Raw genomic sequence first — 57,052 nt, 5'->3', positions numbered from 1 at the left:
CCTTCATCATCGGCTTCGGCGCGATCCTGCTGGTCAGTACCAACCCCGACTTCAAGGATGCCGCTGGCGCCCTGATCGGCGGCAACAACATGGCGGCAGTACACCTGGCCGACGCGGTGGGTGGCAGCGTGTTCCTCGGCTTCATCTCGGCAGTGGCCTTCGCCACCATCCTCGCAGTGGTCGCGGGCCTGACCCTGGCCGGTGCCTCGGCGGTGTCCCATGACCTGTACGCCAGCGTCTGGCGCAAGGGCAAGGCCAACGACAAGGACGAGATCCGCGTGTCGAAGATCACCACCATCGCCCTGGGCGTGCTGGCGATCGGCCTGGGGATCCTGTTCGAGAAGCAGAACATCGCCTTCATGGTTGGCCTGGCCTTCTCCATCGCCGCCAGTTGCAACTTCCCGGTGCTGCTGCTTTCGATGTACTGGAAGAAACTGACCACCCGCGGCGCCATGATCGGTGGCTGGATGGGCCTGGTCAGTGCGGTGGGCCTGATGATCCTCGGCCCGACCATCTGGGTGCAGATCCTCGGTCATGAGAAAGCCATCTACCCATACGAGTACCCGGCACTGTTCTCGATGATCATCGCCTTCGCCGGCATCTGGTTCTTCTCGGTCACCGACAAGTCCAAGGCCGCCGAGAATGAACGTGCGCTGTTCTTCCCGCAGTTCGTCCGCTCGCAGACGGGGCTGGGCGCCAGCGGGGCGGTTTCCCACTGATGAGTAGATAGCACTCTGAACGAAGACGCCCCCGGCGGGGGCGTCTTCGTTTCCAGGTGTCTGTTGCAGGCTGAAGTCATATCCGCCCGAGTAACAACAGGATCAACAACACCACCAGCACCACGCCGATGATGCCGGAAGGACCGTAGCCCCAACTGCGCGAATGCGGGAAGACCGGTAAGCCACCGATCAGCAGCAGGATCAGGATGATGATGAGGATCGTGGTCATGGTGGAGTCCTTGCGTAATGGAAGGGCTGGGGCGGTCTGCTGGCCGCTTACTGTTTCCGACCAGTGGCTTCGCACAAAAATTCAATCGCCGTGGCGTAATGCTCATCTTCGCTACCCGTGCCATGACAGCGCGATGTCCACCTATTCAGCAGCCTGATGCCGCACCGCCCTCCAGCGAGTTCTGGCTAGACTCCAGCCCATTCCCACTGTTCAAGGCGCTCCACCATGCTCAACCGAATGATGATCACTGGCGCCGGCTCCGGCCTTGGCCGCGAGATTGCCCTGCGCTGGGCCCGCGAGGGCTGGCAGCTGGCCCTGGCAGACGTCAATGAGGCGGGCCTGCGCGAAACCTTGGCTTTGGTGCGCCAGGCCGGAGGCGACGGCTTCACCCAGCGCTGCGATGTGCGCGACTACAGCCAGCTCACAGCCCTGGCCCAGGCCTGCGAGGAAAAGTTCGGCGGCATCGATGTGATCGTCAACAACGCCGGGGTGGCTTCGGGCGGCTTCTTCGCCGAATTGTCCCTGGAAGACTGGGACTGGCAGATCGCGGTCAACCTGATGGGCGTGGTCAAGGGCTGCAAGGCGTTCCTGCCACAGCTCGAACGCAGCCGCGGGCGGATCATCAACATCGCCTCGATGGCGGCGTTGATGCAGGGGCCGGGCATGAGCAACTACAACGTGGCCAAGGCCGGCGTGCTGGCGCTGTCCGAAAGCCTGCTGGTGGAGCTGCGCCAGGTGGAGGTGGCGGTGCATGTGGTGTGCCCGTCGTTCTTCCTGACCAACCTGCTCGACTCGTTCCGTGGGCCGGACCCGGCGATGAAGGCGCAAGTGGGCAAGTTGCTGGAAGGCTCGCCGATCAATGCGGCCGACATCGCCGAGTATATTCATGAGCGGGTGGCTGCCGACGAGTTCCTGATCCTTCCCCATGAAGCCGGGCGTCAGGCCTGGAAACTCAAGTGCCAGGCACCCGAGCGGCTATACGACGAAATGGCGGACATGGCGGTCAAGATGCGGGCAAAGTCACGTAAAGCTAACTAATCAGAGAATTTCTGTAGGCTTTCTTTACCTTCACAAGTAGGAAATGTCTATTTCTGCGGCGAAGGATTGAGTAGGCGAAAGCTGGCGAGGCAGTCTCCGATTTTCCCTTGAGCGAGAGGCAACGGAGATGCTGGTTATCGGACGCGAAGTGGGCGAGGTCATCGTCATTGACGGGGGCATCAGGATTCAGGTGATGTCGGTGGAGAACGGCCAGGTGCGCTTCGGCATCTGCGCACCTCGAGAGGTGGAGGTGCACCGGGTAGAAGTCTACAAACGTATCAAGGCCCTGGAACTGGAGAAGCAGCGAGCCTGATGAGCCGTTACTCCAGCAGTTCCCGTGGTACTTCATGCCGGGCCAGCAACTGGCATTGCTGGCTTTCCAGGTCGAACAGGATGAACGCCTGCCCCTTGGCCAGCGCCTGGCGTACCCGCAGCACTCGGGTTTCCAGCGGCGTGTCGTCGCCATTGTCGGTGCCGTCGCGGGTGACGAAGTCCTCGATCAGGCGGGTGAGGGTTTCGCTTTCGAGTTGGTCGTGGGGGATCAGCATGGGTTTGGGCAGTGGTGATGGGGATGTGCGCATGCTACGTGAAATCCTCTGTCATGCGCAGTCGATTGGCGTAGGAAGCCTGTGCAGGAGCGGCGCAGAGCCGCTCCTGCAGATTGCTCTCAGCCCTTGTTGCCCACCAGGCTGTCCACCGCCGGCACCCGGGTGTCGCTTTCCATCTGCGCATCGTGCTCCAGCTGGTGGCTGAAGCGCTCCAGAGACGCACTGGCCGGCTGCGAGTCGCTGGCGAACACCGGGGGGCTGAGCAGGTAGGCGCCGAGCAGCCGGCTGAGCGCCGCCAGGCTGTCGATATGGGTGCGCTCATAGCCGTGAGTGGCATCGCAGCCGAAGGCCACCAGGGCGGTGCGGATATCATGCCCTGCGGTCACCGCCGAGTGGGCGTCGCTGAAGTAATAGCGGAACAGGTCGCGGCGCACCGGCAGGTCGCGGTCGCCGGCCAGTTTCAGCAGGTGGCGCGACAGGTGATAGTCGTAGGGCCCGGACGAGTCCTGCATGGCCACGCTCACCGCGTGTTCGCTGGACGCCTGCCCCGGTGCCACCGGTGCGATGTCGATGCCGACGAACTCGCTGACGTCCCAGGGCAGGGCGGCCGCTGCACCCGAGCCGGTCTCCTCGGTGATGGTGAACAGCGGGTGGCAGTCGATCAGCGGTTGCCTGCCACTTTCGACCACGGCCTTGAGCGCCGCCAGCAACGCAGCGACACCGGCCTTGTCGTCCAGGTGGCGTGCGCTGATATGGCCGCTTTCGGTGAATTCCGGCAAGGGGTCGAAGGCGACGAAGTCGCCGATGGCGATGCCCAGTGCTTCACAATCGGCGCGGGTGGTGCAGTAGGCGTCCAGGCGTACCTCCACATGCTCCCAACTGATCGGCATCTGGTCGATGGCGGTGTTGAAGGCGTGCCCGCTGGCCATCAGCGGCAGTACGCTGCCGCGGTACACGCCGGTGTCGGTGAACACGCTGACCCGGCTGCCCTCGGCGAAGCGGCTCGACCAGCAGCCCACCGGCGCCAGGGCCAGGCGGCCATTGTCCTGCAACTGGCGAACGCTGGCGCCGATGGTGTCCAGGTGCGCCGAAACGGCACGGTCAGGCGAGCTCTGGCGGCCCTTGAGGGTGGCGCGGATGGTGCCGCGACGGGTCAGCTCGAAGGGGATGCCCAGTTCATCCAGGCGCTCGGCAACGTAGCGCACGATGGTGTCGGTGAAGCCGGTGGGGCTGGGGATGGCGAGCATTTCCAGCAGGACGCGTTTGAGGTAGTCGAGATCGGGTTCGGGGTGTTTCTCAGGCATCAGGATCACTCCTTCGTTTCGAGGGCCTCATCGCGGGGCAAGCCCGCTCCCACGCAATCACGTGGGAGCGGGCTTGCCCCGCGATGGATTTCAGGCCAAAGCCCGGCTATGCGGGAACAACAAGTCGACGAAGCGCTCGGCCGTCGGTTGCGGCTCATGATTGGCCAGCCCGGCGCGCTCATTGGCTTCGATGATCACGTAGTCCGGGTGCTCGGCATCGCGGACCATGAAGTCCAGGCCGACCACCGGGATCTCCAGGGCGCGGGCGGCGCGCACGGCGGCGTCGGCCAGCACCGGGTGCAGGCGTTCGGTGACATCCTCCAGGGTGCCGCCGGTATGCAGGTTGGCGGTGCGGCGCACGGCCAGGCGTTGCCCGGCGGGGAGGATGTCGTCGTAACCCAGGCCCGCGCCTTTGAGCGTACGTTCGGTTTCGTCATCCAGCGGAATGCGGCTCTCGCCGCCCGTGGCGGCCTGGCGCCGACGGCTCTGCGCTTCGATCAGTGCACGGATGCTGTGCTTGCCGTCGCCGACCACCTGCGCCGGGTGACGGATCGCTGCCGCCACCACTTCGAAGCCGATCACCACGATGCGCAGGTCGCAGCCGGCATGGAAGCTCTCCAGCAGCACACGGCTGTCGAAGCGCCAGGCCTGCTCCACGGCATGGCTGACTTCATCGATCGTCGTGAGGTTGACCGCCACCCCTTGGCCCTGCTCGCCATCAACCGGCTTGACCACCACTGCGCCATGTTCGTCGAGAAACGCCAGGTTGTCGTCGGCGTTGCCCGCAAGCTGCTGCGCCGGCACCTGCAGCCCGGCATTGTGCAGGGCGTGGCGGGTCAGGCGCTTGTCCTGGCACAGGGTCATGGTCACGGCGCTGGTCAGGTCGCTCAACGATTCGCGACAGCGGATCCGCCGCCCGCCCAGGCTGAGGGTGAACAGGCCGCTGGCGGCATCGTCGACCTGCACCTCGATGCCGCGCCGCAGCGCTTCGTCGACGATGATCCGCGCATAGGGGTTGAGCGTCGCCTCGGGGCCAGGGCCGAGGAACAGTTGCTGGTTGATGCCGTTCTTGCGCTTGATGGCGAAGGTCGGCAGGTTGCGAAAGCCGAGCTTCTTGTACAGCCGTTTGGCCTGGCGGTTGTCGTGCAACACCGACAGGTCGAGGCAGGCCAGGCCGCGGCTCATGAAGTGCTCTATGAGGTGGCGTACCAGCACTTCGCCGACGCCGGGCCGCGTGCACTGCGGGTCCACCGCCAGGCACCACAGGCTGCAGCCGTGTTCGGGATCGTCGAAGGCCTTGCTGTGGTCCAGGCCCATGACGCTGCCGATCACCGCCTGGCTGTCCTCATCCTCGGCCAGCCAGTACACCGGCCCGCCGAGCTCGCGCGGGGTGAGCAGCTCGGGGTCGACCGGCAGCATGCCACGGGCCTGGTACAACGTGTTGATTGCCTGCCAGTCCGCCGGGCCCTGCGCCCGGCGGATGCGGAAGCCGCGGAACACCCGTTGCGCGGGGCGGTAGTCGGTGAACCACAGGCGCAAGGTGTCGGAGGGGTCGAGGAACAGTTGCTGCGGGGCCTGGGCCAGCACCTGCTGGGGGGCCGCGACGTACAGGGCGATGTCGCGCTCGCCCGCCTGCTCCTGCAGCAGGTCTTCGGCCAGGCTGAGCGGATCGGGGTAGGTATGCCCGATCAGCAGCCGGCCCCAGCCACAGTGCAGTGCCCGTGGCCGGTCGTGAGGCTCGCTGCCATCACCGGCCAGGCGCGCCTGCAGGCGCTCGTAGGATGGCGCCTGGCCGCGCAGCAAGCGCTGGCCGTAGGCGATCTCTTGGGCTTTCATCGGTCAGATTCCTTGTTCGCTGAGCCACAGGTTCAGGGCCGCCAGCTGCCACAGCTTGGAGCCGCGCAGTGGCGTGAGCTGGCCGTGCGGGTTGCTCAGCAGGCGGTCGAGCATGGCCGGGTCGAACAGGCCGCGATCCTGGCTCGGGTCGGTCAGCAGCTCGCGCACCCAGCCCAGGGTTGCGCCTTCCAGGTGCTTGAGGCCGGGTACCGGGAAGTAGCCCTTTTTGCGGTCGATCACCTCGTGGGGGATGACCCGCCGCGCCGCCTGCTTGAGCACTTGCTTGCCGCCATCAGGCAGCTTGAAGCGCGCCGGGATGCGCGCCGACAGCTCCACCAGGCGGTAGTCGAGGAACGGCGTGCGGGCCTCCAGGCCCCAGGCCATGGTCATGTTGTCGACCCGCTTGACCGGGTCGTCCACCAGCATCACCGTGCTGTCCAGGCGCAGCGCCTTGTCCACCGCGTCCGGCGCGCCGGGACGGGCGAAGTGCTCGCGCACGAAGTCGCCGGCCGCGTCGGTATCCAGACGCCAGGGCGCCTGCACGGTGGCGCGGTACTCGGCGTGGCTGCGGTCGAAGAAAGCCTCGCGATAGGCCGCGAAGGCATCCTCGGCGCCATCGACCTGCGGGTACCAGTGGTAGCCGGCGAACAGTTCGTCGGCGCCCTGGCCGCTCTGCACACCCTTGCAATGCTTGGCCACTTCCCGGGACAGCAGGTAGAAGGCGATGCAGTCGTGGCTGACCATCGGTTCGCTCATGGCGCGGAACGCCGCCGGCAGTTGCTCGATGATCTCGTGCTCGGCGATGCGCAACTGGTGGTGGCGGGTGCCGTAGTGCCGGGCGATCAGGTCGGAGTACTGGAACTCGTCGCCGCGTTCGCCGCCGGCGTCCTCGAAGCCGATGGAGAAGGTCGACAGGTCGTCTACCCCGGCCTCGCGCAACAGGCCGACCAGCAGGCTGGAATCGACACCGCCGGAGAGCAGCACGCCGACATCCACCGCCGCGCGCTGACGGATGGCCACGGCATCGCGGGTGGCGTCGAGCACGCGGGTGGTCCAACCCTCCAGGTCGAGTTCACGTTCGTCAGGGTTCGGGCCGTAGTGCAGCTGCCACCAGGTCTGGCGCTCGACTTCGCCATGGCGGTCGATGCGCATCCAGGTGCCGGGCTCGAGCTTCTGCACATTGGCCAGCAGGGTGCGCGGCGCGGGTACCACGGCGTGGAAGTTCAGGTAGTGATTGAGCGCCACCGGGTCGATCACCGGGTCGATATCCCCGCCCTTGAGCAGCGCCGGCAAGGTCGACGCGAAGCGCAGGCGCTCGCCATTGCGCGACAGGTACAGGGGCTTGACGCCCAGACGGTCGCGGGCCAGGAACAGGCGCTGGTTGTCGCGCTCCCAGATGGCCAGGGCGAACATGCCGTTGAGCTTGGGCAGCAGTGCCGCGCCCCAGGCGTGATAGCCCTTGAGCAGCACCTCGGTGTCGCCGTCCGACCAGAAGCGGTAGCCCAGGTCTTGCAGTTCCTGGCGCAGCTCGGGGAAGTTGTAGATGGCGCCATTGAAGGCCAAGGCCAGGCCCAGGTCATTGTCGACCATGGGCTGCGCCGAGCCGTCGGACAGGTCCATGATTTTCAGGCGGCGATGGCCGAGGGCGATCGGGCCCTGGCTATGGAAGCCCCAGGCGTCCGGGCCGCGGGGCGCCAGGTGATGGGTGATGCGCTCCACCGCGGCGAGGTCCGCCGGGCGAGAGGCTTGGTCGAGGGGGCTGAAACGTAACTCTCCTGCTAATCCGCACATGTAACGTAGACCCTTTGAGTTTCGGCACTCTTGGCGTTACTGGCTTTCAGCTCGTACCACTTTTGTACCACTTTCCAGCATTTTCAGCTTATCAAGCTCAGCCCAGTCGTTAGGCGAGTTGATCCACTTGGCATACGTGGAAAGCAAAACCTGCACGCTATGCCCGAGTTGCGCGGCGATGAATGCCGGGTTCATGCCGGCCATCAGGCACATGGTCGCGTACGTGTGGCGCGTGTCGTACATCCTGCGGCGCCTGATACCAAGCTTTCGCAGTGCTGCCAGCCAGTAGCGTTTTTGACTCGTCTCGGAGCGAATGAACATCCCCGAGCGGTCACCCGTCCCACTGGGCGCGAACACATAATCTGAACGAGCCTCGGTGAGCGGTCTGGCTTTTTCGAGCGCATGAAGCGCGCGATCGTTCAATAGAACTTTCCGGGTGCGCTTCGTTTTAGGGCGATCCTGGATCACACCACGGATCTGAATGCGGCACACGTTGGCCGTCTTTCCGCGCCTGTCGATCTCGCTCCAGCGCAGGGCCATCACCTCGCCTGGCCGCATTCCGGTGTAGAAGCATTACTCGAAATAGGCTGCGTAAATTGCCGTCATGCCGTTCGTCGTTTCGTACAGGTGGGTAAAGATCGAATCCGCCTCATCTTTGCGAACCCTATCCATTGGAAACCATGTTGCGCATTAATCTACTGCAAAACTGGTTTTCACTGAGTGACCCGGCCATGGAAGAAGCATTGTACGAGATCACCTCGATGCGCCAGTTTGGTCGACTGACGCTCAGCGCCCCGATCCCCGAGGACACGACGATCATGAATTTCCGACACCTGCAGGAGAAGCACCAGCTGGCGGGAGGTATCCTGGAGACCATCAACGGGTACCTGCGAGACAAAGGCTTATCGCTGCGCCAGGGCACGATCGTCGATGCCACGATCATCCACGCGCCCAGTTCGACCAAGAACAAGGAAGGCCAACGCGACTCGGAAATGCACCAGACGAAGAATGGAAACCAGTACTTCTTCGGCATGAAAGCGCATATCGGAGCCGACGCTGAATCGGGTCTGGTACATCATGTTCATGGCACCGCCGCCAACGTGGCTGACGTGACGGAAGTTGCCCATCTGTTGCACGGTGACAAAGCATGTTGTCTGTGCATGCAGAAAAACCGGAGGCGTCTCAGTTTTTTTGTGTAATGCGCGGCTGAAAAACCCGCTGAACCGACGCTGTCTGCGATCAGGGGCCGGATATCTGGTGACTTTTTCCGAGCATCCCTAGGGTCTGTATGAAAAGTCTTGAGACGAAGGTCAGACAAGGCGAAAACAGCCGAGGAACGGTCGGAGTCGCGCCCGACTTTACGGGTTGTAAATGAGCATTCCGAGGCTGTTTTCAACGCAGCATCACCGAGTATCAAGGCTTTTCATACAGAGCCTAGGAAGGCCCTGGATCTTTGTCACCAGAAATACCGTATTTGTAGGGGTAGGCCGGTGTATTCGGGTCCCATTTAAGAATGAATTTCTATTCAGGTGAAGGGCCTGAGAATTGTGCCTGCGATTGAGGGAGTGCTTTCAAGTGCTGTAAAAATGCAAAAATGTTCAGGCGGCGTTGCGTAATTCGATAAATTTTTAATAATCATGCCAGCCATTAAAAATGGCTACTGCATCTCAAGAGCGTGAGATAATTCTATGACTTTCGAGTAAAGCTGCAAGTTCTGCTGCTCAATCAGGTTGCTCAATCGGATAGATCAGCTTAGTCGCGTTGCTTAACGCCCAAGTATTATGTCACGAGCCGTTACGAACTGAGTGCAGAGGGATGAAAGCCATTGCGCGAACACCTTAACGCGGTGGTCCTCCGCGCTGCGTCGCAGCATCACGTAACGCGCTGGAGCCTTGACATATTTCCCAAAGGGGTTGACTAGCCGACCACTGATCAAGTCGTCGTAGACCAATGTAGCCCGTCCCATAGCAATCCCTTGGTCGTTAAGCGCTGCGCTGATTGCCAGGCAGGAGAGGTTGAATTGTGGCCCCTCTATGTGGCCGTGATATTCAGGCATGTGTGCATCCAGCCAGGTCTTCCATTCGATAAACTCCGGTGCTCCTGACCAAGGCGTCGCATCGTGTAGCAGCACGGCTTTATCAAGCGCCAGCCCGTTATCATGTTTTAGATTTTTTTCCACATAACGAGGCGTGGCGACGGGTACTAGATATTCGTCCATCAGGAAATCAGTATGCAGATGGCTGTAGCTCTCGGGATCATAGCGGACCGCTAGATCAATTTCTTGTTCGTCCATTAATTGCCGATCCAGCGCCTGAAACTCTGCTTTCAAACGCACCTGTATGCTGGTCTCCAAGCGATTAAACTCCGGCAAACGCGGCATGAGCCATTGCAGCGTGAAGGACGGTAGGCAATTTATTTGCAGCGGTGCATTGGGCGCTGCAAGACGGTTGATCGTCTGCTGCATCTCATTGATCAGACGCGTACTCACTTCGAACAATACGGCACCGTTCGGTGTGAGTGTCAGCGCCCGAGGTTTGCGTATAAACAAAGGGTAACCAAGCCGTTCCTCCAAGTGGCGGATCTGTTGGCTCACCGCACTTTGAGTCAAATTCAGATGGGCTGCAGCCTGAGTAAAGCTCAGGGTTCGGCCGGCGGCCTCAAAGCACCTGAGGCTACCCAACAGGGACGAATCGAGAGTGATAGCCATAAGGTGTCCTAATGCATTTGTTAGAAAAAATCGTTATAGGCAATTGTCGTGGAGCTCTAGTATTCCAAGCATCACGGTGCAGGATCAGACGATGCCTATCTCGAAAATTGAACGCAGTATATTAGAACAGCTTAGATCAAGGCAGCCTATGCTATGGGTCAACCCAACCCTTGGCCGGGCAGGCTCGAGCGGCATGCAGGAGGATCAACAGATCGAGGATGCCCGGCTGCGTCTTGCACGCTGTGCCCCCCTGTTGGCCAAGTTATTTCCTGAGCTTGAGCCTTGTAATGGCGTGGTGGAGTCCGAGCTGCAACCTGCCGGGCCTCTTCAGCAAGCGGTGTTCGCAGATGACACAGCTGCAGGGCATTGGTTCATCAAACGAGATGATCAGTTGCCGGTAGCGGGCTCTATCAAGGCCCGCGGTGGGTTTCATGAGGTCTTGGCTTTTGCAGAAAAAGTAGCCCTGGAGAATGGCTTGCTGCGTGACTCTGATGATCGGAGTGCGATGGCGAGCCAAAAAGCCCGTGAGCTTTTCTCGCGCTATGCGGTAACAGTCGGAAGCACCGGAAATCTAGGTTTGAGTATTGGTGTGATGGCTGCGGCATTGGGGTTCGACACTGTTGTGCACATGTCTGCTGATGCGAAGCAGTGGAAGAAAGATCGCCTGCGCAATCGTGGCGTCAGGGTTGTCGAGCATGCTGGTGATTACGCCCAAGCGGTTGCCGCCGGTAGGGCGCAGTCAGATCAGTCTCCGTTTAGCCATTTCGTCGACGATGAGCGGTCGCCGTTGTTGTTCTACGGTTATGCCGCTGCTGCTGAACACTTGGCCAAGCAATTAGCCGAGCACGGCCGAAGGGTTGAAGCCCAGAGTCCTCTATTCGTATACATACCCTGTGGCGTAGGTGGTGCACCAGGGGGAATCGCCTATGGTCTCAAGCTAATATTTGGTGATCATGTTCATTGCTTCTTCGCCGAACCTGTGGCTTCCCCATGTGTACTGGTGCAAATGGCGGCGGGTTGCGAAGAACCTGTCTCGGTGTACGACATCGGGCTGGATAACCAGACGGAGGCTGATGGATTGGCTGTTGGCCTTGCATCGGAGTTCGTTTGTCCGTTGATGGTTGATCGGCTTTCTGGTGTGTATACCGTCGCCGACGACCAGCTCTACCTGAACATGCTGTCACTAAGAGACGCCATGGGCGTAGAGATCGAACCTTCTTCGGCAGCAGCGATCGACGGCCCCGGCTGGCTGGTCAAAAGTGTGGAGGGGCAGGCTTATGTTGAAGCCTTAAGTCTTAATTTACAAAATGCCACTCATGTGATTTGGGCCACTGGCGGCTCTCTCGTTCCTCGTCAGGAGCTTGATCGCTTCTTTGAATACGCTCAAAGCATCAGCCGTTAATTACTATTTCATCGGTGGATGCGGGTACGTAATAACGATTGACCAGCGCCCATTCCCTAAACTGCCAAATGCCAAAAATTACAAGGAGCAGTCTCATGGAACACTCATCATGCGCCATCAGCGATCAAGCCGCTAAAAGCTTTGCGGATAAGACCTATCGCAAAGTGGCGTTGCGTTTTATTCCGTTTCTCATGCTATGTTATGTGATCGCCTATCTGGATCGAATTAACATCGGTATTGCAAAACTAAACATGCAGGCGGATCTACAGTTTAGCGAAGCCGCTTACGGTTTAGGAGCAGGCCTGTTTTTTATCGGTTATCTTATGTTTGAGGTTCCGAGTAATTTGATTCTGCACAGGGTGGGCGCTCGCATATGGATCGCGCGGATCATGATAACCTGGGGCATCCTGTCCGGAATGATGGCGTTCGTAAGTGAGCCTTGGCATTTTTACACCCTCCGATTTCTTCTCGGCGTGGCTGAGGCCGGTTTCTATCCAGGGGTAATTCTGTTCCTGACCTACTGGTTTCCCAACCATCGACGGGGAAAAATGACGGCGATTTTTCAAGCAGGTATTCCAGTTGCGGGTCTGGTCGGCAGCCCTCTGTCCGGTTGGATCATGGAGCACTTCCACATGGTGGGTGGGCATCCTGGTTGGCAGTGGATGTTCGTGATTGAGGCTTTGCCAACTCTGCCGCTGGCCATCGGTGTTTTGTTGATTTTGTCGAACCGGGTTCAAGATGCGAAGTGGCTCAGTGCAGAAGAGAGGAGCCTGATTGAGCATGATTTGGCTCAGGATGATCGGGGTAAAGAGCACATGACTTTCATGCAGGTGCTGCGGGACACTCGAATCATCCGCATCATTCTGATGACCTTTGCAGCCATGATGGCGCTGTACACACTGGGCTTCTATCTGCCGACCTTGATCCGTGATGCCGGTGCGACGGGCGCCACTGAAATCGGAGTGCTCAGCGCAATTCCCTATTTTGTAGCAATAATCACCATGGTGCTGGTAGGGCGTAGCTCCGACAAGCACGGGGAACGACGCTGGCATCTGGCTGGGGTGATGCTGGTTGGTGCACTTGGGCTTATTGGCAGTACGTTTGCAGGGCAGAATTTGGTCTTGGCAGTGATCTGCCTGTCCATTGCTGCAGGAGGGATCATCAGCTTTTCTCCAATAATGTGGACATTGCCTACCGCGTTTCTTGGGGGGGCGACGGCAGCTGCTTGCATTGGTGTGATTAACAGCTTGGCTAACTTGGGTGGCTTCGTTTCGCCTTATATGATCGGTTGGGTCCGTGATACCTATCAGAGCACTACTCCTGCTGTTTACCTGGTTGCAATTGCCCTGATTATCGGCGCGATTATTTCGCTTACGCTTAATAATAAAAGGTTTAGTAATCATGGCCGTTCAAATTCTGTCGCGGAGGCAGATTGATGAATAAGAAAGCACCGATCCGATTGGCAGTCGCCGGGATCATCCATGAAACTAATACCTACACCACCAGCGTTACAGGTGCTACAGAGCTGAAAAGCTTCGAGCAATATCAAGGGCAGGAGATTGTTGAGGCATTTGCTGGTGCAAACCACCAGGTTGGTGGCTTCATTGAAGGTGCCAGCAAGCTTGGCGCATGCCTTGAACCGTGCTACCTGGGGCAGGCGACCCCGTCGGGTACCATCTCTACAAACGCTTATGCCGCAATGAAGCAGGCGATCGTGAGCGAGATTCAGCGCGTCCTGCCAATTGATGGTGTGTTGTTGGCGCTACATGGCGCAGGGGTAGCGGAGGGGGTTGAAGACATCGAAGGGGACATTGCCCAGGCTGTACGTGACCTTGTGGGGCAGAACGTGCCTATCGCTGCGGTGTATGACCTGCATGGCAACGTCACTATACAGATGCAAGAGACCTGCGATATTTCCCTACCATGCCGTTTGTATCCGCACACTGATTTTCGTGATCGTGGCGTCGAGGCAGTGGAGTTGATCCTGCGCATGCTCGATGATGAGCTTAAGCCGGTTAGTGTCATTCGCCGTTTGCCCATGCTTCCCTATATCGTCGCTACACAAGAGGGATACATACCGTTTCAGGTAAATGAGCTTTGTCGGCGTTTGATGGAGCAGTCAGGAGTCGTTGACTGTTCATGGTTCCACGGTTTTCCTTATGCCGACATTGCAGCACCGTGCCCAACCGTGATCTGTACCACCAACGGTGATGAGCAGTTAGCTCAGCGTTGTGTCGATAAAGTAGCCGAGTGGATCTGGGCCAACCGAGAAACGTTCAGGCCTGAGTACCCGTCCCCTGAAAAGGGTGTGGCCATGGCGCTTGAGCATGCTGGCAAGCCGATCGTGATCAACGAATACGCCGATAATCCTGGGGGCGGCACACCGGGTGATGGCACGCATCTCTTGAGGGCGTTGCTTGACGCGAACCCTCCACCTGGGGAGTGCTGTTTCGCCGCTATTAATGATGCAGCGGTTGTCCGTCAAGCGCAGCATGCAGGTGTAGGCGCAACCATCCGTGTCTCTCTCGGTGGTAAACAGGGTGAATTACAGGGAAGCCCTATCGAAGTTGATGCGTACGTCAAATCCATTACCGATGGACGCTTTGCCAATCGGCCAGGCGCTATGTTTGCGGGAGTGAAATTCGATCTGGGCGCGATGTGTCGACTGATCATCCAGGGAATTGATGTCATCGTCGCTTCACGCGCGGAGCAGATCTATGACACGGAGCCGTTTGCACTGCATGGCTTGGACGTTAGCGGACACAAAATCATTGCAATCAAGGGAGCTAACCATTTCCGAGCCTACTTCAACGGTATGGCGGAGCAGATTATCACGGTCGACAGCGTAGGATTGAGCACAGCGAACATCACGAGCTTCCCTCGTAGCCGCTTGCTAGGCCCATTCTGGCCCCTTCAAGAACTAGATGGGCCTTATAGGTTTTGAGAAAACTGCATGCCCTGCCTGATGTCTCCCGCGTGGGTAAATCTGAGTTTGAGGATGTCCTGCAAAGGACGTCCTGGTACGCGCGCTCATAGGCTTTAACGCCAGAAAGCCCCAGTGTCTCTCAGCGCGTAGCCGACCGCTTAGACTTCCCAGTATGTGTGATCGGGTCAGGTGAATAAGTGGAGGCTTCGGGGATCCCCGTAGATGTTGGCGTCGCTTCTACATACGACCCGGCCAGGCTCGCAAACTACGCTGCAAAAAAATGGCAGAACTATATCGATGGTGGTATCGAGGTATATGATTAAACGGAACGTACACGTCAACGGAATCGAATACAGTCGGTCATCCCGCTTCGCTCAATGAAACGCAAGCCAAAACCCGGCTTGCCGAGGCTGTTTGTTCGCCCTAAATATCAACAGCGTAAAATCATCTGGCGCATTTTCAGCTGGATACCCAATCGCCACACCCTCCGACAAGCTCATAAAAAGTTATGCTGTGATGGTCTCGCTGGCTTGTGTCATGCGGTGAATGCGACGGATTTTTCAAACAGAGCCTAACAGACTTACCGCTACCTCTGTGGCGGTTTGTGGTCAGTAACTAGATCCGAACGCACCGTGGGCTGTGAAAAAACAAGCGAAAAATGCATGTTCAGAACGGCGATGATCCCTATCAGTCAGCAATCGATACCGATGCCCTCGGTGGTGCCATCGAACACCGCGACAAGGAAACGGCGCTTTTTATCGCCCATCGGTTACTAGGCGCCTGTGCGGTGATGGGATACTCCAGCCTGATCCTGTGCCTGAAAGACCTTCAGGCTCAGTTGCTGGTGGAGGATTTCGTTCAGGCTCACGCCTGGCTGTTGCAGTTGAGGGAGAACTTGGCACAGAGCATTTGTGCGCAGGCACCGTCCAAACATTAACCGGTTTTGCCGTTGGGGAGGGTGTGCCGCGAAAGTGGGCACTTAGGTAGTGACCGGGGCAGGATGCGAGAGTTTTTAGATCGATCCGTTATATAAGATGAAGGGTCGCCTGTGGGCCATTCGCCGGTAGGCGGCCCGTACGAAAAGGGGCCGCACCGCCGGCGATGAGGTTCCAGGTGTCAGGCCAGGTTCACCGTTGCCACCGGCTTGCGTGACGCCAGGCTGACCAGCACGAAGCTCGCCAGGCCGATGGCCAGGCTGTAGTAGATCGGCGAGTTGGCGTCCAGGCCGTCCTTGAACATGAAGAACAAGGCGGTGGCGAAGCCCAGCGTCATGCTGGCGATGGCGCCGGCGGTGGTCGCGCGCTTCCAGAAGATCGCACCCATCAGCGGGATCAGCATGCCGCCCACCAGCAGGTTGTAGGCCAGGGTCAGGGCGCTGATCACGTCATTCACCGCCAGGGCGATCCCCAGCACCACCAGGCCGGTCAACAGGGTGAACAGGCGGTTGATACCCAGGCTCGACTGCTTGCCGCCGCGCAGTTTCGGCAGCAGGTCTTCGGTCAGGGTGGTCGAGGCGGCCAGCAGGCCCGCGCTGGCGGTGGACATCATCGCGGCCAGGGCGGCGGCCATCAGCAGGCCACGGATGCCCTCGGGCAGCTGGCCCTTGATCATCTCGGCGAAGGCGTTGTTCGGGTTGGCCAGGTCCGGCATCAGCACGTGGGCGGCCATGCCGATCAGCGCGCAGGCCAGGCCGTACAGTACGCAGTAGACACCGGCGGTGGTGCCGGCGCGCTGGCAGACCTTCTCGTCACGGGCGGTGAATACCCGCTGCCAGATGTCCTGGCCGATCAGGATGCCGAAGAAGTAGATCAGGAAGTAGGTGATGATGGTGTCCCAGCCGATGGTGGTCCAGCTGAAGCTGGCCGCCGGCAGCTTGGCCACCAGGGCGTCCCAGCCGCCGGCCTTGTACAGGCACACCGGCAGCAGGATGAACATCAGGCCCACGGTCTTGATCACGAACTGGACGATGTCGGTCAGGGTCAGCGACCACATGCCGCCGATGGTCGAGTACACCACCACCACACCGCCGCCGAACAGCAGGGCCATCCAGAAGGGAACGTCGAGCAGTACCTGCAGCACGGTGCCCATGGCCAGGGTCGAGGTCACCGCGATCATCAGCGCGTAGGCGAGCATGATCGCCGCGCTGGCCTGGCGGGCCATCGGGTTGTAGCGGCGCTCCAGCACCTGGGTCACGGTGAAGATCTTCAGGCGCAGCAGCGGCTTGGCCAGGAACAGGTTGAGCGCGATGATCCCCAGGCCCAGGGCGGCGCACAGCCAGAAGCCGGAGATGCCGTGCACATAGCCCAGGCGCACGGTGCCGACGGTGGAGGCGCCGCCCAGCACGGTGGTGGCCATGGTGCCCATGTACAGGGTCGGGCCGAGGTTGCGCCCGGCCACCAGATAGTCTTCGTGGGTCTTCGCGCGCCGCATGCCGTACCAGCCAAGCGCGAGCATGCCGGCGGCATAGATCAGTACAACGATGATGTCCAAGGCCATTGGGGGTCTCCCGATTATCTTTATTATGGCGAGATCGGCCGTCCGGACGGTGCAAGGCGCCCGGCGGTTCTGTCTTGTGTTGGCGGGCCTCTATGGCCCTCCCGAATGGCTCCTGCCGGGGTCAAACTTTCAGGACGTCTATCACTACCCTGTAGGAGCGGCTTCAGCCGCGAAGCAGGCGCCGCCATATCCGGGCACCCGCTTCGCGGGTGATCGCGGCTGAAGCCGCTCCTACAGGGAAGAGGTCCGCCTTAGCGGCGCACCACGCCCGGCAGCACGCAGAGCATTTCGAACAGCAGGTTGGCGCCCAGCAACGAGGTGTTGCCGGTGGTGTCATAGGGTGGGGAAACTTCGACCAGGTCGCAGCCGATCAGGTCCAGGCCGTGGCAGCCGCGGATGATCTCCATCGCCTGGATGGTGGTCAAGCCGCCGATCTCCGGGGTGCCGGTGCCGGGCGCCCAGGCCGGGTCGATGCCGTCGATGTCGAACGACAGGTACACCGGGCCGCCACCGACCTTCTCGCGCACTTCGGCCATCAGCGGCGCCAGCGACTTGTGCCAGCACTCCTCGGCCTGCACCACGCGAAAGCCCTGGCGGCGGCTCCAGTTGAAGTCGTCGGCGGTGTAGCCCTGGGCGCGCAGGCCGATCTGCACCACGCGGTCGCAATCGAGCAGCCCCTCTTCCACGGCGCGGCGGAAGGTGGTGCCGTGGGCGATCTTCTCGCCGAACATGTGGTCGTTGACGTCGGCGTGGGCATCGATGTGGACCAGGCCGATCTTGCCGTGCTTCTTGTGCAGGGCACGCAGGATCGGCAGGGTGATGGTGTGGTCGCCGCCCAGGGTCAGCGGGATGACATTGTGCTCGACGATCTCGTCGTAGGCCTCTTCGATGATGCGCACGGCGTCGAGCAGGTTGAAGGTGTTGATCGCCACGTCACCGATGTCGGCCACCGACAGCGAGTCGAACGGGGCGGCGCCAGTGGCCATGTTGTAGGGGCGGATCATCACCGACTCGGCGCGGATCTGCCGCGGGCCGAAGCGGGTGCCGGAACGCAGCGAGGTGCCGATGTCCAGCGGCACGCCGATGAACGCGGCGTCCAGGCCTTCGGCGCTTTGCAGGTGGGGCAGGCGAAGCATGGTGGCGATGCCGCCGAAACGCGGCATTTCGTTGCCGCCCAGTGGTTGGTGGAGAATCTTGTCCACGGTGGGCCTCATCAGTCGGTCGATTGTTCTGTTTGTTCGAACCTGTGCCGCCGCGCGCCTGGATCATCTGGTCATGCTGGCGGGCAGGGACATTTCGCCGCAGTCTGCGCAAGGTAGTGGCCGGGAAGAATCGCTACCGACAAATACTTACTTCAGGATTCTCTGAACTATCGGCCGGCAAGCGGGTTAGACTCTGGCGATTTCCACCCTGCGGAGCCTGCGCCATGGCCTCATCGCTGCCCGACCTGAAACTGCTGCGCATCTTCGCCAGCGTGGTGCGCCACCAGGGGTTCGCCAACGCCCAGCGTGACCTCAACCTGTCGACCTCGGCGATCAGTACCTACATGAGCCAGCTTGAAGGCGCCCTCGGGATCGTGCTCTGTCACCGTGGCCGGGGCGGCTTCAGCCTGACCAGCAAGGGCGAGTTGTTCCATCAGGAGACCCTGCGCCTGCTGGGCGAGCTGGACGGCTTCGAGCAGTACGCCGCCGCGCTCAAAGGCGAACTGCGCGGCACCCTGAACCTGGGGGTGATCGATTCCACCGTTGGCGACAGCGCCCTGCCGCTGGCCGAGGCCATCGGCGCCTACAGCCAGGAACACCCGGCGGTGCACCTGCACCTGTCGGTGTCCAGTCCCTATGAATTGCAGCTCGGCGTGCAGGACAATCGTCTGGACCTGGCCATCGGCGCGTTTTCCTCGCGTATGAGCGGGCTGCTCTACCAGCCGTTGTACCGCGAGCAGCACTGGCTGTATTGCAGCAGCCGCCACCCGCTGTTCGCCGAACGACGCATCCCCGAACCGGTGGTCACCCAGCAGCGCATGGTCGGGCGTGGCTACTGGAGCCAGGCCGAGCTGGCCCGGCATGGCTTCAAGCACAGCGCCGCTACCGTGGAGAGCATGGAGGCACAACTGATTCTGATTCTCTCCGGCGCCTACATCGGCTACCTGCCCGAGCACTATGCCCAGGCCTGGGTCGACAAGGGCGACCTGCGGGTCTTGTCGCCGGCCACCTTCGGTTACCAGGCGCCGTTTTCCCTGATCATTCGTCGTGGGCGCAGCCGGGAACCGTTGATCCAGACGTTCCGCGACCTGCTCAAAAGCCAGCTCAACGTGGGCTGAAGCAGACGTTGTTCAATCCGCTCGGTCAGGTCGAGCGAATTTCCTACAAAACTTGACCGCTGGCGTGCTGGCCTTCTGCTAAATATCTACTTGCTTTGATGATTTTCCCACTCATCTGGATAAGCAAGGGATCGCCAACGATGCGCATGAATTTGCCCGTCACCGAGCACGAAAGAACCTTTCCCCAAGACCAGCGGCTGATCTCCACCACCGACCTGAACAGTCGCATTACCTATTGCAACGACGCATTCGTGGCCATCAGCGGCTTCACCTACGACGAACTGGTCGGCCAGCCGCACAACCTGGTGCGTCATCCCGACATGCCGCCGGCGGTCTTCGGGCACATGTGGGACACCATCAAGCAAGGCAAGCCCTGGATGGGCGTGGTCAAGAACCGCGCCAAGAACGGCGATTTCTACTGGGTCAGCGCCTATGTCACGGCGGTGTACGAGAACGGCCGCATCAGTGGCTACGAATCGGTGCGCTCAGTGCCGAGTCGAGAGCAGATCCGCCGGGCGGAGCAGCTGTATGCCCGTCTGCGCGCGGGGCGTTCGCCGGTACCCCTGGCGGCGCGCCTGGGACACGGGATCGGCCACGGCTGGCCATTGATCGGCGCGGGCCTGCTCTCGGCCGCCGCCTACCTGTGGTTGCCGCCCTACGCGGCGCTGGGGGTGCTGATGGCCAGCCTGCTGGCGGCCTGGTACGTGGTCGAGCACCGGCAGAACCAGTCGATCCGTCGCACCCTCGAAGAGCACCCCAAGGCCTTCACCAGCCCGCTGGTGGCCCTGACCTACAGTGACAACCCCGGCCTGCAGGGCCAGCTCGATCTGGCCATCATCAGCGAAGAGGCGCGCCTGCAGACCGCGTTGACCCGCCTGGTGGATGCCGGTGTCGGGGTCAAGTCACGGGCCGCGCAGTCCGCCGGGTTGTCCGATGCCCAGGCGCGGATGCTCGACCGCCAGCGCAGCGAGACCGATCAGTCGGCCACCGCCATCGCGCAGATGGCGGCGACCATCCAGCAGGTGACCCATAACGTGCAGACCACCGCCCACGCCGCCAGCGACGCCGACCAGCTGGCCCAGCAGGGCAGCGATCTGGCGCAGCAGAGCCTGCGCGCCATGGGCAGCATGAACGAGGCGGTCAGCGACATCGGCCAGGCGGTCAACGCCCTGGCCGAGCAGACCCAGTCCATTGGCAGCGTGGTGGACGTGATCACCTCGATTGCCGAGCAGACCAACCTGCTGGCGCTCAATGCCGCCATCGAGGCGGCGCGGGCCGGCGAGCAGGGCCGGGGCTTCGCCGTGGTGGCCGACGAGGTGCGGTCGCTGGCGCAGCGCACCCGCGCCTCGACCGAGGAGATCCACCACATCATCTCCACCCTGCGTTCCGGTGCCGACCGCGCGGTGGCCAGCGCCAGCCGCGGGCAGCAGATCTCCAGTGACAGTGTGCACAGCGTCGAGGCGGTGCAGGAGGCGTTGTCGGGCATCGCCCAGGCGATCAGCCGCATCACCGGCATGAGCCAGCAGATGGCCACGGCATCCGAGCAGCAGAGCCATGTGGCCGAGGACATCAACCAGCAGATCGTACGCATCGCTCATTTGTGCGACGAGAGCGCGGGGCAGGCCAAGCAGGGCGCCGAGATCAGCCAGGACCTGGAGCGCATGGCGGAGTACCTGCACAGCCTGGCGGAGCGGTTCAACCGCTGAAGCTGTAGCGGGTAACAGTAGAGGCGTGGGAGCGGGCTTGCCCCGCGATTGCGGTGCCGGCTTTGTCGCGGGGCAAGCCCGCTCCCACGTATGCCTCGCAGCAAACTGGGGATGGCTGCCCTGTGGCAAACTACCCGCCCCAAGGAGTTCCTCATGCCAAGACCCCGCTGCGAGCGCTGCCAGCGCCCGCTCGCCCATTGCCTCTGCCCACTGATCCCGCACCTGGACAGCCGTACCCGCGTGGTTGTGCTGCAACACCCCAGTGAAACCGCCCACGCCCTGAACACGGCGCGCCTGGCGGCCCTTGCGCTGGTCAATGCCGAGCTGCGGATCGGCGAGGTGTTCGATGACCTGGAGACCTTGCTGACGACACCGGGTTATCGCCCGGTCCTGTTGTTCCCAGGTGATGAGGCAGAGGTCTTGCAGGCATACGGGCAGGGTGATGATCTGCCGTTGCTGCTGATCGTACCTGACGGTACCTGGCGCAAGGCACGCAAGATGCTCTACCTGAACCCGCAGCTGGAAGCGTTGCCACGGGTGACGCTGGGCGCGGTCCTGCCTTCGCGCTACCGGTTGCGCAAGGCACCTGAGCCAGGCGCCGTATCCACCCTCGAGGCGATCGTGCAGGCGCTGAACGTGCTGGAAGCACCTGCTGGCTTCGATGCGTTGTTGCGGCCGTTCGAGGCGTTGATCGACGGGCAGATCGCAGCCATGGGCGCCGAAACCTTCGAGCGTAATCACGGCCAGGGGTGATCAACTGGTTGGCTGTGCCGGCCTTATTGCGGGGCAAGCCCGCGCCCACTGATATCCAGATCGCGGTCAGCGCTCGCGCAAGGCCTCGGTCCGGGCCTTCATCACCGGCTTCAACAGATAGTCCAGCACGCTCTTCTGCCCGGTGATGATGTCCACCGTGGCGACCATCCCCGGGATGATCAGCAGCGGCTTGTTGTCGCCACCCAGATGGTTCTTGTCGGTGCGCACCTGGATCAGGTAGAACGCATTGCCCTTGTCGTCGGTGACGGTGTCCGCGCCGATCAGTTCCAGCTTGGCCTTGAGCCCGCCATAGATGGTGTAGTCGTAGGCGCTGAACTTGACCATCGCGGTTTGTCCAGGATGCAGGAACGCCACATCTTGCGGCCGTACCTTGGCCTCGATCAGCAGGTTGTCCTCGATCGGCACGATCTCCACCAGGTCGCTGCCGGGCTGCACCACGCCGCCGATGGTGTTGACCTTGAGCAGCTTGACGATGCCGCGCACCGGCGACACCACGGTGGTGCGGTTGACCCGGTCGTCGATGGCGATGCTGGTGGCGGTGATCTTCGACAGTTCGGTGCGCTTGTCGTTGAGTTCCTTGGCGGCGTCGGAGCGAAAGCTTGCGTCCGATTCCTGGATCTTGCTGCGGATCTCGGCGATCGCCGCCTCGGCGCGGGGTATGGCCAGGTTGGTCGCGTTCAACTGGCCGCGCGCCTCGACGCTGCGCTGCTTGAGGCGCAGGATCTCCACCGGGGAGATGGCGCCCTTGCTCACCAGCGGCGAGGACATGTCCAGCTCCTGCTGCAACAAGCCCACCGCCGAGCGGTACTGGTCGACCTTGGAACGGAACTCGGCCAGCTCCTGAGTCTTCTGCCGCAGCTGTTCATTGAGGGTCTGCTTCTCGCTGGTCAGGCGGCGCTGGCGTGATTCGTACAGCGCGGCCTCGTCCTCGGCCACCTGCGGGGCCTTGGCGCGGACTTCGCTCGACAGCACGAAGGGGCGGCCTTCGGACTCGGCCGACAGGCGTTCCACCTGCGCGCTGAGGGCGTAACGGTCGGCCTCGCTTTCACCTTTGTTCGACTTGAAGCGCGTGTCGTCCAGGCGCAGGAGGGTGGCGCCCTTGTCGACCATCTGCCCCTCTCGCACGAAGATCTCGGTGACGATGCCGCCTTCGAGGTTCTGCACCACTTGCACCTTGCTCGACGGAATGGCCTTGCCTTCGCCGACGGTGACTTCGTCGAGCACCGCGAAGTTGGCCCAGACCAGTGCCACCAGCAGCAGGATCGCCGCCAGCCACACGGTCAGCCGTGACAGGCTGGGGGACTCCTGCAGGGTGGCGCCGGCCAGCTCTGGCATATAGTCGCGTTCGGCGCGGCTGTCGCCGCCCTGGAGGTAGCTGCGCACGCTGTGGCTGATGGGCATGTTCTACCTCCGATGCAGGCCGGGGCCCGCTCCCACAGGGATTCAAGAGTGTTGGTTCACAGCGCCGCGCCGATACGGCCCTTGCGTAGCGCGTCGATGACCGCATCCTTCGGCCCGTCGGCAACGATCTTGCCGTTGTCCAGCACCAGCAGCCGGTCCACCAGGCTGAGCATCGAGGTGCGGTGGGTGACCAGCAGCAGGGTCTTGCCGGGCACCCAGTTCAGCAGGCGCTGGCGCAGCTGTTCCTCGCTGCTGTTGTCCATGTGGCTGGTGGGCTCGTCGAGTATCAGGATCGGCGGCTCCAGCAGCAGGGCCCGGGCCAGCAGCACGGCCTGGCGCTGGCCGCCGGAGAGCAGTTGGCCGCGCTCGCCCACCGGGCGGTCGAAGCCTTGCGGATGCTGGCGGGCCAGCTCGCTGACGCCGGTCAGTTCGGCGACTTCCAGCATGCGCGCGTCGCTGACGTGCCGTGCGCCGAGGGTGAGGTTGTCGCGCAGGCTGCCGGCCAGCAGCGGCAGGTCGTGTGCCACGTAGCCGAGCTGGCTGCGCAGGTCGCTGATATCCAGTTGGCGCAGGTCGAGGTTGTCCAGCAGCACCTGGCCTTCGTCGGGGTGATGGAAGCCCATCAACAGCCGGGCGAGGGTGCTCTTGCCCGAGCCGCTGCGGCCGATGATACCGATGCGTTCGCCCGGCTTGAGGGTGGCGCTCACGTCGTTGAGGGCTGGCGCCGTTTGCCCGGCATAGCGGAAGGTGGCGTGGTTGATGGTGATGCCACCTTGCAGCGCGGTGTGTTCCAGCGCCTGGTGCTCGGCCTCGCGCTCCTGGGGCAGGCTCATCAGGGCATCGGTGCTGCGCATGGTCAGCTGGGCCTGCTGGTAGCGGGTGATCAGCCCGGCGATCTGGCCGAGCGGGGCGAGCACCCGGCTGCCGAGCATGTAGCTGGCCACCAGCGCGCCGACACTGAGGTTGCCGGCGATGATGCTGTACACCCCGGCGACGATCGTCGCCATGCCGCAGAACTGCTGGATGAACAGGGTGCCGTTGCTGGCCAGCGACGAGAGGTTGCGGGCATGGGCGTCGAGGCGGGCGATGGCGCCGTTGGTGTGTTCCCACTGGTACTGGCGTTCGCTTTCAGCGCCGCAGGCCTTGAGGGTTTCCAGGCCGCCGAGGGTCTCGATCAGCAGCGCCTGGCGCACTGCGCCGAGGCTCAGGCTTTTTTGCACGGTGTCGCGCAGGCGCACCTGGATGAACAGCGCCAGGCCTACCGCCAGCGGGAAGGCGATCAGCGGGATCACCACCAGCCAGCCCCCGAGCAGGCCGATCACCAGCAGCATCAGGGCCACGAACGGCAGGTCGATGATGCTGGTCAGGGTCACTGCGGTGAGGAATTCGCGTAGCCCCTGGAAGTCATGGATGCTCTGGGCGAAGCCACCGATGGTGGCCGGGCGCGCCTTCATGCTCATGCCGGTGATGCGTTCAAACAAGGTGGCGGAGAGAATCAGGTCGGTCTTCTTGCCGGCCTGGTCCAGCAGGTGGGCACGGACCATGCGCAGCACCAGTTCGAAGGCGGTACCGATGAACAGGCCGGCGACCAGCACCCAAAGGGTGGACAGCGCCTGGTTGGGGACCACGCGGTCGTAGGTCTGCATGACGAACAGCGGCACCATCAGGCCCAGCAGGTTGATCAGCAGGCTGGCCAGCAGGGCATCACTGTACAGCCAGCGGGAGTGGCGCAGGGTGTCGCGGAACCAGGCGTTGACCCGCGGGATCAGCGGCGCGCGCACGTCCTCCAGGGTATGCCGTGGGCGGGCGAACAGGGCCTGGCCGCTGTAGGCCTCGGCCAGGGCTTCGCGCTCGACCCACTGCTCACCGCCTTCGGCCTCGCATGGCAGCAGCAATGCCCGGCCGTTTTCACCCCACCGTTGCAGCACGGCGCTGCGGCCGTCATTGAGGATCAGCAGCACCGGCAGGTTGAGCGGGGAGATGGCGTTCAGGGCACGCTGCAGTATACGAGCCTGAAGCCCGGCGCGCGCGGCGGCGCGTGGCAGCAGGCCCAGCCCCAGGCGCTGCTCTGCCAGTGGCAGGCCGCTGCACAGGCTGGCACGGCTGGCCATGCAGCCATGCAGCTTGCACAGGATCAGCAGGCCATCGAGCAACGGATCATCAACATCCAGGCGCGGTTGCGCGCTTTGCATACTGGTCACGATGGCCTACTCCTGCCGCGGTGGACGGGAAATGGGCGCTGGCGAAAAATCCCTTGTCTCGTCAGAACCTAACGCATGTCAGGCAATTTCGCCTCGTTGCGCACTTCGGTCTTGGCGATGGCTTCCGGCGGTAGCGAGATACGCTGCTTGCTCAGCAGCTCGCCCATGGTCGCCAGCACCCGGTACATGGAGAACTCTTCGGTATAGCGCACCTCGGTATAGCGACGGTTGGCGTTGTACAGCTCGTTCTCGCTGTCGAGCACGTCGAGCAGGGTGCGCTGGCCCAGGCCGAACTGGTCCTGGTAGGCGGCGCGCACGCGCTGGGTGGTCTCGGCGTACTCGCGGGCGCTCGGGGTCTGCTTGCGGGCATTGTTCATCGCGTTCCAGGCCAGGCTGAGGTTTTCGTTCAGCTCGCGCAGGGCATTGTTGCGGATGTCCATCGCCTGGTTGATCTTGTGCGCGTCCGACTGCAGGCGGGCCTTGTCGCTGCCACCGCGGAACAGGTTGTAGCTGAGCTCGACGCCGGCCTGCCAGTCATTGTTGTCATGCCCTTTCTGGCCGCCAAGGTTGTTGTTGGCACCGGTGGCCAGCACCGCGTCCAGGCGTGGGTAGAAGGGCGACTTGGCCACTTCGTACTGCTGCTCGGCGGAGCGCACGTCAGCCTGCGCCGACTTGAGGTAGGGGTTGTTCTCCAGCATGCCCTGGCGGGCATTGAGCAGGTCGCCCGGCACTTCGCCCTTGATCGTGACGGGTGTTTCCAGTTCATCGGGCAGGCGCCCGACTACGCTGTAGAAGTTGGCCTCGGCGTCGGCCAGGTCGACCTCGGCGGTGTCCAGGTTGTTTTCGGCCAGGGCGCGACGGGCGCGGGACTGGTCGAGGTCGGCGGTGCTGCCCACGCCGCGTTCGCTGCGCAGGCCGATCTGGTCGTTGACCCGCAGGTGGGCCTGCAGGTTGTTCTTGGCCAGGGTTACCAGTTCACGGCGCTTGAGTACCTCGAGGTAGACCTCGATGGCACGCAGGGCGATGCTCTCGGCGGTGGCCTGGGTGTAGTAGGCACGCGAGGTGGCCACCGCTTCGGTGCGGGCGACCTCGTTGGAGGTATTGAAGCCGTCGAACAGCATCTGCCGCAGACGCAGCTCGGATTGGGTGTAGTTGAGCGTTTCCTTGTTGTGGTTACGCGTGCCGTCCGGGTTGAAGCCGCGGGTGTTGGTGTTGTCCGAACGTTGCCGGCCGTAGCCTGCGACCAGATCGACGGTTGGGTAGTACCCCCCGCGGGCGAACTTCACATCCTCGTCGGCCGACAGCCTGCTGTTGCGGCTGGCGCTGATCTCGGGATGCTGGTCCACGGCGTTCTGGACAGCCTCGGTAATCGACATCGCCTGACTGTTGGCACACGCCATGGCCAACAAAATCGCACTGGTGATGGGGGTTAAAGCGCGCATGGGGTACATCTCCCTGGTCTTGAATAATGTCCTGCTATTCGCCAAAAAAATGACGAAAAATTAGAATCAAACCGTTTCAGGTTTGTAACAACAGAGCTAAGAACATTTGTCGGGCGAGCTAAGAAGATTTTTTCATAAGATATATGCGAAAAAAAACTTATGCGGTCTAAGGAATCCGGGACATTGTTTCATTCAGGTGGTTACGGGAATTGGCTGGGACAGGCGATTTTCGGGCCTTGGTGAAAGTTCCAGATTTTTTGCAGCTAAGGAGACAGGGGAGGAAGGCGAAAGCGGAATTTGGCGACAAAAAAATGGCACTGAATAATGGCCATTCGCCCTGTTCACTATCGCGGCAGTCGTCACAGGGAGCGTGGTTTCTCACGAACGTGACAGCAGTGGTTCCAACAACCATGGCACTTGGACCGTTGCGCACATTACCCGGCACGCCTTGATCTGCGAAAAGCCCATCGGCAGGGGAGGCGTACGCTCATGGCTAAATTAGTCGGTGTGGTCGGCAAGGTAGTCGGCCAGGTATTCGCGGTGGGCGATGACGGTCATCGCCGTCTTTTGGTGGAAGGGGATCGCCTGTTCGCCGGCGAGCAACTGGAGACCGGGAGCGAGGGCGCGGTGGCGGTGCGCTTGCAAAACGGTGCCGAGCTGACCTTGGGCCGTGGCAGCAGCCTGGAAATGACCCCCGACCTGCTGGCCAATCGCGCCCCTCATGTACAAACGCCGGACCCGCAGCCCAGCAACGCCCAACTCAGTGACGTCGAGCAACTGCAAAAAGCCATTGCCGCAGGCGCTGACCCCACGCAGGAAGCTGAAGCGACCGCGGCGGGCGGCAACCCTGGCGGCGTGTCGGGTGCGCTCGGTGGCGGCCACAGTTTCGTGATACTGACCGAGGTGGCCGGTCGGGTGGATCCCACCATCGGTTTCCCTACGGCGGGCTTCAACGGCTTCCCTTTGCTGGCCAATCTCGAACTCGGTGGCCTCGATGGCAATGACGACGCACCCCTGCCGGCCACCACGCCAGCCGCAGACAATCCGGTCAGCCTCACCGGCCTGGATGTCAGCCCTGCCGAGTTGATCCTGGACGAGGCGAACCTGCCCCAGGGCTCGGCCAGCAACCCTGCGGCCTTGACCCAGTCGGGAAGCTTCACGGTGGTTGCCGCCGATGGCGTGTTCAACCTCAGTGTCGGAGGCATCAATGTGGTCACCGCGGGCGTGGTGACCGGCGTCGGCCAGTCCATCGTCACCGGGCTCGGCAATGTGCTGACCATCACGGGCTACAACCCGGCCACGGGCGTGGTGAGCTACAGCTACACCCTGACCGGCGCGGAACATCATCCGGACGGTGCCGGGACCAATACGCTGGGCGAGCAGTTCCCGGTGCTGGTCAGCGACACCGATGGCGATGTGGCCAGCGGCACGCTGGACGTTATCGTTCGTGACGATGTGCCACGCGCCGTGAACGACAGCAATGCCAGCACCGCTACCGAGCAGCATCTGGAACTCAGCGGCAATGTGCTGACCAACGATATCCAGGGCGCGGACCGCATTCCCAGCGGCCCGGTGGTGGCCGGTACCTTCGTCGGAACCTACGGCACCTTGGTGCTGGCAGCGAATGGTTCCTACACCTACACCCTCAATACCAACGATCCGGATTTCAAGAACCTGCACGGTGGCGGCAGTGGGGTGGAGAACTTTACCTACACCCTGAAAGACGCCGACGGCGACACCAGCACCGCGACCCTGACCCTCAACGTCAGCAACCTCAATGACCCGGTGACCCTCGGCGGGCTGGACGTCAATGGCGGCGAGCTGACCGTCTACGAGAAGAACCTGGCCGACGGCAGTGCGCCCAATCCCGGTGCGCTGACGCAGAGCGGCACCTTCACGGTGGCGGCGCCCGATGGCCTGCAGACCTTGAGCGTCGGCGGCATCACCGTGGTCAGTGGCGGCGTGGCGGCAAGTTTCCCGCAGTCGATCACCACTGCGCTGGGCAACACCCTGACCATCACCGGTTTCAACCCGGCCACGGGTGTGATCAGCTACAGCTACACCTTGCTGGACAACGAGAACCACGCCAGCGGCGACGGCGCCAACAGCCTGTCCGAGCACTTCACCGTCACCGCCACGGACACCGATGGCAGCACGGCCACTGGCTCGCTGGACGTGAACATCATCGACGACCTGCCCAAGGCCAATCCCGATGCGGCCAGTGTCGTCGAAGGCGGCACGGTCAGCGGCAATGTGCTCGACAACGATACGTCCGGCGCGGACGTGCGGGCCGATGGTCGTTACGTGGTGGGTGTGCGAGCCGGCTCCGATACCTCGACATCGGCCAGTGGCCAATTGGGCGATCCGGTCCAGGGCCAGTACGGTTACCTGACCCTCGATGCCCAAGGCAACGCCACCTATCACGCCAACCCCAACGCCGTCGCTCCGGCGGGCGCCACGGATGTCTTCGTCTATACCGTGCGTGACAGTGACGGCGACGAAAGCACCACCACCCTTACCATCGACGTGCGCGATTGCTCGCTGATCGCCGGGCCTGACAGCGAGGTCACGGTCTACGAGAAAGCACTTGACCTGAACAAGGATGGCAACGACCTGGCCGGTGGCAATGTTACCGGCAGTGAACCGGGCTCCACCGGCGAGACGGCCAGCGGTTCGTTGGCCAGTTCCGTCAGCGGTGGCGTGGGCGGGCTGACCTTCACCCTGGTCGGCAACGCCGCCGGCCAGTATGGCCAGATCCAACTGAATTCGGACGGCACCTACACCTACACCTTGACCTCCGCGCCGAACTCGCCGAATCACGTCAACGACGGCCCGAATGTGTTGACGGAATCCTTCACCTACCAGGTCAAGGATTCGCTCGGCAACACCACCACCAGCACCATCGTGATCAACATCGTCGACGACGTGCCCAAGGCTCACAGCGACTTTGCCAATGTTTACGAAGGCGGCACTGTCAGCGGCAATGTGCTGGTCAACGATGTGACCGGCGCCGATGTGCGGGCCGATGGGCAGTATGTGGTCGGCGTGCGTGCAGGCAGCGACACCTCGACCTCGGCCACCGGCCAGCTGGGCAGCAACGTGGCGGGGCAATATGGCTACCTGACGCTCGACGCCCAGGGCAATGCCACCTATCACGCCAATCCCAATTCGGTGGCGCCGGCCGGTGCCACGGACGTGTTCGTCTACACCATCCGCGATGCCGATGGCGACGAAAGCACCACCACGATCACCATCAACGTGCACGACAACTCCCTGGTCGCCTGCCCGGATGACACGGCCAAGGTCTACGAGAAAGCCCTGGACCTGGCCAAGGACGGCAACGACCTGGCAGCGGGCAATGTCACCGGCAGCGATCCGCAGTCCAGTGCGGAAACCACCAGTGGTTCGCTGGCAGGCTCGGTCAGCGGCGGTATCGGTGGGTTGACCTTCACCCTGGTCGGCAATGCCACCGGCCAGTATGGCCAGATCCAGTTGAACAGTGATGGCAGCTACACCTACACCCTGACCTCGGCGGCGAACTCGCCCAATCACGTCAACGATGGCCCGAACGTGGTCACCGAGAGCTTCACCTACCAGGTCAAGGATTCGCTCGGCAACACCACCACCAGCACCATTGTGGTCAGCATCGTCGACGACGTGCCCAAGGCCCATAGCGATTTCGTCAATGTCTACGAAGGCGGCACGGTCAGCGGCAATGTGCTGGTCAACGACGTGGTTGGTGCCGATGTGCGTGTCGATGGGCAGTATGTGGTCGGCGTGCGTGCCGGCAGCGACACCTCGACCTCGGCCATTGGTCAGCTGGGCAGCAACGTGGCGGGGCAATATGGCTACCTGACGCTCGACGCCCAGGGCAATGCCACCTACCACGCCAACCCCAATGCGGTGGCGCCAGCCGGTGCCACGGACGTGTTCGTCTACACCATCCGCGACGCCGATGGCGATGAAAGCACCACCACCCTCACCATCGATGTGCACGACATTTCGCTGGTGGCCTGCCCGGACGAGACGGCCAAGGTCTATGAGAAAGCCCTGGACCTGACCAAGGACGGCAACGACCTGGCTGCGGGCAATGTCACCGGCAGCGACCCGCACGCCACCACGGAAACCACCAGCGGTTCGCTGGCAGGCTCGGTCAGTGGCGGTATCGGTGCCTTGACCTTCACCCTGGTCGGCAATGCCACCGGCCAGTATGGCCAGATCCAGTTGAACAGCGATGGCAGCTATACCTACACCCTGACCTCGGCGCCGAACTCGCCCAACCACGTCAACGATGGCCCGAACCTGGTCACCGAGAGCTTCACCTACCAGGTCAAGGATTCGCTCGGCAACACCACCACCAGCACCATCGTGGTCAGCATCGTCGACGACGTGCCCAAGGCCCATTGCGACGTGGCTTCGGTCAAGGAGGGGGCCAGTGTCAGCGGCAATGTGCTGGACAACGACGTGGTCGGCGCCGATGTGCGTGCCGACGGGCAGTACGTGGTCGGTGTGCGCGCCGGCTCCGACACCTCTACCTCGGCCATCGGCCATGTCGGCGACACCATCGTCGGCCAGTACGGCTACCTGACCCTGGACAGCCAGGGCAACGCCACCTACCACGCCAACCCCGACAGCGTGCCGGCCTCCGGCGCGACCGACAGCTTCGTCTACACCATCCGTGACGCCGACGGCGACGAGAGCACCACGACCATTCGCATCAATGTGCAGGACAGCAAGCTGGTGGCGTGCGAGGACAACGACGTCACGGTGTATGAAAAAGCCCTGGACCTGCACAAGGACGGCAATGACCTGGCCGCCGGCACCGTCACCGGCAGCGATCCGGGCTCCACTGGCGAGACGGCCTCCGGCAGCCTGGTCGGTTCGGTCCAGGGCGGCGTCGGCGCCCTGACCTACAGCCTGGTCGGCAATGCCGTGGGCCAGTACGGGCAGATCCAGCTCAATGCCGACGGTTCCTACACCTACACCCTGACCTCGGCGCCGAAGACCCCGGGTGGTGCCAACGACGGCGCCAACACCGTCAACGAGTACTTCACCTACAAGGCTACCGACGCCTTGGGCAATAGCGTCACCAGCACCATTGCCATCAACATCGTCGACGATATGCCGACGGTGCAGTGCGCGGTACGCAGCATCACGCCCGGCCAGGTGGACTCCAACATCCTGCTGGTGGTGGATGTGTCCAGCAGCATGGCGGCAAGCTCCGGCGTGCCGGGGCTGACCCGCCTGGAACTGGCCAAGCAGGCGATCAATGCCTTGCTCGACAAGTACGACGAGATGGGCGACATCAAGGTGCAGATCGTCACCTTCGGCACCGGTGCGCAGGTGCAGACCCCGGTGTGGGTCACGATCGGCGAGGCCAAGAACCTGATCGCCGGGCTCAGCCCAGGCGGCTCGACCTACTACGATTCGGCAGCGACCAAGGCCCAGGAAGCCTTCGCCACAACGGGCAAGCTGGTGGGCGCGCAGAACATCAGCTACTTCTTCTCCGACGGTGAGCCCACCAATGGTCATGCCATGACCGCGCCACGGGAAGCCGCCTGGGAATCCTTCCTCGACAGCAACGGCATCAAGTCCTACGCCATCGGCATGGGCAGCGGCGTCAACGAGAGCAACCTCGACCCACTGGCCTACGACGGCAGCAGCCATACCGACACCAACTCGGTGGTGGTCACCGACCTCAGCCAGCTAGGCGCGGTGCTCTCCGGCACGGTGCAGGGCGCACCGATTACCGGCAGCCTCATGAGTGGCGGTGATTTCGGGGCTGATGGCGGCTTCATCAAGGCGCTGCTGGTCGATGGCACCACCTACACCTACGATCCGAAGGCCAATGCTGGGCAGGGCGGTTACGCGGCCAGCGGCGGCGTGGACAAAGCCACCTTCGACACCGTGAGCAACAGCCTGAACATCAAGACCGGCCTGGGCGGCACCCTGGTGGTGAACATGGACAGCGGCGAGTTCACCTACACGCCAGCGAAGGACAACGGTAGCGGCCATGTGGAGAAGTTCGGCTTCACTGCCAGCGACAACGACGGCGATATCCGCAGTGCCAGCCTGACGGTCAACATCAACAGCAATGGCGCGCCGGTCGCTGGTGCCGACCACATCATCACCAATATCAAGGGCGCCACCCTGATGGTGCCGGCAGAGGCGCTGCTGGCCAATGACCGCGACCCGGACCACGACACCCTGAGTGCCGCGCCGACCACCTTCAATACCAACTTCGCCGACAAGGGCGCGGGCTTCACGGCGGGCACCCAGGCACAGACCATCAAGTTCGATGCCACCGCCAACAAGGCCGAGAACCAGCTGCGCGATCTGGCCCGCAGCGAGTTCACCAGCCTCAACGGCAGCATGACCGCTGCCCTGGTGGTGGCTGGTTACCTGGGCTCGATCAGCACCGCCAATGCCAACGACGAGGACACCCTGACGGTGACCCTGCGCAAGGGCGAAACCCTCACTCTCGACCATGACCGGCCCGCGGGCAACCTGCTGATGGAGTGGAAGGATGCCGGCGGCAGCTACCAGTCCATCGTCGACGGCGGCAGCTTCACGGCCACCCATGACGGGGTGTACAGCATCCATGTGATCAATACCGAGAACGCCGCTGGCAACAGCAAGGCTGCCGAGAACTACAAGCTGAGCCTGGTGGTGGACTACAGCAATGCCAGCAACGAGGACTATCACGGCAGCTACACCGTCAGCGACAACCATGGCGGCTACGGCAGCGGAGCGGTGGATATCACTTACCAGGCCGGCAACACCCTTACCGGCACCGGCGGTGACGATGTACTGCTGGCTGGGGCCGGCGATACCACCCTCAACGGTGGCGCCGGCAATGATGTGCTGGTGGCGGGGGCGGGCAACAACAGCCTGTACGGTGGTGATGGCGACGACCTGCTGATCGGTGGTCCTGGCAACGACCTGCTCGACGGCGGAGCCGGCAATGACACTGCCAGCTATGCCAAGGCCACCGCCGGCGTGATCGTGGACCTTGGCCATGTCGGGCAGCAGAACACCGTCGGCGCCGGGCTGGACACCCTCAGCGGTATCGAGAATCTGATCGGCTCGGACTACAACGACACCTTGACCGGCAATGACGGTGACAACCTGCTCAACGGCGGCGCGGGCAACGATGTGCTCAAGGGCGGTGCCGGCAACGACATCCTGATTGGCGGGCCGGGCAACGACACCCTGACCGGTGGCAGTGGCAATGACAGCTTTGTCTGGCAGAAGGGCGATACCGGGCATGACACCGTGACCGACTTCACCCCCGGCAGCGATCGCCTGGATCTGTCGCAACTGCTACAGGGTGAGAACGCCACCAGCGCCTCGCTGGACGACTACCTGCACTTCAAGGTCAGCGGCAGCGGCGTCAATGTGGTGTCGACCATCGAGGTCAGCAGCGTCGCTGGCGCGGCGCCGACCCAGACCATCGACCTGGCTGGGGTGGACCTGGCGCAGCATTATGGCGTTTCGGCCGGGGCAGGGGGGCTGATCGCGGCCGGGCATGACACCGCGACCATCATCAACGGCATGCTCAATGACCACTCGTTGAAGGTGGATACGGTGTAAGCCAGCAGCGCATCGCGGGGCAAGTCCGCCCCGCGATGGCGTCACTGTGGCCGGTGCAAGGTCCTCTGCTTGAGGATCCAGGCGCTGACCAGCACCGCGCTGGTCAGCATGAACGCCCGTGCCCAGAACAATGGCACCAGGTAGCAGGACAGCCCGATGCTGGCCCACATCAACCCGATCGCATAGACCTTGCCCTTGAGCGGGATCCCCTCACCACTGAGGTAGTCGCGGATCCAAGGCCCGAGTTTCGGGTGGTTCACCAACCAGTGGTGAAAACGTGGCGAGCTGCGGGCGAAGCAGGCCGCCGCCAGCAGCAGGAACGGGGTGGTGGGCAATACCGGCAGGAAAATCCCCGCTACCCCCAGCGCGACGCTGAGCCAGCCGGCGGCCAGCAGCAGGTAGCGCACCACCTCGATCAGTGGCGGCGTGGTTTGAGCACGGCAGGTTTTTCGTCCGGTGCGTGCTGCAGAAGGAAGAGTGCGCTCAGCGCTTCGGGGATCTGCACGATCATGTCGTCCTGCAGGTTGGCATCGCTGGCAATGTCGGCGAACTCCGGCTGCTCGTCGAACAGGCCCGAGCCGACCATGATCGGCAGGAGCATTTCGCTGACTTCATCCTCGGAGCTGTCGAACCAGGCCTCTTCACGCAGGAACACGCCCTCCATGAAACCGATGCACCAGCCGCGCAGGTCGGAGTCGTCCGGCTCGTCAGTGAGGTCGAGGTCGCACGGCAGGTCGAATTCCTCCTCGCTGGCCAACTGACGGGCGATATGGGCTTTGAGGGCGACCAGTGTGGCTTCGATCTCGGTGCGTTGGGCATCGCTGGCGTAATGGGGTTCTTCGGCGAACAGCGCATCGATCCATTCGCGTTCTGGAACTTCTTCAGAGCAGATCGACAGCGCGGTCAGGTAGCCGTGGGCGGCGACGTAGTCCAGCGCTTCTTCGTGCAGCTCATCGGCGTCGAGGAAGGCTTGCAGGCGGGTCAGTTGCTCGGCGAAGGACATTACAGGGCTACCTTGGGGAATAAACGATGCTGAATTCTAGCACCTTGCGGCGCTCGCGGGGCAAAGGGAACGTCCGTCACCGGGGCATGCCGGGGGGCGCGGCAGTCGGGTATACTCCGCGGTTTTTCGTGCCAGGTGGCGTTTTGCGGCCATCCGGCAAAAACCGCTTACGCATTCGGTGTGTGCGCGGCGGATTTATCGTCCAGCCTGAGTCCAGGATGGTACGGCGATTTTGGAGTGGCAAATGCTCGAACAGGCTCAGCGCGTCCTCAAGGATGTCTTCGGTTACGACAGTTTCCGCGGGCGCCAGGCAGCGATCATCGAATGTGTGGCGGGCGGCGGCGACGCACTGGTACTGATGCCCACCGGTGGCGGCAAGTCCCTGTGTTTCCAGGTGCCCGGCTTGCTGCGCCCCGGCTTGACGGTGGTGGTGTCGCCGCTGATCGCGCTGATGGACGACCAGGTCGCCACCCTCGACGAGCTGGGCGTGGCCGCCGCGGCGCTGAACTCCACGCTCAGCGCCGAGCAGCAGCGCGACCTGGCCGGGCGCCTGCGCCGCGGTGAGGTGAAAATGCTGTACCTGGCCCCCGAGCGCCTGGTGCAGCCGCGCATGCTGGACTTCCTGCGTGGCCTGGACATTTCCCTGTTCGCCATCGACGAGGCCCACTGCGTCTCGCAATGGGGCCACGACTTCCGTCCGGAATACCTGCAACTGGGTCAGCTTGCCGAGCTGTTCCCCCATGTGCCGCGCATCGCCCTGACCGCCACCGCCGACATGCGTACCCGCGAGGAGATCGTCCAGCGCCTGCACCTGCAGGGCGCCGAGCGTTTCCTGTCGAGTTTCGACCGACCGAACATTTTCTACCGCATCGTGCCCAAGGAGGCGCCGCGCAAGCAGTTGATGGCGTTCCTCGGCGAGCGGCGCGGCAACGCCGGCATCGTCTATTGCCTGTCGCGCAAGAAAGTCGACGAGACCGCGGCCTTCCTCTGCGAGCAGGGCTTCCCGGCGTTGCCGTACCACGCCGGCCTGGCTGCGGAGACCCGCGCCGCCAACCAGCATCGCTTTCTCAACGAGGAAGGGCTGATCATGGTCGCGACCATCGCCTTCGGCATGGGTATCGACAAGCCCAACGTGCGTTTCGTCGCTCACCTCGACCTGCCCAAGTCGCTCGAGGCCTATTACCAGGAGACCGGCCGTGCCGGCCGTGACGGCCTGCCGTCGGACGCCTGGATGGCCTACGGCCTGCAGGACATGGTGATGCTCAAGCAGATGCTGCAGAACTCCGAGGGCGACGAGCGGCATAAACGCATCGAACAGCACAAGCTCGACGCCATGCTGGCCCTGTGTGAGGAAACCCGTTGCCGTCGCCAGTCATTGCTGGCCTATTTCGACGAGGTGCTGGAGCAGCCCTGCGGGCACTGCGACAACTGCGTCGACAATGTGCAGACCTGGGACGCCACCGAGCCCGCGCGCCAGGCCTTGTCGGCAGTGTTCCGCACCGGCCAGCGCTATGGTGTCGGCCATCTGGTCGATGTGCTGTTGGGCAAGGACACCGAGAAGGTGCGCAATTTCGGCCACGAGAAACTGTCGGTGTTCGGCGTCGGCAAGACGCTGGCCGAGGCCGAATGGCGCTCGCTGTTCCGCCAGTTGGTGGCGCGTGGCCTGGTGGACATCGACCTGGAAGGCTACGGCGGCCTGCGCCTGTCCGACAGCTGCCGACCGCTGTTGCGCGGTGAGGTGAACCTGCAACTGCGCCGCGACCTCAAGCCGCAGACCGCGGCCAAGGCGTCCGGCGGCAGTGGCGGCAGCCCGGCCAGCCAGCTGGTGCGCGCCGAGGAACGCGAATTGTGGGAGGCGTTGCGCACCTTGCGGCGCAAGCTGGCCGAAGAGCACAGCGTGCCGCCTTATGTCATCTTCCCCGACTCCACCTTGCTGGAGATGCTGCGCAGCATGCCTACCAGCCTCGGCGACATGGCCCAGGTCAGTGGTGTCGGTGCGCGCAAGCTGGAGCGCTACGGCCAGGCCTTCCTTGAGGTGCTCAATGGCGCCGGTGGCACCGATGAAGCGCCGAAGGTGGTGCTCGACCTACGCCACGAACTGGTCAGCCTGGCCCGCGCCGGCATGACACCGGCACAGATCGCCGGGCAACTCAACTGCACCGAGAAGAACGTCTACAGCTTGCTGGCCGAGGCCATCGGCCGCCAGGAGCTGAGCCTGGAGCAGGCACTGGACCTGCCCGAAGAGCTGATGATGGAAGTGCAGGACGCCTTCCTCGACGGCGAGGGCGAGCTGCCCGCGGTGTCCGCTGTGGCACCGCTGTTCGGCCAGCGGGTGCCGGAAGGTGTGCTGCACTGCGTGCGGGCGGCGCTTGCCGTGGAGTTCGGTGTGTGATTGCCGGCATTTGTGCCATTTGCTGACCTTTGTCATACCCTTACATGATTATCAGTCATTTCCGTGGCGTCGAACCTTGCCTGATCGGTCGGGCCATGGTTAGCTGGCTAATAATTAGTTCTATTCATTGAGTTACTTATGCCCCTGACCGACAACCAACACCGCTTCGGCATGCAGCTGGCCCAGATGTCCCGAGGCTGGCGCGCCGAGCTGGATCGCCGCCTGGCCGGGCTCAACCTGTCGCAAGCCCGTTGGCTGGTGCTGCTGCACTTGGCCAGGTTCGAGGAGGCGCCGACCCAGCGCGAGCTGGCCCAGAGCGTCGGCGTCGAGGGCCCGACCCTGGCGCGCCTGCTCGACAGCCTGGAAAGCCAGGGATTGGTGCGCCGCCAGGCGGTGATGGAAGACCGTCGGGCCAAGAAGATCCTGCTGTGCCCGCCGGCCAAGCCGCTGATCGACCAGATCGAGACCATCGCCAATGCGTTGCGGCTCGAGTTGTTCACCGGGGTCGATGAGGCCGACCTGGAAGTGTGCATGCGCGTGCATGCGAAGATTCTCGATAATCTCGAAAAGTCCTGAGCTTGACGTAGATCGCGGGGCAAGCCCGCTCCCACAAGATTCTGCTTGGCTTGTGGGTGCGGCTTGCCCCGCGATCATTTCTAGAAGGTATGCCCCAGGTTCAGGTACACCGCCTTCTCATGCGCATCGTTGGCGCCATAGCTCAGGTTCAACGGCCCCAGCGGCGTTTCCAGCCCCAGGAAGATACTCGCTGCATTGATGTAGCCGCTGTCGAACTCGTTGTCGTTGTTCCACGCCCGCCCGCGCTCCAGCGACCCGCCCAGGTACAGCGGGAAGTCCAGGGGCAGGTAGGCCCGTGGCGTCAGGCGGCGGTAGTAGACCATGCGCAGCAGGCTCATGTTCTGCCCGGAGATCGAGTCCTGGCGAAAGCCCGATAGCTGGCGTGCCCCGCCGAACACGAAGCTTGAGGTGACCACCTCGGCATCGTCCAGGGTGCGCCCGTAGCGCCCGCCCAGCACCAGGGTGTTCGGCCCGCTGCTGATGGCCTTGTCCAGGTTGAACAGCCACTGCCGGTAGTTCTGGTCCGAATCCAGCGACTTGTCATACTTGCGCACGGTCAGGCCGATGTCTTCGCCGCTGTGCGGGAAGTAGACGTTGTCGAAGGTGTCGAAGGAGTACTTGAGCTCGTAGAAACCCTCGTTGAAGCTGACCTTGGGCAAGTCCTGGTCGCCAATGCGCACCTCGGCGTTGCCCCAGGCCTTGCCCACGCCCAGGCGCACCTCGCCGTAGGTGCCGATCTGCCGCCCGACATTGAGCCCGAAGCCGTAACGTTCTAGGCGGTACTCGGCCACCGGGTCGTTGTCCAGGATGGCCTCCACATTCTGCGAGCCCAGGGCCAGATAGGGGGCGATGAAGTAACGCGAGCCCACGTCCAGCGGCTGGTAGAACTCGCTGTACAGCTCCTGGTCGTCGCCGATCTGGGCCCGGGTCAGCCATTCGCCGCCGAGCCGGTTGATGCCGTTGACCCGGTAGCTGGCACCAAGGTTGAAGGCGCTGTCGCCGCGCAGGTCGTCCGACAGGTTCAGGCCCAGGCGCAGGTAATCGGTACCGCCACGCCGGCCGCGGGCGCTGATCACCAGGGTATGTTCATCGCCCTTGTGCGCGACGCGGTATTGCACCTGGTCGAAGTAGTCCAGCCCGTAGAGGGTGCCCATGTCGGTTTGCAGGCGGCCGAGGTCCAGCGGCTCGCCTATCGGTTGGCGGATGTAGTAGCGGACCACGTCGTCGCTGACCTTGGAGTCGTTCTCCACCTTGATGGCCGTGATGATCGGCGTGCGTTGTTTCGGCGAGCGCGCCACCGCCAGGTTGCTGTCGCCCTCGGGCTGGCGCAGCGCCGCCAGGCGCGGATCGAGGGCGCGGGTGGCGCGGTAGCCGGCATCGATCATGTCCTGGGCGCGGCCGAAGTCGGTGACGCCGAACGCGGACAGCGGCGGCTGGACGAGAATGTCTTCGCGGCGCAGGCTGGCCAGTTGCTCCTCGGAGTTGCGCCGGGTCATCAGGGTGATCGACTGGTTGAGCACATCCACCACCGTGGCCAATTGCTTGCGGTTGCGCAGCGGGGTGCCGATGTCGACGACGATGGCCATGTCCACGCCCATCTCGCGCACCACGTCCAGCGGGATGTTGTCGGTCATGCCGCCGTCCACCAGCAGCCGGCCGTCCAGTTCCACCGGGGCGAACACTGCCGGGATCGACATGCTGGCGCGGATCACCTGCGGCAGGTGGCCGCGACGGAAGATCACTTTCTCGCCACTGGTGATGTCGGTGGCCACGGCGCGAAACGGGATCGGCAGCTTGTCGAAGTCGCGCACGTCGGCGGCATGGGCCAGCTTGCTTTCCAGCAGCAGGGCGAGGTTCTGGCCCTGGATCACGCCCAGCGGCAGGCCCAGGCTGCCGTCGTCGCGAAAGCTCAGTTTCTGCTTGACCAGGAAGTCGCGGTCGTCCTGCTTGCGCCGGAACGGCACGTCCTTGCGCGGCGGGGCGTCGGACAGGGCCTGTTGCCAGTCCAGGGTGGTGGCCAGTTTCTCCAGCTCGGCGATGCTGTAGCCCGAGGCGTACAGGCCGCCGACCACCGCGCCCATGCTGGTGCCGGCGATGGCGTCGATGCGTACGCCCTGTTCTTCCAGGGCCTTGAGTACGCCGATATGGGCCAGGCCGCGGGCGGCACCGCCCGACAGCACCAGGCCGATTTTCGGGCGCGCCGTTTCGGCGGCATGCAAGGTGATGGAAGTGAGCATCAGCAGGAGGCAGAACAGCAGGCGGCGCATCGTGAGTCTCAAACCAGAGGGTAAAGACCGCTAGTATAAGCGGCCCTTCCTACGGAGTTCCCCGACATGGCCGACAGCAAGCCGCAAATTGTCATCACTTATTGCACCCAGTGCCAATGGCTGCTGCGTGCCGCCTGGCTGGCTCAGGAGTTGCTCAGCACCTTCGCTGACGACCTCGGCCAGGTCGCCCTGGAGCCTGGTACCGGCGGGGTATTCCGCATCACCTGCGACGGCGTGCAGATCTGGGAGCGCAAGGCCGACGGCGGCTTCCCCGAGGCCAAGGTGCTCAAGCAGCGGGTGCGTGACCAGATCGATCCGCAGCGCGACCTGGGTCACAACGATCGCTGATCAGGCGCTTTCGGCCACGGTCTGCCGGGTGGGTTGCTCGGCGGCCAGACGGCTGGACAGGACGATGGCGAAGATGATCAAGGCACCACCGGCGAGCATGCGCAGGGTTGGCTGTTCAGCGAACACCACCCAGGCCACGGCGATGCCATAGACCGGCTCCATGCCGAACACCACCGCGGCGGTGCGCGCCTTGATCACCGCCAGGCTGGCGACGAACAGGCTGTGGGCGACGCCGGTGCAGAAGATGCCAAGCAGGGCGATCCACAGCCAGTCCATGGGTGCCACGGCAGTCAGGCCCGGCGCGGCGAACGGCAGCAGGCACAGGCTCACCACCAGGTTCTGCCACAGCGCCGCCTGCACGGCGGGCAGGCGCCCGGAACCGGCACGGTTGGTCAGCGACAGCAGCGAGAACAGCAGGCCTGAGAGCAACGCCCAGAGCAGCCCGCCGGTGGCCTCGCTGGCCAGGTCGAAGGCGGGGGTGACCAGCACCAGGCCGATGCTCACCAACAGCACCAGCACAGCCTCGTTGCGGCGGATGCGTTCACGGAACAACAAGCCTTCGAGGATCACCGTGAAGGCTGGGAAGCTGGCGAAGCCGAGGGTGGCGATGGCCACGCCGCCGACCTTGACCGCGATGAAGAAGCTCACCCAATGCCCGGCCAGCAGCACCCCCCCCAGCAGCAGCCGGCGCAGGTCCTGGCCGCGCAGTGGTTGCCAGGCCTGGCGCGCCAGGCCGGCGAACAGGCCCAGGGCCAGGACGGCGAACATGGCCCGGCCGAAGACGATGATCGTAGGACTGGCACTGGCGGCCAGTTTGCCGAAGACGCCGGTCAGGCCGAAGAACAGCGCGCCGATATGCAGGGCGCCGAGGGCGGTGCGGTGGTTCATGGTGGTCCCTAGAGTGTGAGGTTTCCTTTACCGGCCCTTCGCCGGCAAGCCGGCTCCCACAGAGGTGCGCTCGATCCTGTGGGAGCCGGCTTGCCGGCGAAGGGCCGGTACAAGCGCCAGAAATAGTGGCAGCAGTGTAAAAAAAACTGCAGGCGCTTTCTGTCGCCCAGCTAGCGTTCCTTGTCGCCAGACTCGCGCCGCAACGCCAGCGGCGTGCAGCCGAACGCCCGCAGCACCGCCGCGCTGAATGCGCTCTGCGAGCCATACCCCACGCGCGCGGCGATCTCGCCCACCGGCAACACCGTCTCACGCAACAGCCGGCGCGCCATCGTCAGCCGCCGTTGGCGGATGTAGTCCATCGGCGTCATGCCGCACTCGCTGGCAAACCGCGCATGCAGCCGCGCACTGGACAGCCCGGCCAGCCGCGCCAGGTCGGCAACCTGCAGCGGGTAGGCGGCGTGCTGCTCGATATGGCGGTCGAAAGCGGCATAGGGCAGGCGCCTGCTGGCCAGCACCGGGGCGCAGGCTGGTGGATTGAGGCTGGCCAACAGCAACACCGCGCCCTGGCGGGCAATCAGCGGGTCGTCCACGGGGCTGGTTGCCAGCCAGTCCACCAGCTGCTGTTGTCGGCTGTCCAGGCTCAGGGGGCCGGGGCGGTCGAGCAGGCGGCGGCTGTCGTCGGCGTGCTCGCCGAGATGATCGCCGAGCCAGTGTCCGCCCGGTACGTCCAGTACCAGGCAGTCGCTGCCCTCGCGGCTCCCGCAAGTGTGGTGGGCACCGGCGGGAACCACCATCAGATCCTGGCGAGCGACCCGGCCGCCGCGTCCATCCACCTCGAAATCCAGGCGCCCGCCGAGGCCGAACACCAACTGTGGATGGTCGTGGCTGTGGGCGATCAGGTCGTGGCGGTAATGGCGCAACGAGAGCAAGGGGCCGGCGGTCATGGTGAGTCCTCACGGGGCAGGCGAAGATTGTACACCTGCAGGCGAGGGCAGGATGGTCATGTACCTGCCACCAATCTGTCACCTGCGCCTGCCAGTCTCCAGCAAACAGCGCCGGAGCCTAGCCATGACCCACGCCGAACCCCTCCGCCCGTCACGCAAGCAGCGTGTCCGCACCCTGTGGATTTCCGATGTACACCTGGGCACCCGCGACTGCCAGGCCGAACACCTCGCGCACTTCCTCAAGGGCTACCAGGCCGAGCGCATCTACCTGGTCGGCGATATCATCGATGGCTGGAAACTGCGCAGCGGCATCTACTGGCCCCAGGCCCACACCAATGTTATCCGCCGCCTGCTGACCCTGAGCAAGCGCGGCACCGAGGTGATCTACGTTACCGGCAACCATGACGAATTCCTGCGGCGTTACTCGAAACTGATCCTGGGCAACATCCAGCTGGTGGACGAGGCCGAACACCTCACCGTTGACGGCCGGCGCCTGCTGGTGATCCATGGCGATCAGTTTGACGTGATCACCCGCTACCACCGCTGGCTGGCGTTCCTCGGTGACCGGGCGTACGAGTTCACCCTGGTGCTCAACCGCTGGCTCAACCACTGGCGCGCCCGTTACGGCTATGGCTACTGGTCGCTGTCGGCGTACCTCAAGCACAAGGTCAAGGGCGCGGTGAATTTCATCAGCGACTTCGAGGACGCCATCGCCCACGAGTGCACCCGGCGTGGCTTCCACGGCGTGGTATGCGGGCATATCCACCATGCCGAAATCCGCCAGGTGGGCGAGGTGGATTACCTCAACTGCGGCGACTGGGTGGAGTCGTGCACGGCGCTGATCGAACACTGGGACGGGCGGATTGAGCTGTACCGGTTTACCGAGGCGCAGGCGCGGGAGGCGGCGTTGCGCTTGGCGGAACTGGGCGAGCCGGCCTAGCTTCTCGTCGGCCTTGCCTGTGATCGCGGAGCAAGCCCGCACCTGCAAGTAATCGGTAGTGGCGGATCAGGCGGTGGCTGGCAGGGCGGCCTTGTAGATCGACTGCCTGGGCTGGGCGAACAAGCGCTCCAGCATCGGCTCGAAGAACGCCAGCGGCAAGCTTTCATAGTCCGGATCGAACGCTGCCGCGTCATAGCGTGCGCAGAACTCGAGGGTTCGCTGGTAATGCGGGTGATCGCGGTATTGCTCGCGCAGGTGACGGTCCATGCCCAGGTGGTGGAAGAAGTAGTAGCCCTGAAAGATCCCGTGTTTCTCGATCATCCACAGGTTCTCGTCGCTGACGAACGGCTTGAGGATCGCCGCGGCGATATCCGGGTGGTTGTAGCTGCCCAGGGTGTCGCCGATGTCGTGCAGCAGTGCACAGACGACGTACTCTTCATCGCGGCCGTCGCGGTGGGCGCGGCTGGCGGCCTGAAGGGAATGGCTCAGGCGGTCGATGGGGAAGCCGCCGAAGTCGCCGTCGAGCAGGCGCAGGTGGGCGAGAATGCGTTGGGGCAACTGATGGGCGTAGGCGCGAAAGTCGTCGGCGATGATCGCCCAGTCCTGGGCGGTACCATCGCGCATGTGGCTGAAATTGGCTTGCTTGCTCATCACCGCGTGCCGCTCGTGTCGGGGAACATACCGCAGTGTTGGCCAGGATCCGGGCTTTGGCAGTGGCCCGCCGGGACGCGAACCTGGCCTTGCGGGCCGATTCAGAGGCTCAGGCGGCCCAGCAGGATGTCGCGGAACATGGCGAAGTCGCCGACCAGGCTGTACCAGGGGTGGCTGAAGGTGGCGGGGCGGTTCTTCTCGAAGAAGAAATGCCCGGCCCAGGCGAAGCCGTAGCCGGCCAGTGGCACGGCCAGCAGCAACAGCCATTTGCCGCTGCCGATGCTGTAGGCGAGCAGGGCGATTACCAGGCTGGTGCCGACGAAATGCAGGCGGCGGCAGGTGGGGTTGCTGTGCTCGCCCAGGTAATAGGGGTAGAACTCGGCAAAACTGCGGAACTGCGCTGTGCGGGTCATGGCGGGCTTCCGGATCTGCGGGTCTTGCTGACAGGATACACGGCGTGGAGCCTGAATCGAGTCTAGAGTCACTGGGGGCCGTGGCCAGTGACAATAGGCGCCAATTGAGTATCCTTTCGGTTCACCGCAGGAGCGGTCAGCACAAGAGCCTGTCATGAGTGAGAGAACCACGTCAGCCAGCTGGGCATCAGGGATCGTCAAGGCACTCGAGCTGGAAGGGCTCGATTGTCCGGCCATGTTCAAGCAACTCGGGCTCGACTTCGCCGCACTGGACGACCCCGACGCGCGATTCACCCAGGATTCGATGACCCGCCTGTGGCAGCTGGCGGTCGAGCTGTCGGGCAACGAGGCCATCGGCCTGAACATGGCCAGGGTGGTGCGGCCGGCCTCGTTCCATGTGGTGGGCTATGCGCTGATGTCCAGCCGCACCCTGGCCGAGGGCTTCGAGCGCCTGGTGCGTTATCAGCGCATCATCGCGGAGAGTTCGGACCTGAGCTTTCGCCACGAGCCCGACGGCTATGCCCTGGTGCTGACCGTGCACGGCGACCACCTGCCGCCGACCCGGCACAGCGCCGAAGCCTCGCTGGCCTGCGCCCTGGCGTTGTGCACCTGGCTCAGCGGGCGGCCGATCCAGCCGCGGCGGGTACTGATCCAGGGCGCACTGCCGAAAAATGTCGAGCCGTACAAGGTGGCTTTCCACGCACCGCTGCAATTTGGCGCGCCCCATGATGCGCTGGTGTTCGCCCGCGCCGACATGGAGGCGCCGTTGCCGACCGCCAACGAGGCGATGGCGGTGCTGCACGACCGTTTCGCCGGTGAGTACCTGGCGCGTTTCTCGGAAAGCCGGGTGACCCACCGCGTGCGCCAGGTACTGTGCCGCATCCTGCCCCAGGGCGAGCCCAAGCGCGAAACCGTGGCCCAGGCCCTGCACCTTTCGCAACGCACCTTGCAGCGGCGCCTGCAGGACGAGGGCACGAGCTTTCAGACCCTGCTCGACGACACCCGCCGCGAACTGGCCGAGCAGTACCTGGCGCAGCCAGGCACCACGTTGCTGGAAACCGCCTACCTGCTGGGTTTCGCCGACCCGAGCAACTTCTACCGGGCGTTCCGCCGCTGGTTCGACAGCACGCCGAGCGAGTACCGCACGCGCCTGTCGGTCAGTGACGCCAGAACGCCGGCATGCACAACACCAGCACCGTGATGATCTCCAGGCGACCGAGCAGCATGCCGCCGGCAAGGATCCATTTCGCGGCATCTGGCAGCGTCGCGTAGTTGCCGGCCGGGCCGATCACTTCGCCCAGCCCCGGGCCGACACCCGACACGGTGCCGGCGGCGCCGGTCAGCGCGGTCATCCAGTCCACGCCCAGCAGCGACAGCAGCAGGGCGATGATGCAGATGGTGATGGCGAAGAAGAACGAGAAAGTCAGGATCGAGCGCACGATCTCTTCGTCGAGGCGGTGGCCGTTGTATTTCTGCTTGATCACCGCGCGCGGATGGATCAGCTGGTTGAGGTTGGCCTTGAGCAGGATGTAGGCGACCTGGAAGCGGAAGATCTTGATACCGCCGGCCGTCGAGCCGGAGCAGCCGCCGACGAAGCCCAGGTAGAAGAACAGCATCAGCGAGAAGTTGCCCCACAGGCTGTAGTCGCCCAGGGCAAAGCCGGTGGTGGTGACCACCGAAGTAACGTTCAGCGCCACGTGGCGCAGGGCATCGAGCCAGTGCAGCTCGGTGGTCGCCCAGTACCAGGTGCCAAGCACCAGCCAGGTGGTCACCAGCATGGCCAGCAGGCCCTGCACCTGCTGGTCCTTGATCAGCGCCCGGCGGTGGCCGCGCAGGGTGGCCACGTACAGGGTGAAGGGCACGCTGCCCATGATCATGACCACCACCGCGACCCAGTGCACCGCAGGGATATCCCATTTGGCCAGGGACTGGTCGGAGGTCGAGAACCCGCCGGTGGAGATCGCCGACATGGCGTGGTTGATCGCATCGAACAGGCCCATCCCCGCCCACCAGAAGGCCAGGCTGCCGAGCACGGTGATGCCGACGTACACCGCCACGATCGACTTGGCGACCATGTGCGAGCGCGGCATGACCTTCTCCGAACGGTCGGAGGACTCGGTCTGGAACAGGCGCATGCCGCCGATGCGCAGCAACGGCAGGATCGCCACGGCCATGCCGATGAAGCCGATGCCGCCCAGCCAGTGCAGCATCGAGCGCCACATCAGGATGCCCGGCGACATGCTGTCCAGGCCGCTGAGCACGGTGGCGCCGGTAGCGGTGATGCCGGACATGCTTTCGAAGAAGGCGTCGGTGTAGCTGATGTGCTGGGTCAGCAGGAAGGGCAGGGCGGCGAACACGCAGACCACCAGCCAGCTGCTGACGGTCAGCAGGTACATGTCGCGGGGGCGCAGGTGCACGTGCTCGGGGCGGCCGGGGATGACCAGGCCCAGGCCCGCGAGGAAGGTGATCAGGCTCGACCAGAGAAACGACGGCATGTCGCCGGTGCGCTCGAAGACCACCAGGGTCGCCATGGGCACCACCATGCTCACCGCCAGGGTGATCAGGAAGATGCCGATGATGAAACCAATGATCCTTAAGGTCGGCAACGCCATGTGATCTGCTCTGACTCGCTACGGAAAGGGCGCCATTCTACCTGTGGGCCGGGTCTTGTAAACGCCGATTGGTGGCCTCCACGGAGCGGGGGGGGGGGGGGGGCGGCTTGCCCCGCGATGGCCGGATCGCGGGGCAAGCCCGCTCCCACGATCCCCCTCGATGGTGCAGAATGGCCGCACTTTCAATCTGCCAGGAGGGTAGCCCATGGAGGCTCTCGACGCATTGCTCAACCGTGTTTCCGTGCCACGCCTGACTGACCCGGCGCCCAATGCCGCCCAGCGCGAGGCGCTGTTCCAGGCCGCATTGCGTGCGCCAGATCATGGCCAACTGCGACCCTGGCGTTTCCTGACCATCGAAGGCCAGGGCCGGGAAAAGCTCGGCGAGCTGTTCGCCGAAGCCGTGCAAGCCAAGGGTGAAGCCACCCAGGCGGCGCTGGACAAGGCCCGGGCGATGCCGCTGCGCGCGCCGTTGCTGATCGTGGTGATCGCCCGGCTGCAGGACCACTTCAAGGTGCCTAAGATCGAGCAGCGCCTGGCCGCCGGCTGCGCCGCCCATGGCATCCTGATCGCTGCCCATGCCCAGGGTATCGGCGCGGTATGGCGCACCGGCGACATGGCCTTCGACGCCCATGTGCACAAGGGGCTGGGGCTTGCCGAGAACGAAGAGCTGATCGGTTACCTGTATGTCGGCACGCCAATGGCCGAGCCACGCACCGCGCCGATCCTGGAAACTGCCGAGTACGTCAGCGCCTGGGGCGAGTGATTGAGTGGGGCCGCTTTGCGGCCCCAGGATCTGTCAGCCAGCGCTGACCTCACGCGGCAGCTCCAGCGTAGCCACGAACCCACCCTGCGCATGGTTCGCAAGCTTCAGGCTGCCACCATGGCGCTCCGCCGCCTTGCGTGCAATCGCCAGCCCCAGCCCATGTCCTGGCGCCTCTTGCCCCGGTGCCCGGAAGAATGGCTCCCCCAACAGCTCCAGATGTTCCGTCGCCACCCCCGGGCCGTGGTCGCGCACGCTTAACACGATGCGGTCCTGTTCGCGGCTGGCGCGCAGCTCGATTGGCTGTCCGGCCGGATTGAAGCGCAGCGCATTGCGCAGCAGGTTGTCCACCGCCCGTTCGATCAGCGTCGGCCAGCCATGCAGGGTCAGGCCCGGCTGCATCTCCAGGCGTACCTCCTGATCTGGCGCTGACAGCTGGGCGTCCTTGCGCACGCCGCCCAGCAAGGCATTGAGGTCCACCGGCTCTGCATGCGCCTGCTCGGCATCGACCCGGGCCAGCACGAGGATTTCGCTGATCAGGTCTTCCAGGCGGTCGCATTCGCGGGTCAGGCGTGGCCACAAGGCCTGCCGCTGTTCGGGTTCGGCGCGCTCGGCCAGCGCCAGGGCGATGCGCAGCCGCGCCAGTGGTGAACGCAGTTCGTGGGACACATCGCGCAGCAGCTGGCGCTGGCTGCCGATCAGGCTCTGCAGGCGGGCGCCCATCTTGTTGAAGTCGTTGGCCAGCACGCCGAACTCGTCGCGGCGTACGGCCAGTCGCGCCAGGCTGTTCTGCTGGTAGCTGGTTTGCCCCAGGTCGTGCACGGCGCCGCGCAGGCGGCTGAGCGGGCGGGTAATCGACAGGGTTACCAGCAGGCTGAACAGGGTCAGCACCACCAAGGCTATGCCCAAGGCGCTGAGCGGCCAGATCAGGCTTTCGCGGTGCCAGGCGGCCAGCTCCGGGTGGGGGATACGGTAGATCAGCAGGTAGGTCTCACCGCTGCCGGGGCTGGTGTATTCCTCGGTCAGGCGGCGCCACGGCAGACGACGTTCGTCGTTGTGCTGGCGTGCCTCGAAGGCGGCGGCGCGGCGCGGGAAGGTGCCGGGGACCACGGCATCGCCGCTGTCGTCGAGCACCTGCACGTCGATCTTGTAGCGCTGCTTGCGCCGTTCCAGGAAGCGTTGCGACGACTCCAGGCCTTCCTGTTCGTAGTGCTGGGCCCAGTGGCTGGCCAGGTTGTTCAGGCCCGGGTGGCGACTGAGGATCCAGGTGTCCTGGTTGAGCATGTGCCCGAGCAGGATCGACAGCCCGGCGACCAGGGCGATGGCCAGCCAGAAGCTGGCCAGGATGCGCCAGAACAGTGAACGCAAGACAAGCACCTCCAGGAAATGGCGAAAGCCCGGCCCGCTGGGAAGCGGGCCGGGCATCGGGCTGACAGCTTACTGGGCCTTGCCGGTTTTTTCAGCCTTCCAGGCCTGGAACTCCTGCCACTCGGCCTTGCGCGCGGCGCGCTCCTTCTGCAGGTCGTCGAATTTCTTCTGCTGGTCGGGCTTGAGCAAGGCGCGGATCTGGCCTTCGGTCTTGTCGTGGCTGGCCTTGAGCTCGTCCTTCAGGGCTTTCTGCTCGGCCGCCGGCAGCTTGGCGATGTAGCGTTCGTTGATGTCGCGGCGCTGCTTCATCTGCTCGCCCATCAGCTTGCCGATCTGCTGGCGCTGGTCGCGGCTCAGGTCCAGCTGGGCGAAAGGCGCGTCACCGCGATGATGCGGGCCATCGTGGCGCGGGCCGCCTTCGGGCATGGCCATGGCCACGGTCGGCAGGGCGGCGGCGAACATCAGGGCGATAAGGGTCTTGCGCATGGTGTCTCTCCTTTCAGGGGCCGGTGGTTACCGGATGAGCCCAGTCTAGGGAGATCAAGGTCAAGGGCGGTCAGGCGAGGGTAAAGGCTGGGTAAAGATGGCAGGGCCGCGAAGCGGCCCCGGTTTTCCTACAGACTGTAGTAATAGCCGCGGCTGCGCAGGGCGACGATGCGCGGGCGGCCATCCGGGTGCGGCCCGATCTTCTTGCGCAGGTTGCTGACATGCATGTCCAGGCTGCGGTCATAAAGCGTGAGCTTGCGGCCCAGGCCGATCTGCGCCAGTTCCTGCTTGTCCAGCGGCTCGCCGGGTTGGCGCAGCAAGGCTTCGAGGATGCGGCTTTCCGACAGCGTGAGGGTCATCTCGCGCTGGTCGATGCTGACCACGCCGCGTACCGGGCTGAAGATCAGGTCGCCGATCTCCACCTGGCTGCTGGGCGCGCTGGGGTGGCTGCGGCGCAACACTGCGCGCAGGCGGGCGGTGAGCTCGCGGGGGTCGCAGGGCTTGGCCAGGTAGTCGTCGGCGCCCAGCTCCAGGCCAAGGATGCGGTCCAGCGGCTCGCCGCGGGCCGAAAGCATCAGCACCGGCAGGTCGGTGTGTTCGCTGCGCAGCTGTTTGAGCAGTTCCAGGCCGCTGCCATCGGGCAGCATGACATCCAGCACCACCGCCGCCGGGGCGTGGGTGGCCAAGGCCTGGCGCGCACTCTGGCCATCGTGGCAGGCGCGCACCGCAAACCCTTCCTGGGTCAGCCAGCTGCCGAGCAGCTCGCACAGTTCCTGGTCATCATCAATCAGTAACAGCTCGCTCATTTCTCACTCAATTCAACCATTGCCGGCGTCTTCTGTGTCCGCCGCTGGCTAAGATACCGCAGACTGCGGACAACAGTGCAACGGCCGAGCCGATCAGGAACCATTGCTGCTGGTCGGTCAGCGGGCTTTGCGGGGCGCTGGCGCCTGCCTGCAGTTCCTTGATCGTCAGCTTCAGGCGCTGGTTGTCCTGGCGCAGGCGGGCGAGCTGGGCGCTTTCACGCTCGCTGTCCTGGTTCTGCAGTTGCTGGGTCAGCGCCGTGCGCTGTTTCTCGCTCTCTTCCAGGCGCTGCTGCAAGTCGGTGATCCGCGCCCCGGCTTCCAGCGACAGCGGCTGTTCGGCCGCGGCGAAAGGGGACAGCAGCAACAGGCAAAGCAGCAGGGACATCGGACCTTGACGCATTGGAACTCCTGATTCGTATCGATTCAGGAGGTTGTCGGCCAGTCGTCGGATTTTATGAATAGTGCCGCGCGGGGTGTAGCTGGGAGCGGCTTCGTGGGCGCGGGCTTGCCCCTGCGAAGCCCGTCCCGGTAAAGCCTGTTACGGCAGGACTTGCTTGAACGGCTTGACCACGACCTTGGCGTACACGCCCGCGGCGATGTACGGATCGGCGTCGGCCCAGGCCTGGGCGGCGGCCAGCGAGTCGAACTCGGCGACGATCAGGCTGCCGCTGAAGCCGGCGGCGCCCGGGTCGTTGCTGTCGATGGCCGGGTGCGGGCCGGCGAGCACCACACGGCCTTCGGCCTTGAGCTGCTGCAGGCGCTCGATATGCGCGGGGCGGGCGGCCAGGCGGTTTTCCAGGGAGTTTTCGACGTCGCTGGCGATGATGGCGTAGAGCATGTCAGTCCTTGGGTTTGGAGGTGGAGGGATCGGCATCGTGCAGGTGGCGCGACAGGTAGACACCCTGGGCCACCAGGAACAGCACGGTCATGCCCAGGCTGCCGAATACCTTGAAGTCGACCCAGATGTCCTGGAAGGTGAAGGCGACGAACAGGTTGGCGGCGCCGCATACGAGGAAGAAGGCGATCCACGCCACGTTCAGGCGGTTCCACACTGTTTCTGGAAGTGTCAGGGCATGGCCCATGATGCGTTTGATCAGCACCCGGTCACCGATGAAGTGGCTGCCGGCGAACGCCAGGGCGAACAGCCAGTTGACCACGGGCGCTTTCCACTTTAGGAAGGTCTCGCTGTGGAAGGCCAGGGTCAGGCCACCGAACACCAGGCAGGCGACCAGGGTCAGCAACTGCCCCTTCTCCAGCTTGCCGTGGCGCAGGAACAGCGCGCCGTAGACCACCACGGAGCTGACGATCAGCATGGCGGTGGCGCTGTAGATCCCGCCGAACTCGAAGCCGTGGCCGGCGAATTCGACCGGGCGCGGGTCAAGCTTGTAGACGATGAAGAACAGCAGCAGCGGGATGAAATCGATGAATTGTTTCACAGTGGCAGCCAGAAGCGGGATGTGACGGCATAATAACAAACATCGATTCCTGCGAAAGCGCTCCTCCATGAATGTTGATCTGCACTGTCACAGCACGGCCTCCGACGGCGCCCTGTCGCCCACGGCACTGGTCGCCCGGGCCCATGAGCACGGGGTGCGCACGCTCTCGCTCACCGACCATGACACCCTTGAAGGCCTGCCGGAGGCGCGCCAGGCCTGCCTGGACAACGGCGTGCAGTGGGTCAGCGGCGTGGAACTGTCGTGCACCTGGGGCGGCGCCACCATTCATGTGCTGGGTTACGACTTCCCCCTCGACGCACCGCCGTTGCTCGATGCCATCGCCAACCTGCACCGTGGTCGTTGGCTGCGCGCCGAGGAAATCGACCGCAAGCTGGCGGCCAAGGGCATGCCCGGCGCGCTGGACGGCGCGCGGGCGGTGCAGCAGGAACTGGGCGACAGCGGCAACGCCCCGGCGCGCCCGCATTTCGCTGAGTTCATGGTCCGCGCCGGCTTCGTCAAGGACCGCGGCGAGGCGTTCCGCAAGTGGCTGGGCGCCGGCAAGCTGGGTGACGTCAAGTTGCACTGGCCGACGCTTGCGGAAACTGTCGCGACGCTGCGTGAGTCGAATGCGTGGGTGAGCCTGGCCCATCCCATGCACTACGAACTGACCCGCAGCAAGCGCAGACGGCTGATTGCCGACTATATTCAGGCTGGAGGGCAGGCACTGGAAGTGGTCAACGGGATGATGCCGCCCGAGCAGGTGGGGACGATGTCGATCCTCACCCGTGAGTTCGGCCTGCTGGCAAGCGCCGGCAGCGACTTCCACGGCCCTGGCACCTGGGGCGAGATCGGTGCCTACCGGCCATTGCCTGAGGACCTGCCACCCCTGTGGCGCCGATTCCGACATGAACAACCTATGGCGGTATGAACAGGACGACTACGTGAGCCAATTTTTCCAGATTCATCCGGAGAACCCGCAGCCGCGCCTGATCAAGCAGGCCGTCGAGATCATCCGCAAGGGTGGGGTGGTGGTCTACCCGACCGACTCGGCCTATGCGCTGGGATGCCAGATTGGCAACAAGGCCGCGATCGAGCGGGTGCGCAAGTTGCGTGGTCTGGACAAGACCCACAACTTCACCCTGATGTGCTGCGACATGTCGCAGTTGGGGCTTTACGCCAAGGTCGATACGGGTACGTTTCGCCTGCTCAAGGCCCACGTGCCCGGGCCCTATACCTTCATCCTCAACGGCACCCGCGAGGTACCGCGCCTGCTGCTGCACGAGAAACGCCGGACCATCGGCCTGCGCGTGCCCAGGCATGAAATAACCTTGGCCTTGCTCGCAGAGCTTGGCGAGCCTTTGATGAGCGTCAGCCTGATCCTGCCCGGCGACGACGAGCCGATGGTCGATCCCTACGAGATCCGTGAGCGACTGGAGCATCACGTCGACTTGGTGATAGACGGCGGTTTCGGCGACCTCAAGGCCTCTACCATCATCGACTTGTCCGGCGACGAGCCGGAGCTGATTCGCGAAGGGTGCGGGGATCCGACGCCGTTCCTGGTCAACGCGTGAGCCAGGTGCAGGCACCTGAGGCGCCGGCCACGGAGGCGCAGACGCCGTTCCAGCTGCAACTTGCCCTGGTCTATGGCGAAGCCCTGACCGAGATGCCGGTCGACCTGTACATTCCGCCGGACGCCCTGGAAGTCTTCCTCGAAGCCTTCGAAGGCCCGCTGGATCTATTGCTGTACCTGATCCGCAAGCAGAACGTGGACATTCTCGACATCCCCGTGGCGGAGATCACCCGCCAGTACATGAGTTATGTCGAGCTGATGAAGAGCGTGCGCCTGGAGCTGGCGGCCGAGTACCTGGTGATGGCCGCCATGCTCGCCGAGATCAAGTCGCGCATGCTGCTGCCGCGCTCCGGCGAAGTCGAGGAGGAGGAGGGCGATCCGCGCGCCGAACTGATTCGCCGGCTGCAGGAGTACGAGCGATTCAAGGCCGCCGCCGAAGGTATCGACGAGTTGCCCAGAGTCGGGCGCGAAATCGTCGTGCCGCGCCTGGAGGCTCCGCAGGCCAAGGTGCGCAAGTTTTTGCCGGAGGTGGCGCTGGAAGAGATCCTGTTGTCCATGGCCGAGGTCATGCGCCGCAACGACCTGTTCGAGAGCCACCAGATCACCCGCGAGGTGCTGTCGACCCGCGAACGCATGAGCGAAGTGCTCGAGCGCCTCAAGGGTGGCGCCTTCGTGCCCTTCGTCGAGCTGTTCACCCGCGAGGAGGGGAAGCTTGGCGTGGTGGTGACCTTCATGGCGATTCTCGAGCTGGTGAAGGAATCCTTGATCGAACTGGTGCAGAATGAGCCCTTCGCCCCGATCCATGTCCGTGCCCGGGCAGAATGACCTGACAACTACCGATGAACCTGAACGAACCCCGTGAACTGGCGTCGCTGATCGAGGCCTTCCTGCTCGCCTCGGGCAAGCCGCAATCCCTCGAACGCCTGTACGAGCTGTTCGAGGAGGCCGAGCGCCCGACCCCCGCCGTTTTCAAGAAGGCCCTGGAGGTGCTGGGCAAGTCCTGCAGCGGCCGTGCCTTCGAACTCAAGGAAGTAGCGACCGGCTATCGCCTGCAGATCCGCGAGGACTACGCACCCTGGGTCGGCCGCCTCTGGGAGGAGCGGCCGCAGCGCTATTCCCGCGCACTGCTGGAAACCATGGCGCTGATCGCCTACCGCCAGCCCATCACCCGTGGCGAGATCGAGGACGTGCGGGGCGTGGCGGTCAACAGCAACATCATCAAGACGCTCATGGAGCGCGAGTGGATTCGCATCGTCGGCTATCGCGAGGTGCCCGGGCGACCGGCGATGTTCGCCACCACCAAGGCATTCCTTGATCATTTCAACCTCAAGAGCCTCGATGAGCTGCCGGCGTTGGCCGAGCTGCGCGAGCTGGAGGTGGAGCCCGAGGTCGATCCGGACGAGGCGCCGGTGCCCGCTCACCTGCAAGCCCTGGCCGATGCCAGCCTGGGCGAGGAGGGCGAGGAAATCGAGCCGAAGGAGGAGACCAGCTTCCGCTCGCTGCTGGTGGAGCTGGATGCGATGGAAGAAGGGCTCAAGATCGATTTCGATGATTTGCGCGATGAGGCTTCCATCGAGCCCGAGGACGAACCAAAGGCCTGACAGCCCGACTCTGTGGACGCCGGCTTGCCCGGCGATGAGGTCGGCACCGTCAATATGTGCCTTTGGGCGGAATCTGCTGGGCGATCGGCAAAAACCTTCTACCCTCCAGTGCGTTCCCTTGCTGAACCGCGTATGATGCGCGCCCGCTTTCACTACTACACCGGGAGGTGCCCAGATGAGTGACAAAGACCTGCACGACCAACAAGCCACCCCGCCGTCTGGCGAAAAACTGCAGAAGGTGCTGGCGCGCATCGGCGTCGGCTCGCGCCGTGACGTCGAGGCCTGGATCGGCCAGGGCCGCATCAAGGTCAATGGCGTCGAGGCCACCCTGGGCCTGCGCGTCGACCTGCACGACGCCATCACCGTCGACGGCAAGCTGATCAAGCGCGTCGAGGCCGCCGAGGCTACCCGCCGCGTGATCATGTACAACAAGCCCGACGGCGAGATCTGCACCCGTGACGACCCGGAAGGCCGTCCGACCGTGTTCGACCGCCTGCCGCGGCCGAAAGAGGGCCGCTGGATCAACATCGGTCGCCTGGACATCAACACCACCGGCCTGCTGCTGTTCACCACCGACGGTGAGCTGGCCAACCGCCTGATGCACCCGTCCTATGAAATGGACCGCGAGTACGCAGTGCGTGTGCGCGGCGAAGTCGACGACGACATGGTCGACCGGCTCAAGGCCGGCGTGGTGCTCGAAGATGGCCCGGCCAAGTTCACCGATATCCAGAAGGCGCCAGGGGGCGAAGGCTTCAACCACTGGTATCACTGCGTGGTGATGGAAGGCCGCAACCGTGAGGTGCGTCGCCTGTGGGAGTCCCAGGGCGTAGTGGTCAGCCGCCTGAAGCGCGTGCGTTTCGGTCCGGTGTTCCTGAACTCCGACCTGCCGATGGGCCGCTGGCGCGAAATGAGCCAGGGCGAGATCGACATTCTCGCCGCGGAAGTCGGCCTGCAGCCGGTGGCACTGCCGGAAATGAAGCTCAAGGCCAAGGACAAGCTCGAGCGCCTGCAGCGCAAGTCGACCCGTCCGCTGGGACGTGGCGAGCGCGTGCGTACCCTGCGTCCTGCCGCCGAAGGCCAAGCCGAGCGTCCGGCACGTGCGCCGCGTGAAGACGCAGCGCCGCGCAAGGGCAACCGCGGCAGCACGGTGGCCGAGCGTCCGAGCGAGATGCGCAAGCGTCCGTCCCGTCCTGAAGGCGACAAGCCGGCAGGCCGTGGTCGCGGCAAGCCGCGTGGCTGATTCGGTCCGGTAGCGAGAGAGCCAGCCTTCGGGCTGGCTTTTTTGTGCCTGCGGTAAATGGCCCATCGCGGGGCAAGCCCGTTCCCACGAATAGTGTGCGCATCGTGGGAGCGGGCTTGCCCCGCGATGGGGCGCAAAGCGGCCCCAAGTACCTGAATGGACAGAAAATTTCCCGCCAGGTGGCAAATTTTCAAACCGCTTTGTAAAGAAAACTATACGATTCTGGGCTTTTTCCCCGGCTTACCTGTGCTTTTCCGTTCTTCGTCACAAAATCTTTCCAAAGCCTGCGCGCCAGAGCCTCCCCAGCCCCCTCCACCC

48 protein-coding genes and 3 pseudogenes (1 of these 51 cut by a window edge) are annotated in these 57,052 nt (G+C 63.6%); 25 read left to right on the top strand and 26 right to left on the bottom strand.

Features of this window, described 5'->3' with window-relative positions:
* Positions 1-719, top strand: partial view of a cation acetate symporter gene (locus AC3WL2_RS10145; RefSeq protein ID WP_102684288.1) — the end only. Its footprint begins 946 nt before the window's first position; the window shows 719 of its 1,665 coding nt (coding positions 947-1,665); its start codon lies beyond the left edge, outside the window; it ends in the stop codon at positions 717-719.
* 76 nt (positions 720-795) lie between these two features.
* Here AC3WL2_RS10145 and AC3WL2_RS10140 read toward each other — a convergent pair whose 3' ends face one another.
* Positions 796-948, bottom strand: coding sequence for a DUF3309 family protein (locus AC3WL2_RS10140; protein ID WP_046854586.1), 153 nt, complete (start codon positions 946-948; stop codon positions 796-798).
* Between the two features lie 225 nt (positions 949-1,173).
* Here AC3WL2_RS10140 and AC3WL2_RS10135 point away from each other — a divergent pair, with 225 nt between their 5' ends.
* Both AC3WL2_RS10135 and AC3WL2_RS10130 read left to right on the top strand, forming a co-directional pair.
* Complete coding sequence (locus tag AC3WL2_RS10135; RefSeq protein WP_102684289.1) at positions 1,174-1,986, top strand: SDR family oxidoreductase; 813 nt, start codon at positions 1,174-1,176, stop codon at positions 1,984-1,986.
* Between the two features lie 127 nt (positions 1,987-2,113).
* Positions 2,114-2,299: a carbon storage regulator gene (locus AC3WL2_RS10130; protein ID WP_102684290.1), complete on the top strand. Its 186-nt coding sequence runs from the start codon at positions 2,114-2,116 to the stop codon at positions 2,297-2,299.
* Positions 2,300-2,306: 7 nt separating this feature from the next.
* On the opposite strand, the gene AC3WL2_RS10125 is transcribed toward AC3WL2_RS10130, so the two are convergent.
* The 5 genes from AC3WL2_RS10125 to AC3WL2_RS10105 form a co-directional block, all read right to left on the bottom strand.
* Complete coding sequence (locus tag AC3WL2_RS10125) at positions 2,307-2,534, bottom strand: YheU family protein (RefSeq protein WP_023630058.1); 228 nt, start codon at positions 2,532-2,534, stop codon at positions 2,307-2,309.
* A 119-nt stretch (positions 2,535-2,653) separates the two neighbouring features.
* Entirely contained in the window at positions 2,654-3,838 is a 1,185-nt protein-coding gene (locus AC3WL2_RS10120; RefSeq protein WP_102684291.1) for an osmoprotectant NAGGN system M42 family peptidase, read from the bottom strand.
* Between the two features lie 90 nt (positions 3,839-3,928).
* Entirely contained in the window at positions 3,929-5,674 is a 1,746-nt protein-coding gene (gene ngg, locus AC3WL2_RS10115) for an N-acetylglutaminylglutamine synthetase (protein ID WP_102684292.1), read from the bottom strand.
* A 3-nt stretch (positions 5,675-5,677) separates the two neighbouring features.
* Positions 5,678-7,465 carry an N-acetylglutaminylglutamine amidotransferase gene (locus AC3WL2_RS10110; protein WP_102684293.1) on the bottom strand — a complete coding sequence of 596 codons (1,788 nt, stop codon included), beginning with the start codon at positions 7,463-7,465 and terminating at the stop codon, positions 5,678-5,680.
* A 36-nt stretch (positions 7,466-7,501) separates the two neighbouring features.
* Positions 7,502-8,023: a site-specific integrase gene (locus AC3WL2_RS10105; RefSeq protein WP_256582707.1), complete on the bottom strand. Its 522-nt coding sequence runs from the start codon at positions 8,021-8,023 to the stop codon at positions 7,502-7,504.
* Between the two features lie 107 nt (positions 8,024-8,130).
* Here AC3WL2_RS10105 and AC3WL2_RS10100 point away from each other — a divergent pair.
* Positions 8,131-8,610 (top strand): annotated as a pseudogene (locus AC3WL2_RS10100) (IS5 family transposase); the annotation flags it as partial.
* 620 nt (positions 8,611-9,230) lie between these two features.
* Here AC3WL2_RS10100 and AC3WL2_RS10095 read toward each other — a convergent pair.
* Positions 9,231-10,172 carry a LysR family transcriptional regulator gene (locus AC3WL2_RS10095; protein WP_102684294.1) on the bottom strand — a complete coding sequence of 314 codons (942 nt, stop codon included), beginning with the start codon at positions 10,170-10,172 and terminating at the stop codon, positions 9,231-9,233.
* Positions 10,173-10,263: 91 nt separating this feature from the next.
* On the opposite strand from AC3WL2_RS10095, the gene dsdA reads away from it, so the two are divergent.
* The 5 genes and pseudogenes from dsdA (at position 10,264) to AC3WL2_RS10070 (ending at position 15,437) form a co-directional block, all read left to right on the top strand.
* Positions 10,264-11,574 carry a D-serine ammonia-lyase gene (dsdA, locus tag AC3WL2_RS10090; RefSeq protein WP_102684295.1) on the top strand — a complete coding sequence of 437 codons (1,311 nt, stop codon included), beginning with the start codon at positions 10,264-10,266 and terminating at the stop codon, positions 11,572-11,574.
* A 95-nt stretch (positions 11,575-11,669) separates the two neighbouring features.
* Positions 11,670-13,010, top strand: a complete 1,341-nt coding sequence (locus tag AC3WL2_RS10085; RefSeq protein WP_173862453.1) for an MFS transporter — start codon at positions 11,670-11,672, stop codon at positions 13,008-13,010.
* Positions 13,010-14,518 (top strand): M81 family metallopeptidase, encoded by a 1,509-nt coding sequence (locus AC3WL2_RS10080; RefSeq protein WP_102684296.1) that lies wholly within the window; start codon positions 13,010-13,012, stop codon positions 14,516-14,518. The genes AC3WL2_RS10085 and AC3WL2_RS10080 overlap by 1 nt, the downstream gene beginning before the upstream one ends.
* A gap of 323 nt (positions 14,519-14,841) precedes the next feature.
* Positions 14,842-15,046: pseudogene (locus tag AC3WL2_RS10075) on the top strand (IS5/IS1182 family transposase); the annotation flags it as partial.
* Positions 15,047-15,158: 112 nt separating this feature from the next.
* Positions 15,159-15,437, top strand: coding sequence for a hypothetical protein (locus AC3WL2_RS10070; RefSeq protein WP_102684297.1), 279 nt, complete (start codon positions 15,159-15,161; stop codon positions 15,435-15,437).
* Positions 15,438-15,616: 179 nt separating this feature from the next.
* Here AC3WL2_RS10070 and AC3WL2_RS10065 read toward each other — a convergent pair whose 3' ends face one another.
* Together AC3WL2_RS10065 and speB are read right to left on the bottom strand one after the other, a co-directional pair.
* Positions 15,617-16,996 (bottom strand): sodium:solute symporter family protein, encoded by a 1,380-nt coding sequence (locus tag AC3WL2_RS10065; protein WP_046854592.1) that lies wholly within the window; start codon positions 16,994-16,996, stop codon positions 15,617-15,619.
* A 251-nt stretch (positions 16,997-17,247) separates the two neighbouring features.
* Positions 17,248-18,198: an agmatinase gene (speB, locus tag AC3WL2_RS10060; protein ID WP_046854594.1), complete on the bottom strand. Its 951-nt coding sequence runs from the start codon at positions 18,196-18,198 to the stop codon at positions 17,248-17,250.
* A gap of 224 nt (positions 18,199-18,422) precedes the next feature.
* Here speB and AC3WL2_RS10055 point away from each other — a divergent pair, with 224 nt between their 5' ends.
* From AC3WL2_RS10055 to AC3WL2_RS10040, 4 genes and pseudogenes are all read left to right on the top strand, one after another.
* On the top strand, positions 18,423-19,316 hold the full coding sequence (locus tag AC3WL2_RS10055; protein ID WP_102684298.1) for a LysR family transcriptional regulator: 894 nt from the start codon (positions 18,423-18,425) through the stop codon (positions 19,314-19,316).
* Positions 19,317-19,414: 98 nt separating this feature from the next.
* Positions 19,415-19,765, top strand: a pseudogene (locus AC3WL2_RS10050) (PAS domain-containing protein); the annotation flags it as partial.
* A 228-nt stretch (positions 19,766-19,993) separates the two neighbouring features.
* Complete coding sequence (locus AC3WL2_RS10045; protein WP_371918135.1) at positions 19,994-21,022, top strand: methyl-accepting chemotaxis protein; 1,029 nt, start codon at positions 19,994-19,996, stop codon at positions 21,020-21,022.
* A 153-nt stretch (positions 21,023-21,175) separates the two neighbouring features.
* Entirely contained in the window at positions 21,176-21,775 is a 600-nt protein-coding gene (locus tag AC3WL2_RS10040) for a tRNA-uridine aminocarboxypropyltransferase (protein WP_102684300.1), read from the top strand.
* Positions 21,776-21,841: 66 nt separating this feature from the next.
* Here the strand turns inward: AC3WL2_RS10040 and AC3WL2_RS10035 are convergent, their stop codons facing one another.
* From AC3WL2_RS10035 to AC3WL2_RS10025, 3 genes are all read right to left on the bottom strand, one after another.
* A complete protein-coding gene (locus tag AC3WL2_RS10035; RefSeq protein ID WP_046854598.1) occupies positions 21,842-23,197 on the bottom strand; it encodes an HlyD family type I secretion periplasmic adaptor subunit in 1,356 nt (451 codons plus the stop codon).
* Positions 23,198-23,253: 56 nt separating this feature from the next.
* On the bottom strand, positions 23,254-25,389 hold the full coding sequence (locus tag AC3WL2_RS10030; protein WP_102684301.1) for a type I secretion system permease/ATPase: 2,136 nt from the start codon (positions 25,387-25,389) through the stop codon (positions 23,254-23,256).
* A 77-nt stretch (positions 25,390-25,466) separates the two neighbouring features.
* Positions 25,467-26,840, bottom strand: a complete 1,374-nt coding sequence (locus tag AC3WL2_RS10025; protein ID WP_102684321.1) for a TolC family outer membrane protein — start codon at positions 26,838-26,840, stop codon at positions 25,467-25,469.
* A gap of 489 nt (positions 26,841-27,329) precedes the next feature.
* Here AC3WL2_RS10025 and AC3WL2_RS10020 point away from each other — a divergent pair, with 489 nt between their 5' ends.
* Complete coding sequence (locus tag AC3WL2_RS10020) at positions 27,330-34,433, top strand: retention module-containing protein (protein ID WP_102684302.1); 7,104 nt, start codon at positions 27,330-27,332, stop codon at positions 34,431-34,433.
* A 41-nt stretch (positions 34,434-34,474) separates the two neighbouring features.
* Here the strand turns inward: AC3WL2_RS10020 and AC3WL2_RS10015 are convergent, their stop codons facing one another.
* Both AC3WL2_RS10015 and AC3WL2_RS10010 read right to left on the bottom strand, forming a co-directional pair.
* Complete coding sequence (locus AC3WL2_RS10015) at positions 34,475-34,840, bottom strand: YbaN family protein (protein ID WP_102684303.1); 366 nt, start codon at positions 34,838-34,840, stop codon at positions 34,475-34,477.
* Between the two features lie 8 nt (positions 34,841-34,848).
* A complete protein-coding gene (locus AC3WL2_RS10010) occupies positions 34,849-35,436 on the bottom strand; it encodes a YecA/YgfB family protein (RefSeq protein ID WP_102684304.1) in 588 nt (195 codons plus the stop codon).
* Positions 35,437-35,680: 244 nt separating this feature from the next.
* Here AC3WL2_RS10010 and recQ point away from each other — a divergent pair, with 244 nt between their 5' ends.
* Together recQ and AC3WL2_RS10000 are read left to right on the top strand one after the other, a co-directional pair.
* Positions 35,681-37,828: a DNA helicase RecQ gene (gene recQ / locus AC3WL2_RS10005; RefSeq protein WP_102684305.1), complete on the top strand. Its 2,148-nt coding sequence runs from the start codon at positions 35,681-35,683 to the stop codon at positions 37,826-37,828.
* A gap of 138 nt (positions 37,829-37,966) precedes the next feature.
* Entirely contained in the window at positions 37,967-38,404 is a 438-nt protein-coding gene (locus AC3WL2_RS10000; protein ID WP_102684306.1) for a MarR family transcriptional regulator, read from the top strand.
* Between the two features lie 80 nt (positions 38,405-38,484).
* Here AC3WL2_RS10000 and AC3WL2_RS09995 read toward each other — a convergent pair whose 3' ends face one another.
* Positions 38,485-40,671, bottom strand: a complete 2,187-nt coding sequence (locus AC3WL2_RS09995; protein WP_102684307.1) for a patatin-like phospholipase family protein — start codon at positions 40,669-40,671, stop codon at positions 38,485-38,487.
* A 66-nt stretch (positions 40,672-40,737) separates the two neighbouring features.
* Between AC3WL2_RS09995 and AC3WL2_RS09990 the strand changes: the two genes are divergently transcribed.
* Positions 40,738-41,019 (top strand): Rdx family protein, encoded by a 282-nt coding sequence (locus AC3WL2_RS09990; protein ID WP_096049580.1) that lies wholly within the window; start codon positions 40,738-40,740, stop codon positions 41,017-41,019.
* On the opposite strand, the gene AC3WL2_RS09985 is transcribed toward AC3WL2_RS09990, so the two are convergent.
* Together AC3WL2_RS09985 and AC3WL2_RS09980 are read right to left on the bottom strand one after the other, a co-directional pair.
* The gene (locus AC3WL2_RS09985; protein WP_102684308.1) at positions 41,020-41,907 is read right to left on the bottom strand and encodes a DMT family transporter; all 888 of its coding nucleotides are present in this window, start codon (positions 41,905-41,907) and stop codon (positions 41,020-41,022) included.
* 170 nt (positions 41,908-42,077) lie between these two features.
* Positions 42,078-42,851 carry a helix-turn-helix transcriptional regulator gene (locus AC3WL2_RS09980; RefSeq protein WP_102684309.1) on the bottom strand — a complete coding sequence of 258 codons (774 nt, stop codon included), beginning with the start codon at positions 42,849-42,851 and terminating at the stop codon, positions 42,078-42,080.
* Positions 42,852-42,975: 124 nt separating this feature from the next.
* Here AC3WL2_RS09980 and AC3WL2_RS09975 point away from each other — a divergent pair, with 124 nt between their 5' ends.
* On the top strand, positions 42,976-43,791 hold the full coding sequence (locus AC3WL2_RS09975; protein WP_102684310.1) for a UDP-2,3-diacylglucosamine diphosphatase: 816 nt from the start codon (positions 42,976-42,978) through the stop codon (positions 43,789-43,791).
* A gap of 66 nt (positions 43,792-43,857) precedes the next feature.
* Here AC3WL2_RS09975 and AC3WL2_RS09970 read toward each other — a convergent pair whose 3' ends face one another.
* Positions 43,858-44,442, bottom strand: coding sequence for an HD domain-containing protein (locus AC3WL2_RS09970; protein ID WP_102684311.1), 585 nt, complete (start codon positions 44,440-44,442; stop codon positions 43,858-43,860).
* Between the two features lie 101 nt (positions 44,443-44,543).
* The gene (locus AC3WL2_RS09965) at positions 44,544-44,855 is read right to left on the bottom strand and encodes an Mpo1-like protein (protein WP_023631733.1); all 312 of its coding nucleotides are present in this window, start codon (positions 44,853-44,855) and stop codon (positions 44,544-44,546) included.
* 154 nt (positions 44,856-45,009) lie between these two features.
* On the opposite strand from AC3WL2_RS09965, the gene AC3WL2_RS09960 reads away from it, so the two are divergent.
* Positions 45,010-46,056 carry an AraC family transcriptional regulator gene (locus AC3WL2_RS09960; protein WP_102684312.1) on the top strand — a complete coding sequence of 349 codons (1,047 nt, stop codon included), beginning with the start codon at positions 45,010-45,012 and terminating at the stop codon, positions 46,054-46,056.
* Here the strand turns inward: AC3WL2_RS09960 and AC3WL2_RS09955 are convergent.
* Entirely contained in the window at positions 46,013-47,467 is a 1,455-nt protein-coding gene (locus AC3WL2_RS09955; protein WP_102684313.1) for a TrkH family potassium uptake protein, read from the bottom strand. The genes AC3WL2_RS09960 and AC3WL2_RS09955 overlap by 44 nt on opposite strands.
* Before the next feature lie 205 nt (positions 47,468-47,672).
* On the opposite strand from AC3WL2_RS09955, the gene AC3WL2_RS09950 reads away from it, so the two are divergent.
* Positions 47,673-48,230 (top strand): NAD(P)H nitroreductase, encoded by a 558-nt coding sequence (locus AC3WL2_RS09950; protein WP_038706586.1) that lies wholly within the window; start codon positions 47,673-47,675, stop codon positions 48,228-48,230.
* Positions 48,231-48,263: 33 nt separating this feature from the next.
* Here the strand turns inward: AC3WL2_RS09950 and AC3WL2_RS09945 are convergent, their stop codons facing one another.
* From AC3WL2_RS09945 to AC3WL2_RS09920, 6 genes are all read right to left on the bottom strand, one after another.
* The gene (locus tag AC3WL2_RS09945; protein WP_102684314.1) at positions 48,264-49,652 is read right to left on the bottom strand and encodes a sensor histidine kinase; all 1,389 of its coding nucleotides are present in this window, start codon (positions 49,650-49,652) and stop codon (positions 48,264-48,266) included.
* Between the two features lie 12 nt (positions 49,653-49,664).
* Complete coding sequence (locus AC3WL2_RS09940) at positions 49,665-50,081, bottom strand: Spy/CpxP family protein refolding chaperone (protein ID WP_023632412.1); 417 nt, start codon at positions 50,079-50,081, stop codon at positions 49,665-49,667.
* A gap of 128 nt (positions 50,082-50,209) precedes the next feature.
* Positions 50,210-50,887, bottom strand: coding sequence for a response regulator transcription factor (locus AC3WL2_RS09935; protein ID WP_038706585.1), 678 nt, complete (start codon positions 50,885-50,887; stop codon positions 50,210-50,212).
* A gap of 7 nt (positions 50,888-50,894) precedes the next feature.
* Positions 50,895-51,287: an SH3 domain-containing protein gene (locus AC3WL2_RS09930; protein WP_102684315.1), complete on the bottom strand. Its 393-nt coding sequence runs from the start codon at positions 51,285-51,287 to the stop codon at positions 50,895-50,897.
* 138 nt (positions 51,288-51,425) lie between these two features.
* A complete protein-coding gene (locus AC3WL2_RS09925; RefSeq protein ID WP_038706584.1) occupies positions 51,426-51,725 on the bottom strand; it encodes a YciI family protein in 300 nt (99 codons plus the stop codon).
* Between the two features lies 1 nt (position 51,726).
* The gene (locus AC3WL2_RS09920; RefSeq protein WP_023631974.1) at positions 51,727-52,323 is read right to left on the bottom strand and encodes a septation protein A; all 597 of its coding nucleotides are present in this window, start codon (positions 52,321-52,323) and stop codon (positions 51,727-51,729) included.
* Between the two features lie 67 nt (positions 52,324-52,390).
* Between AC3WL2_RS09920 and AC3WL2_RS09915 the strand changes: the two genes are divergently transcribed.
* The 5 genes from AC3WL2_RS09915 to rluB all read left to right on the top strand — a co-directional run bounded on the left by AC3WL2_RS09915 (position 52,391) and on the right by rluB (position 56,734).
* Complete coding sequence (locus AC3WL2_RS09915) at positions 52,391-53,251, top strand: PHP domain-containing protein (protein WP_102684316.1); 861 nt, start codon at positions 52,391-52,393, stop codon at positions 53,249-53,251.
* Between the two features lie 13 nt (positions 53,252-53,264).
* Positions 53,265-53,894: an L-threonylcarbamoyladenylate synthase gene (locus AC3WL2_RS09910; protein ID WP_102684322.1), complete on the top strand. Its 630-nt coding sequence runs from the start codon at positions 53,265-53,267 to the stop codon at positions 53,892-53,894.
* Positions 53,891-54,718, top strand: coding sequence for a segregation and condensation protein A (locus tag AC3WL2_RS09905; protein WP_102684317.1), 828 nt, complete (start codon positions 53,891-53,893; stop codon positions 54,716-54,718). Before AC3WL2_RS09910 ends, AC3WL2_RS09905 begins: the two co-directional genes overlap by 4 nt.
* 14 nt (positions 54,719-54,732) lie before the next feature.
* On the top strand, positions 54,733-55,494 hold the full coding sequence (gene scpB / locus AC3WL2_RS09900) for an SMC-Scp complex subunit ScpB (protein ID WP_102684318.1): 762 nt from the start codon (positions 54,733-54,735) through the stop codon (positions 55,492-55,494).
* Positions 55,495-55,669: 175 nt separating this feature from the next.
* Positions 55,670-56,734, top strand: a complete 1,065-nt coding sequence (gene rluB / locus AC3WL2_RS09895; protein ID WP_102684319.1) for a 23S rRNA pseudouridine(2605) synthase RluB — start codon at positions 55,670-55,672, stop codon at positions 56,732-56,734.
* The last annotated feature ends 318 nt before the right edge of the window (positions 56,735-57,052 follow it).

It is taken from the genome of Pseudomonas sp. FW305-96, from assembly GCF_058783825.1.
Note: the sequence above shows the minus strand (reverse complement) of the source record. Positions and strands in the feature narration are given on the sequence as shown.

Excerpts from the sequence above, each read along its gene's own strand:
- dsdA (WP_102684295.1), top strand. The coding sequence starts at position 10,264 with ATGCCTATCTCGAAAATTGAACGCAGTATATTAGAACAGCTTAGATCA.
- AC3WL2_RS10070 (WP_102684297.1), top strand. The coding sequence starts at position 15,159 with ATGCATGTTCAGAACGGCGATGATCCCTATCAGTCAGCAATCGATACC.
- AC3WL2_RS10055 (WP_102684298.1), top strand. The coding sequence starts at position 18,423 with ATGGCCTCATCGCTGCCCGACCTGAAACTGCTGCGCATCTTCGCCAGC.
- AC3WL2_RS09955 (WP_102684313.1), bottom strand. The coding sequence starts at position 47,467 with ATGGCGTTGCCGACCTTAAGGATCATTGGTTTCATCATCGGCATCTTC.
- ngg (WP_102684292.1), bottom strand. The coding sequence starts at position 5,674 with ATGAAAGCCCAAGAGATCGCCTACGGCCAGCGCTTGCTGCGCGGCCAG.
- AC3WL2_RS10095 (WP_102684294.1), bottom strand. The coding sequence starts at position 10,172 with ATGGCTATCACTCTCGATTCGTCCCTGTTGGGTAGCCTCAGGTGCTTT.
- AC3WL2_RS10030 (WP_102684301.1), bottom strand. The coding sequence starts at position 25,389 with ATGCAAAGCGCGCAACCGCGCCTGGATGTTGATGATCCGTTGCTCGAT.
- AC3WL2_RS10080 (WP_102684296.1), top strand. The coding sequence starts at position 13,010 with ATGAATAAGAAAGCACCGATCCGATTGGCAGTCGCCGGGATCATCCAT.
- AC3WL2_RS09980 (WP_102684309.1), bottom strand. The coding sequence starts at position 42,851 with ATGACCGCCGGCCCCTTGCTCTCGTTGCGCCATTACCGCCACGACCTG.
- AC3WL2_RS10000 (WP_102684306.1), top strand. The coding sequence starts at position 37,967 with ATGCCCCTGACCGACAACCAACACCGCTTCGGCATGCAGCTGGCCCAG.
- AC3WL2_RS09925 (WP_038706584.1), bottom strand. The coding sequence starts at position 51,725 with ATGCTCTACGCCATCATCGCCAGCGACGTCGAAAACTCCCTGGAAAAC.
- AC3WL2_RS09930 (WP_102684315.1), bottom strand. The coding sequence starts at position 51,287 with ATGCGTCAAGGTCCGATGTCCCTGCTGCTTTGCCTGTTGCTGCTGTCC.
- AC3WL2_RS10110 (WP_102684293.1), bottom strand. The coding sequence starts at position 7,465 with ATGTGCGGATTAGCAGGAGAGTTACGTTTCAGCCCCCTCGACCAAGCC.
- AC3WL2_RS10085 (WP_173862453.1), top strand. The coding sequence starts at position 11,670 with ATGGAACACTCATCATGCGCCATCAGCGATCAAGCCGCTAAAAGCTTT.
- rluB (WP_102684319.1), top strand. The coding sequence starts at position 55,670 with ATGAGTGACAAAGACCTGCACGACCAACAAGCCACCCCGCCGTCTGGC.
- AC3WL2_RS09945 (WP_102684314.1), bottom strand. The coding sequence starts at position 49,652 with ATGCCCGGCCCGCTTCCCAGCGGGCCGGGCTTTCGCCATTTCCTGGAG.
- AC3WL2_RS10020 (WP_102684302.1), top strand. The coding sequence starts at position 27,330 with ATGGCTAAATTAGTCGGTGTGGTCGGCAAGGTAGTCGGCCAGGTATTC.
- AC3WL2_RS10120 (WP_102684291.1), bottom strand. The coding sequence starts at position 3,838 with ATGCCTGAGAAACACCCCGAACCCGATCTCGACTACCTCAAACGCGTC.
- AC3WL2_RS09915 (WP_102684316.1), top strand. The coding sequence starts at position 52,391 with ATGAATGTTGATCTGCACTGTCACAGCACGGCCTCCGACGGCGCCCTG.
- AC3WL2_RS09995 (WP_102684307.1), bottom strand. The coding sequence starts at position 40,671 with ATGCGCCGCCTGCTGTTCTGCCTCCTGCTGATGCTCACTTCCATCACC.
- AC3WL2_RS09985 (WP_102684308.1), bottom strand. The coding sequence starts at position 41,907 with ATGAACCACCGCACCGCCCTCGGCGCCCTGCATATCGGCGCGCTGTTC.
- AC3WL2_RS10135 (WP_102684289.1), top strand. The coding sequence starts at position 1,174 with ATGCTCAACCGAATGATGATCACTGGCGCCGGCTCCGGCCTTGGCCGC.
- AC3WL2_RS09940 (WP_023632412.1), bottom strand. The coding sequence starts at position 50,081 with ATGCGCAAGACCCTTATCGCCCTGATGTTCGCCGCCGCCCTGCCGACC.
- AC3WL2_RS10040 (WP_102684300.1), top strand. The coding sequence starts at position 21,176 with ATGCCAAGACCCCGCTGCGAGCGCTGCCAGCGCCCGCTCGCCCATTGC.
- AC3WL2_RS09950 (WP_038706586.1), top strand. The coding sequence starts at position 47,673 with ATGGAGGCTCTCGACGCATTGCTCAACCGTGTTTCCGTGCCACGCCTG.
- AC3WL2_RS10010 (WP_102684304.1), bottom strand. The coding sequence starts at position 35,436 with ATGTCCTTCGCCGAGCAACTGACCCGCCTGCAAGCCTTCCTCGACGCC.
- AC3WL2_RS09965 (WP_023631733.1), bottom strand. The coding sequence starts at position 44,855 with ATGACCCGCACAGCGCAGTTCCGCAGTTTTGCCGAGTTCTACCCCTAT.
- AC3WL2_RS09960 (WP_102684312.1), top strand. The coding sequence starts at position 45,010 with ATGAGTGAGAGAACCACGTCAGCCAGCTGGGCATCAGGGATCGTCAAG.
- AC3WL2_RS09970 (WP_102684311.1), bottom strand. The coding sequence starts at position 44,442 with ATGAGCAAGCAAGCCAATTTCAGCCACATGCGCGATGGTACCGCCCAG.
- AC3WL2_RS10045 (WP_371918135.1), top strand. The coding sequence starts at position 19,994 with ATGGCCAGCCTGCTGGCGGCCTGGTACGTGGTCGAGCACCGGCAGAAC.
- AC3WL2_RS10125 (WP_023630058.1), bottom strand. The coding sequence starts at position 2,534 with ATGCTGATCCCCCACGACCAACTCGAAAGCGAAACCCTCACCCGCCTG.
- AC3WL2_RS10035 (WP_046854598.1), bottom strand. The coding sequence starts at position 23,197 with ATGCCCATCAGCCACAGCGTGCGCAGCTACCTCCAGGGCGGCGACAGC.
- AC3WL2_RS10140 (WP_046854586.1), bottom strand. The coding sequence starts at position 948 with ATGACCACGATCCTCATCATCATCCTGATCCTGCTGCTGATCGGTGGC.
- AC3WL2_RS09975 (WP_102684310.1), top strand. The coding sequence starts at position 42,976 with ATGACCCACGCCGAACCCCTCCGCCCGTCACGCAAGCAGCGTGTCCGC.
- AC3WL2_RS09990 (WP_096049580.1), top strand. The coding sequence starts at position 40,738 with ATGGCCGACAGCAAGCCGCAAATTGTCATCACTTATTGCACCCAGTGC.
- AC3WL2_RS09935 (WP_038706585.1), bottom strand. The coding sequence starts at position 50,887 with ATGAGCGAGCTGTTACTGATTGATGATGACCAGGAACTGTGCGAGCTG.
- AC3WL2_RS10130 (WP_102684290.1), top strand. The coding sequence starts at position 2,114 with ATGCTGGTTATCGGACGCGAAGTGGGCGAGGTCATCGTCATTGACGGG.
- AC3WL2_RS10065 (WP_046854592.1), bottom strand. The coding sequence starts at position 16,996 with ATGGCCTTGGACATCATCGTTGTACTGATCTATGCCGCCGGCATGCTC.
- AC3WL2_RS10105 (WP_256582707.1), bottom strand. The coding sequence starts at position 8,023 with ATGCGGCCAGGCGAGGTGATGGCCCTGCGCTGGAGCGAGATCGACAGG.
- scpB (WP_102684318.1), top strand. The coding sequence starts at position 54,733 with ATGAACCTGAACGAACCCCGTGAACTGGCGTCGCTGATCGAGGCCTTC.
- AC3WL2_RS10025 (WP_102684321.1), bottom strand. The coding sequence starts at position 26,840 with ATGCGCGCTTTAACCCCCATCACCAGTGCGATTTTGTTGGCCATGGCG.
- recQ (WP_102684305.1), top strand. The coding sequence starts at position 35,681 with ATGCTCGAACAGGCTCAGCGCGTCCTCAAGGATGTCTTCGGTTACGAC.